Origin of the sequence: Blautia sp. BCRC 81119 (assembly GCF_003184505.1) — a bacterium.
Taxonomy (GTDB): domain Bacteria; phylum Bacillota; class Clostridia; order Lachnospirales; family Lachnospiraceae; genus Blautia_A; species Blautia_A fusiformis.
Genome location: NZ_QJHD01000017.1, coordinates 57,672 through 107,096 on the forward strand (window position 1 = coordinate 57,672; position 49,425 = coordinate 107,096).

Genomic DNA, 49,425 nt, shown 5'->3' on the forward strand with positions numbered 1-49,425 from the left:
CATAAGAGAAGAGGAAGGAAAACAGTTCGATCCGGATATGGCGGAGGTATTTATCCACATATTTCGGGAAGGAAAGATCCATCTGGCAGAACCGGCGGAGTTGAAACGGGAAGAAAAAGCATAAAGAATATTAAGATTACGGGTCTGACAAGCTATGTCAGACCCGTTTTTGTGAAGAATATGAAGAAAGCTTTATTTATCATCTCCGGTAAGGCGAAGTACATCCCGGATCTCATCCACATTCATATCCAGGATCACGGCAAGCTCATCAATGGTGAATTTGGTGGCGTCATCATCGTCTGTGAGTTCTTTAACCGCAGCCTCCAGGTTTTCTACCTTGGATACCAGATAGTCGTCACGGAATTTCTGCTGTGTCTGTTCCTCGATGGCATGAAGGATCCCACTGCGGATACGACCACGCATCCAGGTATCGTTTTTTTCCTGTGGGTCAGTCTCTTTGAGAGACGCCAGAAGGGCCAGATTTGCCTCCTGAATGAGATCGGCCAGGTGGATTTCCTCACAGTTCAGTTCAGCGGCCATCTGGGCTGCCTGAGCCATGTAGAACTGTGTCAGTGCACCTTCGGCAACAGTGTCTCCCTTTGCAAAGGCCTGAAAGAGGGACGCAAGATCATCCGGATCAAGTCCTTCCGGGGAAAAGCTTTCCATATAGTCACTGAGATAAGCCTGTTCCTCGGCAGTAAGAGCAGCACGGGTACCCGGAAGCTCGTCCTTGTCGCTGGATTCGGATGAAACAGCATCTGCTCTGGCAGCGCTGGCAGCTTCATCGGCGCCTTCGATGGTGATCCCCTTTAATTTGAGATACTGCAGGATCTTTACAAGCTGTGAAGTGCTCAGATCCGATTCATCGAAATGGTCACGGATCTGCTGCTGGGAGAGCTGCTTATTGTTTTCCTCAGCGATGGCACAGATGTCATTAAGCTTCTGCTGAAATAATTTTATATCCATGTAAAAACATCTCCTTATTATTTGCTTTTTTTCTTGACTTTAATTATGGTTTCATGATACCATAAGCCAGTCGCAAATGACAAGAAAACCTTTAAATAGGCGGAAAAAACGTGAAAAAAAGTTTTTTTAAAAAAATTCAAAAAAGGTGTTGACATTTGTAGATTGCTATAATATAATATCACTTGTCGTCAGGCAGGAAACGAAAACGAAACACAAACGAAGACGACAACAACTTAATAAAAACCATAAGTAAATGGTACATCGGGGTGTGGCTCAGCTTGGCTAGAGCGCCTGGTTTGGGACCAGGAGGCCGCAGGTTCGAATCCTGTCACCCCGACTGCTGTAAACTTATTACCGCAAGCATGCGGGTGTAGTTCAATGGTAGAACACCAGCCTTCCAAGCTGGATACGTGGGTTCGATTCCCATCACCCGCTTCTCTGAGAAGAGAGCATGTGTCTGTAGCTCAGCTGGATAGAGCAACGGCCTTCTAAGCCGTGGGTCGGGGGTTCGAATCCCTTCAGGCACGTTGTGGTGGGTATAGCGCAGTTGGTTAGCGCGCCAGATTGTGGCTCTGGAGGCCCAGGGTTCGAATCCCTGTATCCACCCTTCGCCCATTGGGCTATCGCCAAGCGGTAAGGCACAGCACTTTGACTGCTGCATTCGCTGGTTCGAATCCAGCTAGCCCAGTCCTTTTTATGGGGTATTAGCTCAGTCGGTAGAGCACTTGACTTTTAATCAAGTTGTCCGGGGTTCGAATCCCCGATGCCTCATTAGCGGAAAGCATTTGCTTTCCGTTATTTTTTTATCATCAGACAGGATGAAAATATAATTGAATATGCGGATATGGCGGAATTGGCAGACGCGCTGGTTTTAGGTACCAGTGGGCAACCGTGCAGGTTCAAGTCCTGTTATCCGCATTAGAAAAGAGAGAGACTTTCTGTAAATTTTGAATTTATGGAAGGTCTTTTTTATTATGGACACTTATGTAACATCCAGGACAGAAATGCTACAGATCATGAGCAATATGTCTGTAGCATTCTTACTATAGAAATTTTTAACTGAATCAAGCTGTCATCTACATTGAATCAGAATAACCGCCTGATAAATGACCCTACAGTTTCTCCCCTTCATTCACTTCCTCAATAAACACCTTCCCTTCCGCCTGCTGTTCCACAAAATGAAATCGAAGTACAGCCTGAGGCCAGTTGAGTGTGATGATGGCTTTTTTGTCCCGTGTCTTTCCTGCGGCCTGGATCTGATCTACAAGGTCTGCGAGGACTTCACGGGTGAGATATCCGCCTCGCCAGTGGAAGGTGAATTCGCGGCCTTTTTTTGCGGCCTGGAGGGCACGTTTGTATACGTCTTCCAATTTGGTGAAGGATAGCTTTTTCTCACGGTAATAAAAGTGGTTTCCATCCGGGCAGGGAGGTGCCGGAGCGATCAGTGGTTCATGGTCACGGAAGATGTTTTTGTCATCCAGATTAAAATAATCGTAACGGATACTGGTTAAGCCGTCTTCGTTTTTGCCCAGAGTATTATCGAAGGTGGCATCCAGATGATAGTACTGTCCGTTGATCCGGACGATGTTCCAGGTATGACGGTATTTGATCCCTTTTTCCGGATTGTTCCCGCAGATGGCGATAATACACCATACACCAAGGGCATCACAGAGGACCTTTACGGATTTGGCGATTCCCTCGCAGACACCGACACCATGGCCCAGAGGCCCGATGATCTCGTGGGAATATGGCTTTTTCAGTTTGTCGTAGCGGATATTTTCGCAGATGAAGTCATGGACATATTTTTCCTTATCCCACTCGGAAAACTTCATGGCGGTGCGCACAAGCTTGTCTACGCGGGCTCCCAGGGCTTTCTGATGCTCCCGGATTTTATTTTTGTCGAAGATATATTCAGGAATCAGTATCAGATTTGGCGAGTCCTTGTAATAACGGTATTTAAACCCCACAGCCCAGAAAATCTCCGGGTGATCCAGACGAAGCTGGAAAAATACATCATAGAGCCAGTTTCCATCGGTGGTTGGTACCTGCGGGATCAGGAACTCGTCGGAAAGCTCCATAAGCCCGTGAAGCATTGCACGGTACACGTTTTGTTTATCTTTCGACATTTTGCCGTAGTAATATTCTTCAGTTTGTTTCATATATAAAAATACGGAGACTCCTTTCCGGAAAAATAGATTTCAATCAAAGATTATAGCATAAAAAAACATGCAGGACTATCAGAAAAGATACACCCTGCATGTTTTTGGTATTGAATATTTTAGATCGAAAATAACTGTGAGCCTGGATCAGCCGTTATACAGCTGATAATACCGGCCCTTCTGTGCAAGCAGCTCCTCGTGGGAACCACGCTCGATGATGTGTCCCTGCTCCAGGACCATGATGCAGTCACTGTTGCGTACTGTGGAAAGTCTGTGGGCGATCACAAAGGTCGTCCTGCCTTCCATCAGCTTATCCATACCATCCTGTACAAGCTTTTCGGTACGGGTATCAATGGAGCTGGTGGCCTCGTCCAGGATCAGGACGGGCGGGTCTGCAACGGCTGCACGGGCAATGGAGAGAAGCTGTCGCTGGCTCTGACTTAAGTTTGCACCGTTTCCGCGGAGAAGGGTATTATAACCCTGCGGAAGCCTGCGGATGAAACCGTCGGCGTTGGCAAGCTTTGCTGCTGCGATAACCTCCTCATCTGTGGCATCCAGCTTTCCGTAGCGGATATTTTCCATAACGGTTGCTGTGAACAGGTTGGTATCCTGAAGAACGATGCCCATGGAGCGTCTGAGATCATCTTTTTTGATCTTGGTGATGTTGATGCCGTCATAACGGATCTTACCCTTCTGAATGTCGTAAAAACGGTTCAGAAGATTGGTAATGGTGGTTTTTCCGGCGCCGGTGGAGCCTACAAAAGCGATCTTCTGGCCTGGCTGTGCATACATGTTGATGTCATGGAGAACGATCTTGTTGGAATTATAACCAAAGTCTACATCCTCCAGGACCATATCACCCTTCAGCTCGATATAATCAGTGGTACCCTCAGCTTTGTGGAAATGCTTCCATGCCCAGCGGCCGGTACGTTTGTCGGATTCGGTAAGAACACCGTTTTCCTCTTTTGCATTGACGAGAGTAACGTAGCCTTCATCCACTTCCGGTTTTTCATCCAGAAGATCAAAGATACGTTTTGCACCTGCAAGAGCCATAACAATACTGTTGAACTGCTGGCTGACCTGGTTGATAGGCATGTTGAAGCTCTTATTGAAGGTCAGGAAGCTGGCAAGCCCGCCAAGTGTGAAGCTGCCGATGCCGTTGATAGCAAGGATACCGCCCGCCATGGCGCAGATCACATAGCTGACATTTCCAAGCTGTGCGACCACAGGCATCAGGATGTTGGCAAAACGGTTTGCATTGTCTGCGCTGGTGAAAAGCTGGTCGTTCAGTTCATCGAATTTCCGGATGCTTTCGTCCTCATGGCAGAAGACCTTGACAACCTTCTGACCCTCCATCATCTCTTCGATATAACCATTGACAATACCAAGGTTGGTCTGCTGCTCCAGGAAATATTTTCCGCTTAAGCCCGCAAGCTTCCGGCTGGCAGTCATCATAATGGCAACCATAAGCAAGGTAACTACAGTAAACGGAACATTCAGGATCAGCATACTTACAAGAACACTGACGATGGTGATCACACTGGAAAGCAGCTGCGGAAAGCTCTGGCTGATCATCTGGCGCAGGGTATCAATGTCGTTGGTGTAGATGGACATGATATCGCCGTGTGCGTGAGTGTCAAAATATTTGATGGGAAGCGTTTCCATCGTTGCAAACATATCGTTTCGGAGGTTACGTAAGGTTCCCTGGGAAACATTGATCATGATACGGTTATAAGTATAGGTGGCAATAACACCAATGGCGTAAAAGCATGCCACACGTGCGATGGCTGCAGCCAGAGGCCCGAAATCCGGTGTATCTGCTGAGAGAAGCGGTGTGATATACTGGTCGATCAGGGTTTTCATGAACATGGTTCCCTGTACATTGGCAAGAACACTGACAAAAATGCAGATCACCACGATCACGATATGGATACTGTAGTTTTTAAAGATATAACGGGCAAGGCGTCCCAGAAGCTTTCCCGGCTGCTCCGGTGTTCCCATACCCCTTGGGCCAGGACCGCCCGGGCCTTTCATGTTCTGTTTTTTCAAGCCGGCTCACCTCCCTCGTCAAAATCACCGGCGCCGCCGGTTTGTGAATGAAATACTTCCTGATAAATGGCGTTGGTCTTAAGAAGCTCCTCGTGGGTACCAAAACCGTTGATCTCACCGTTATCCATAACGATGATCCGGTCCGCGTTCTGGATGCTGGAAACACGCTGTGCGATGATCAGCTTGGTGGTATCCGGGATCTCCTCAGCAAAAGCGCGGCGGATCCTTGCATCTGTGGCAGTATCTACTGCACTGGTGGAGTCATCCAGGATCAGTATCTTCGGCTTCTTCAGAAGAGCGCGGGCAATACAGAGACGCTGCTTCTGGCCTCCGGAAACATTGGAGCCGCCCTGTTCAATGAAGGTATTGTATTTGTCTGGCATTTTTTCGATGAAATCATCGGCACAGGCAAGCTGGCATGCGCGGCGGCATTCCTCCTCAGTGGCATTTTTGTCACCCCATCGGAGGTTTTCCAGAATGGTTCCTGAGAAGAGTACATTCTTCTGAAGAACAACGGAAACCTGATTTCTGAGAGATTCCAGATGGTATTTACGGACATCGATGCCTCCTACGGAAACAGAACCATCCGTTACGTCATAAAGACGGCTGATCAGGTTGACAAGGCTGGATTTTGCACTTCCGGTACCGCCGATGATCCCTATGGTCTCGCCGGAGCGGATCGAGAGATTGATATCCTTCAGAACGGGTTCCTGACTGTCTTTCTTATAGCTGAAATTTACATGATCGAAGACGATACTTCCGTCTGGGACATCTGTTACCGGATCCTCCGGATCTGTGATGTCAGCAGTATCATTGATGACTTCCGTAACACGCTCTGCGCTGGCAATACTCATTGTCACCATAACAAAAACCATGGAAAGCATCATAAGGCTCATGAGAATGTTCATGCAGTAGGTGAGAAGGCTCATAAGCTCACCGGTAGTAAGGGAGCTGCCTACGATCATTTTGGCGCCGAGCCAGCTGATCCCCAGGATACAGGCATAAACGGTAAACTGCATCAGGGGCATGTTCATGACAACGATCTTCTCAGCACTTAAGAACATTTCGTATACTTTGTTGCAGGCTTTCTGGAATTTGCTGATCTCGTAGTCTTCGCGGACATAGGCCTTGACAACGCGTACAGCGCCGATGTTTTCCTGGACACTTGCGTTCAGGTCGTCGTATTTACGGAATACGGCCTGGAAGTATACAGTGGCCTTCTGCATGATAAAGATCAGACAGCCTCCCAGGAAGATAACAGCGACAAGGTAGATGCTTGCAAGCTTTGCGTTGATAAGAAATGCCATGACCATGGCACAGATCAGACTGGCCGGTGCACGGGTACACATACGAAGGATCATCTGATAGGCGTTCTGCAGGTTGGTCACATCTGTGGTAAGACGGGTGATCAGGCCGGCAGTGCTGTATTTGTCGATGTTGGAAAAAGAAAAGGTCTGGATGTTGGTGTACATGGCTTTTCGGAGGTTTCTGGCAAAGCCTGTGGAGGCCAGTGCTCCGTATTTTCCTCCCATGACGCCGGACCAGAGTCCGCACAGGGCAAGAGCTACCATAACTGCACCCATCCGATAGATATGGCCGATATTTCCGGCTTCCACACCCTTATCAATGATGGAAGCCATGGCCAGGGGGATCAGAGTCTCAAAGAGAACTTCCAGGATCATGAAAAAAGGCGTGAGAAACGATGCCTTTTTAAACTCCCTGACCTGGGCCAGAAGGGTTTTGAGCATAAAAAATCTCCTTTCTTTACTGTTCAAAAGACAGCACTACTGGAAAGGATTCCGGGCTGCTATAGAACAGATATATTGTTCAGCTACTATTATCGGGGAAATTATTTTTAATGTCAAGATAAACATGTGCGAAATGCTTGACACAACATCCTTTAAGCGGTATATTAAAAGTTAATATTCGCCTGTAGAACAGGGAAAGAATGGGCTTCAGGTCCCTTTAGAGGGTCTATATAGAGTTAAATTTTTGCAGGGAGGATTTTATATGGAGATCAGACAGTCAGCGGAGGATTATCTTGAATCAATTCTGGTTTTATCCAAAAAAGGAGGAGGAGTTCGTTCCATTGATATTGCGACCAGACTTGGTGTTTCCAAGCCAAGCGTCAGTCACGCAATGAAGCTTCTTCGTGAGGATGGTTATATTGCCATGGACCGTTACGGTACCGTGACACTTCTGGAGAAGGGGGCGGAGATCGCCAATCAGATTTATGAGCGTCACATTGTTCTTGCCAGGATGCTGGAGGGACTTGGGGTTCCGGCAGAGATCGCAATGGAGGATGCCTGCAAGATGGAGCACGACATCAGTCAGGAGAGCTTTGAGAAGATCAAGGCACATTATAATAACTTCATTAAGAAAGAAGAAGCAGCAGAATAAGAAACATGCAGACAGGCAGCCGGAAGGTAAAATACCAAACCGGCTGCCTGTTTTTTATTTATTATCTTTTTCTTTTTCTGGCAGCTGGGCCAGGATGATGGCTGCAAACATGATGACACATCCAAGAAGCTCTTTTATGGAAAGCTTTTGATCCAGGAGCACCCAGCCTGCAAGCACGGAGATGCAGGATTCAAGAGAAAGGATCAGAGAAGCAACGGTGGGATTCACATTTTTCTGGCCTACGACCTGCAGGGTGTAGGCAACACCGCAGGACATCACACCGGCATACAGGATCGGCAGCCAGGCAGTGAGAATGGAAGAAATCTGCGGATGTTCCAGAATAAGTGCCGGGATCATGGACAGGATCCCGCAGACAAGAAACTGGATACAGGAAAGCTTTACACCGTCTGCCTTCGGGGAAAAATAGTCAATCACCAGAATGTGCAGGGAAAAGAGAAAAGCACATACCAGCACCAGAATATCTCCGAGGCCAATGGAAAATCCGTCTGTGATGCAGAGAAGATAAAGTCCGACCAGTGCCATGACAACGGCTGCCCATATAAAGGGACTGCATTTCTTTTTCAGGAAAATTCCAATGATCGGGACGATGACAATGTAACAGGCGGTGATGAAGCCGGCTTTTCCTACTGTTGTGTACTGGATGCCAAACTGCTGGAAGTTGCTGGCAGCAAAAAGAGCAAATCCGCAGGCAATGCCGCCCAGCCACAGGTCACGGCTGTTATATGGCGTGGGGGATACAGCTTTTTCTGAAGGTGTTGATGAGGATTCCGGTATTGCGGAGTCTGTGGCAGCAGAGGATTTATTTCCGGAACGGTTCAGGATAAAGAGCACCGGAACCAGGACAGCGGCGCCGATCAGGGAACGGACGCCGTTGAAGGTGAAGGGGCCGACATATTCCATGCCCACACTCTGGGCAACAAAGGCGATTCCCCAGATCGTTGCGGCCAGAAGCAGGCAGAGAGAATTTTTCAGAGGCATTTTCTGTGAGTTCATGATAAAAAATCCTTTCGTTTATTAGGTATTATGTGATCAAAGCAGTATATAACAAAAGACCCCGGGGAACTTATATAGCTTCCCGGGGCATTTTTATGATCTGTCGGAACAATGTTCAACAAAATTAGTTCTGATTCTGGTTATTCTTAACTTCTGCAAGCTTCATGGCACGAACCTTCAGCGGCAGACCGAACAGAGTGATGAATCCGTCTGCATCATGATGATCATACATATCACCGGTTGTGAAGGAAGCAAGAGACTCATTGTAAAGGCTGTACGGAGAGGTTGTACCATTCTTGATGATGTTTCCTTTGTAAAGCTTGAATTTAACCTCACCGGTAACATATTTCTGAGTGGACTCAACAAATGCCTGGATAGCCTCACGGAGAGGTGTGTACCATTTTCCTTCGTAAACAACCTGTGCAAACTGGCTGCCAAGCTTTTTCTTGGCTTCCATTGTCTCACGGTCAAGGATCAGCTCCTCAAGCTGGTCATGTGCTGCCATCAGGATCGTTCCGCCAGGAGTTTCATAAACGCCACGGGATTTCATACCAACAACACGGTTCTCAACAATGTCAACGATACCGATGCCGTTCTCACCGCCAAGCTTGTTCAGCTCTGTGATGATCTCGGAAACCTTCATTGCTTTTCCGTTGAGTGTTTTCGGAACACCCTGCTCGAATGTCATGGTGATCTCAGTTTCTTTATCCGGAGCCTTCTCAGGTGTTACACTTAATACAAGCATGTCATCATAGTTCGGAGCCTGGGATGGATCCTCAAGCTCAAGTCCCTCATGGCTGATGTGCCAGAGGTTTCTGTCACGGCTGTAGCTGTGGTTTGCATCAAATGGAAGAGTGATGCCATGAGCCTTACAGAACTCGATCTCATCTTCACGGGACTGCATGGTCCACAGATCTGTCATACGCCATGGAGCAATGATCTTGATGTCCGGAGCGAGAGCCTTGATGCCAAGCTCGAAACGGATCTGGTCATTTCCTTTACCGGTAGCACCATGGCAGATAGCAACGGCACCCTCTTTACGTGCGATCTCAACCAGCTTCTTGGCAATGACCGGACGAGCCATGGAAGTTCCGAGAAGATAGGAATGCTCGTATACAGCACCAGCCTCTACACACGGCATGATGAAATCATCGCAGAACTCATCGACGATATCCTCGATATATAATTTGGAAGCACCGGACATTTTTGCTCTCTCTTCAAGACCGTCCAGCTCGTTTCCCTGTCCGCAGTTTACACAGCAGCAGACAACGTCATAATCAAAGGTTTCTTTCAGCCACGGGATCAGGGCTGTGGTATCAAGACCACCGGAATACGCTAAAACAACTTTTTCTTTCATAATATATGTCCTCCTGGGATTTTTTTGATTTTGTATCGCTCCGGACATTTCCGGGACGGTGAATTTTTTTACGTTATCTGGAAAAAAATTATGCTGTTTTATAACTTTACCAGAGTGAATAAATATTCATGTACAACAAAACAAAATTTTCGGCTGTCCTGTCGACATGGCTTAATATACACCAGATTTTATAAATATGCAAGAGATAATTTGAAAAATATGAAAAAAATTTTGCATAAAAATACATCTAAAAGTAGGCGATATTATAAGAAAATACAGGAAAAACAGAAAAGACCGTGAAAAATCAAAGAAAATGACTATTGCATAATATGCAGAGAAGATGTATAATCTATCCATTGATAAGATGGACATATGAGCTGGCAGTACAGACAGGTTTAAGATGTCCGTCTGACCTGTGCAGAAGGTTCAGATATCAGAAGACATAAAAAAGAGGCATAAATAAGAATAGCAAGCGCTTCTGCAGGGTGTATTAAGCCGTAGGAAAATGGCAGAGGAGGAATGTGAAAGATGATTAAAGCAGGAATTATCGGTGCGACAGGATACGCAGGAAATGAGATCGTAAGACTTCTTCTTGGACACAAGGACGTTGAGATCAAATGGTTCGGCTCCCGAAGCTACATAGATCAGCAGTATGCAGATATTTATCAGAACTTTTTCAGGCTGGTGGATGCCAAATGTATGGATGACAACATGGCTGCACTTGCAGATGAGGTGGATGTGATCTTTACCGCAACACCACAGGGCCTTTGTGCATCCCTTATTAATGAAGAAATCCTTTCCAAATGTAAGGTGATCGACTTAAGCGCAGATTTCCGTATTAAAGATGTAAAAAAATATGAGAAGTGGTATGGGATCGAGCACAAGGCTCCGCAGTTTATCGAGGAAGCTGTTTATGGTCTCTGCGAGATCAACCGTGAGGATATTAAAAAGGCAAGGCTGATCGCCAACCCGGGATGCTATCCGACATGCTCCACACTGTCTATTTATCCGCTGTTAAAGGAAGGCCTCATTGATCCGAATACCATTATCATTGATGCCAAGTCCGGAACCTCCGGAGCAGGAAGAGGAGCCAAGGTTCCGAATCTCTACTGTGAGGTAAACGAGAGCATCAAAGCTTACGGTGTTGCCACACACAGACATACACCGGAGATCGAGGATCAGCTTGGATATGCATGCGGACAGGAAGTGATGATCAACTTTACCCCGCATCTTGTTCCGATGAACCGTGGAATCCTGGTAACAGCATATGCCTCCCTGACCAAGGATGTTACCTACGAGGAAGTAAAAGCAGCCTATGACAAATATTATAAAGACGAGTTCTTTGTACGTGTCCTGAACAAGGATGTATGCCCGCAGACAAGAAATGTAGAAGGCAGCAATTTTGTGGACGTGAACTTCAAGATCGATCCGAGAACAAAGAGAGTCATCATGATGGGCGCTATCGACAACCTGGTAAAGGGTGCAGCAGGACAGGCTGTTCAGAACATGAACCTGATGTTTGGATTTGACGAGAACGAAGGACTGAAACAGATTCCGATGTGTCCGTAAAACAGGCAGATCACAAATAAAATATGGGAGATGCCGAAGGACTTTAAACGAATGAACGGCGATATTCGATCTGGCATCACCATTGAGAGGAGATATATAATATGAAGATCATCGACGGCGGCGTTACAGCCGCAAAAGGTTTTAAGGCAGCGTCAACTGCAGCAGAGATCAAATATAAAGGCCGTACCGATATGGCCATGGTATTCAGTGAGGTTCCCTGTGTGGCTGCAGGAACCTTCACGACCAATGTGGTAAAAGCAGCTCCTGTAAGATGGGATCAGGACATTGTATATAATCACCCGGGTGCAAGAGCTGTGATCTGCAACAGCGGAATCGCCAACGCATGTACCGGTGAGGAAGGATTCGGCTATTGCAGGGAAACAGCTAAGGCAGCATCCGAAAGCCTTGGGATCCCGGAAGACAGCGTACTGGTAGCATCCACAGGTGTCATTGGAATGCAGCTTCCGATCGACCGTATCGCAAACGGAGTAAAAGCCATGGCACCGAAGCTTGCGGGAAGCCGCGAGGCAGGCCTTGAGGCAGCAAAAGCCATCATGACAACAGATACCGAGAAGAAAGAGGCAGCGGTAGAAATCGAGATCGGTGGAAAAACCGTAACGGTAGGCGGTATGTGCAAGGGCTCCGGAATGATCCACCCCAATATGTGCACGATGCTTGGATTTATCACCAGTGATGTGGATATCTCCAAGGAGCTTCTTCAGGAAGCACTCAGCGAGGATATCAAGGACACCTACAACATGGTATCCGTTGACGGAGATACCTCCACAAACGATACCGTCCTCCTCCTTGCAAACGGACAGGCCGGCAATCCGAAGATCACAGAGAAAAACGCAGATTATGAAGAGTTCAAAAAAGCTCTTAATTACGTAAACACAACCCTTGCCAAAAAGATCGCAGGTGACGGAGAAGGCGCAACTGCACTCTTCGAGGTCAAGGTCATCGGCGCAGCCACCAAGGCAGAAGCCGTAACCTTAAGTAAATCCGTAGTAACCTCTTCCTTAACAAAGGCAGCCATTTACGGCCACGACGCAAACTGGGGAAGAATCCTCTGCGCCCTCGGCTACTCCGGCGTCCAGTTCGATCCGGAAAAGGTAGATCTCTACTTTGAGAGCAAAGCAGGAAAGATCAAGATCATTGAAAATGGAGTTTCTACAGGCTACAGCGAAGAGGAAGCAACTAAGATCCTCTCAGAAGAGGCAGTGACAGCCATCGCGGATATGAAGATGGGAGATGCATCCGCAACTGCGTGGGGATGCGACCTCACCTATGATTACATAAAGATCAATGCGGATTATCGTTCTTGATGTAAGAGCTTTGTAGAATGTTTTTTGTGTTGGATTTTGGTTGCGATTTTGTTTCAGTTTGTAAGCTGAGAAAACCCTTAGGGGGAGCGAGCTCAAAGTTGCGAAGCCCGCACGCTCCCCCTAAGAACCCCCTCCGTTGGGCACGCTTGGCTGTGGCATGTAGAACTTCAGTCGACGAAGACTGAGTGACGAACGTGAGAACCCGCAGTGCGGGAGCCCGGAAGTTGAGGCGTGTTGAACTTCAGTCGATGAAAACTGAGTGACGAACGTGAGGAACCTCAGAGCGGGAGCCCGGAAGTTATGTCGGGTTAAACGTCAGTCGCCGAAGGCAGACTGACGAGCTATTCGCCTTCGGCGAAAGCGCGTCGGAGGCTGTTGCCTACAGCAGCCTGTCCGCAGCAAGCGCTTTGCCCGCAACGCGGGCAACAGCCCGTTTCCCGTGGCCGGAGGGGAGGAGCGCGAGGAGGGGAAACGGCCTTCGGAACTCCGAGTGCCTCCCCTCCTCGCAAATCCCACAGCTGTTAGCTGAGACAAAATTATAATAAAAAAGAAATCCCTCCAACATACAACAACAAAACCTTTTTCAATCCATATCATTTTTCAAAAAAAGGAGACACCCACATGGTAAATCAGAAATATCTTGACAAAGCAGAGGTTCTCATAGAAGCCCTGCCATACATCCAGCGGTTCAACCGCAAGATCGTAGTCATCAAATACGGCGGAAGCGCCATGCTTGATGAAGAATTAAAGCGTAACGTCATCAAGGACGCAGTCCTTCTGAAATTAGTCGGTTTCAAACCGATCATTGTTCACGGCGGCGGCAAGGAAATCAGCCGCTGGGTCGGTAAAGTCGGCATGGAGCCGCATTTTGTAAACGGTCTCCGTGTAACGGACAAAGACACTATGGAGATCGCAGAGATGGTTCTTGCAAAAGTAAACAAAGAGCTTGTTACTCTGGTAGAATCTCTCGGCGTACAGGCTGTAGGTGTCAGCGGTAAGGACGGCGGTCTTCTCCAGTGCAAAAAGAAGCTTTCCAAAGGCGAAGACATCGGCTACGTAGGTGAGGTTACAAAGGTTAATCCGAAGATCCTCCAGGACCTTCTGGAAAGAGATTTCCTTCCGATCGTATTCCCGATCGGCTTTGATGAAAATTTTGATTCCTACAATATCAATGCGGACGATGCAGCCTGCGCCATTGCAGAGGCAGTTGAGGCAGAGAAGCTTGCCTTCCTGTCCGATATTGAGGGCGTTTACAGGGATGCAGATGATCCCTCCACTCTGATCTCCGAGCTTCGTGTAGATGAGGCTGAGAATCTGATCTCAGATGGTACTGTGGGCGGCGGTATGATCCCGAAGCTGAAAAACTGTATCGACGCTATCGAGCATGGTGTAAACAGAGTCCATATCCTGGATGGAAGGATCCCGCACAGCTTATTGCTTGAGATCTTTACAAACAAAGGTATTGGTACTGCAATTTTAAAAGATGATGGGGAGAAATATTACAATGAGCATGAATGAACAGATGGAAGAATCTGAAGCCAGTATTCTTCATACATATAACCGTTTTCCGGTAGTTTTTGAAAAAGGCGATGGCTGTTACCTCTATGATTCCGAAGGAAAGGAATATCTGGATTTTGCGGCAGGTATCGCAGTAAATGCCCTGGGCTATCATTATCCGGGCTATGACGAAGCACTGAAATCCCAGATCGACAAGCTGATGCATATTTCCAACCTGTACTACAATGAGCCGATCATTGAGGCAGGTGCCAAACTTGTACAGGCAAGCCATATGGAAAAGGCTTTCTTCACAAACAGTGGTACAGAGGCCATTGAGGGTGCTCTGAAGGCTGCCAAGAAATATGCCTACGAAAGAGATGGCCATGCAGACCATGAGATCATTGCCATGAACCATTCCTTCCACGGCCGCAGCATCGGCGCTCTTTCCGTGACAGGCAATGCACATTACAGAGAGCCCTTTGAGCCTCTGATGGGTGGGGTGAAATTTGCGGATTTCAATGATCTTGAGAGTGTAAAGGCTCAGATCACAGATAAGACCTGTGCCATCATCACCGAGACCGTACAGGGAGAAGGAGGTATTTATCCGGCTACAAAAGAGTTCCTGGAAGGCTTACGTAAGCTTTGTGATGAGAAGGATATCATCCTGATCCTGGACGAGATCCAGTGCGGTATGGGACGTACCGGACATTATTTTGCATGGCAGGCATATGGAGTACAGCCGGATATCATGACCTGTGCCAAAGCACTTGGCTGTGGTGTTCCGGTAGGTGCTTTTGTGCTGAACAAAAAAGCAGCTGCAGCCTCCCTGAAGCCAGGCGACCACGGAACCACTTACGGTGGAAATCCCTTCGTATGTGCAGCAGTCAGCAAGGTATTTGACATTTTTGAAAAAGATCAGATCCTTTCCCATGTGCAGGGACTTACTCCGTATTTTGAGGAGAAGCTGGACGAACTGGTTGCAAAGCATGACTGTGCAGAAACAAGAAGAGGCAAAGGTTTCATGCAGGGTATCGTGATCAAGGGGCGTCCGGTAGGAGACGTGGTGAAAAAAGCTCTTGCAAATGGCCTTCTGGTGATCTCAGCAGGAAGTGATGTTCTCCGCCTTGTTCCTCCTCTTGTGATCACAAAAGAGGATATCGACAAGATGGCAGAGATCCTTGACGAGTGTATGGAATAATAAAAAAATAACAGATACAAAAGCAGCAGTATTTTCCGGAAAGGGTAGTGTGCCGATGGAGAATACGGCTGCTTTTTTGTCAGAGAGAAAATGTATATAAATTATATAACAGATATAGAAAACAGTATCCGAAAATCTGGTCGTGTGTTTGAAAACAAACAAAAACTGCTATGATACACCGACAAAATGCACAAAAAAGAGAGCGGGTTCGAGTATAAATTGCACATCTACACAGTTGATTTTAGAACGCCATATGTTATAATTTCACTGGTAAAAAAATTTATGTGAGGGGTGAGAATTTTGAAAAAATTATTAACCGTCATGTGTACTTTTCTGACAGTATTTCTGGCATGTCCTGTGGGTGTATGGGCAGCCGGAAACGGTGGGACAGGATCTGGTGTGCCGTTGTGGCTTTGTATCCCTTTTGCGGGCCTTCTTCTGTGTGTTGCAGTGATGCCGCTGGTAAAGGGTGAGTGGTGGGAGTCACATCAGCCCGTTGTGGTTGCATTCTGGATCATTCTTATGATCCTTCCGTTTGCAGTTGTTTACGGTGCCGGAAAAACTGCGGAAACAGTACTTGAGTGCGTGATCAATGACTATCTTACATTTATCATCCTGTTATTCGGACTGTTCTGTGTATCCGGTAACATTACAGTTGAGGGTGATTTTGCGGGTTCACCAAGAGTAAATGTAGGACTTCTTGCACTGGGGACCCTGCTTTCCAGCTGTATCGGAACTACCGGAGCCAGCATGCTGATGGTCCGTCCGGTGATCAAAATGAATTCCTGGAGAAAGAGAAAGGGTCATATCATGATCTTTTTCATCTTTATGGTATCCAACATGGGTGGCTGCCTGACACCGATCGGTGATCCGCCGCTTCTGATGGGCTTCATGCGAGGAGTTCCGTTCTTCTGGAGCCTGCATCTTTTTCCGGTACTGATCTTTAATATGGTGATTCTTCTGTTTGTGTTCTATCATCTGGATATGCGCTCTTACAAGAAGGATATCGCAGAGGGACGTAAACCGGATATCAGCAAACCGGGTACCGAGTTTAAGATCGAGGGTCTTCATAATATCATCTTCCTTGTGATGATCGTTGTGGGTGTTATCTTAAGCGGAATGCTTCCAGGTATGCCTGTATTCCAGGATGCAGCCGGAAATGTAAAGGGGATTCATATTTTCGGTGAGGTTACTTTAAGCTTCCCGTCGATCATTGAGATCGTCCTGATCCTGGCAGCTGCATTTCTGTCCTTTAAAACAACGGATAAAAGGATCCGTGTGCGGAACCATTTTACCTGGGGTGCGATCAAGGAGGTTGCAGTACTTTTCATCGGTATTTTTATTACCATGCAGCCGGCCCTGATGCTTCTGAAAGCAGTAGGACCGAATCTCGGTATCACCGAGCCATACCAGATGTTCTGGGCGACCGGAGCTTTGTCCAGCTTCCTGGATAATACGCCGACCTATCTGGTATTTCTGACAACAGCAGGAACTCTTGGATTTACAAACGGAATCGCAACAACGCTGGGAACGGTTCCTGTAAAGCTGCTTTCTGCGATTTCCTGCGGTGCTGTATTTATGGGCGCCAATACATATATCGGCAATGCTCCGAACTTTATGGTCAAGACACTTTCTGACGAAAATGGTATCAACATGCCGTCCTTCTTCGGATATATGGCATGGTCCATTTGTTTCCTGGTACCGGTGTTCATCATCGATATGCTGGTATTCTTTTTATAAGGGAGGAGGATCAATATGCAGGATAATAACATTCGAGAGAAATGCAGAGAACTTGCCACCAGGCTTTATGAACTGGATGGCGAGGTTTATGAAAGCGTAGGATCTTCCCTTGGACGTACCTTCACCGGTGACAGAGAAGGCACTATCCGGAACTTAAGTGCTCTGATGTATACCAAACCGGACGGACATCTTCTTCGAAGCGAGATGGCACTGATCAGCAACATGGCCAGGACCATCAAGGATAAAGAAGAAAAAAGCCGTCTCATGAAGAAATATGATGAGATCTTTCAGGAGATCCTGACGCTGCCAGAGACTTTTGTTGCTACGGATATCATGGATAAGGAACGTGTGGCACTGAATCATATGATCAAGCGGAGGGAAAAAATCTCTGAGAATGACCATCTGGTCATCTGCATCAGCCGTACACAGGGAAGTGCCGGTAATGATATCGGTTTCGGACTGGCAGACAAGCTTCGGATCAACTATTATGATGTGGAGATCTTTGATCAGGTATTAAGGCGTCTTGAGGCGGAAAAGGGCGCGGTCAACGATGCGGAATATTTTGCGGATTTCAATAAATATGAGAAGAAGCATAAATTTGATCCCAAGGGCTGGTTCCGGGAATTCAACCGTTACCATGGTCTTCCGAAACAGGATGCGGTATTCTTTAACATGAGTGACCTGATCTGCGATCTGGCCTCAAAAGAGGACTGCATCATTATGGGAAGGTGTGCGGATGCGATCCTCAAGAACAATCACATTCCGCATATCAGTCTGTTTATCACAGCTCCTTTTGCTATCCGTGTGCAGCATGTTATGGATGTAAGGAAGATGAATATGAAGCAGGCAGTCCGTTTCCTGAAGAAGATGGACAGCCAGCACAGACGGTATTACAATTTTTACGGCGGAGCTCAGTGGGGCAAGCCGGATAACTACGATCTTTGTATCAACAGTGCAAGCTACGGAATCAATGAAACGGAGAATCTGATCCTGAAGCTTTTGAATGATCAGATCCACTAAGAGATAAAAATATGAGCAGCACGGAAGAAAGAAAAAGTTCCGGAAGGGGTTTTTAGCTTAACAGGCTGCAAACAGAAAAAGAATCAGAACAGAGTTCCTGCATTCTGAGGTAACCTTCTGCCAGACAGAAATACCTCAGAATGCAGGAACTTTTTTTATATTTTGTTTATAAAAACTTAATCTTGATTAACTTTTTTCATTTAGGGGATTGACATTCGAAAAAACTTAGTATAAACTAACCTATGAGTTAGGGCTGACTAATTAGACTGAGTTAATTAATAGAAAGAAACGGAGGGATTCCATGCAGCCGATTTTATTTTTACAGTCAGGTGATACTGGCACGATCAAGCGTATTTCCGGAGCGGAGGATACAAGAAGATTTCTTGCAGGCCTTGGTTTTGTTGAGAATGCGGAAGTGACAGTTATTTCTCAGTTTGACGGCAATCTGATCGTAAATGTCAAGGATTCCAGAGTAGCAGTCAATAAGGAAATGGCCAGACACATTATGGTGTGACCGGACTGCGAGGCAGTGACCGGTAGTGAATTTGCCCCAAACTGCGGAAGGCGCAGTTGAGGATAGATTAGGAATTGGAATATGAACAGGGAGGAAAAGAGAAATGACTTTACGTGATGCAGCAGTAGGTTCTACAGTAGTTGTTTCCAAGATCACCGGCGACCCGGCTTACAAGCGTCGTATCATGGATATGGGAATCACAAAAGGCAGCGAGGTTTATATCCGAAAGGTAGCTCCTCTTGGAGATCCGGTTGAGATCACCATCAGAGGTTATGAGCTTTCCCTGCGTAAGCATGACGCAGCATGTGTGGAAGTAAAGTAAATAAGCTTCGAAAAATGACAGAGCGTCAGGCTCTGACCTGAAAAAAGGAGGATGCAAAATGTCTGTAACAATAGCTCTTGCCGGAAACCCGAACTGTGGTAAGACTACAATGTTCAATGCTCTTACAGGCGCAAACCAGTACGTTGGTAACTGGCCAGGTGTTACTGTAGAGAAAAAAGAGGGCAAGCTGAAAAACCAGAAGGATGTAACGGTAACAGACCTTCCGGGTATCTATTCACTTTCCCCGTATACACTTGAGGAGGTTGTCAGCCGTGATTACCTTCTGAAAGAGAAACCGGATGTGATCATCGATCTTGTGGATGCAACAAACATCGAGAGAAACCTGTATCTTGCAACTCAGCTTCTTGAAATCGGTATCCCGGTTGTTATCGCTCTTAATATGGTGGATCTTCTGAAAAAGAACAACATCCATATCAATGTAAAAGGCTTAAGCTCCGCGCTTGGATGCCCGATCGTTGAGACCTCTGCTCTTAAAGGAACAGGCCTTAAAGAGGTTGTTGATGAGGCAATCAAATGTGCGAACCAGCACAGAGTACCATCTAAGCAGATGGAATTTCCGAAAGCAGTAGAAAAAGCTGTAAATGAGATCGAGGGATTTGTTCCTGCAAACATCGCTGAGGAGAACAAGAGATGGTATGCAGTAAAGCTTCTTGAGAGAGACAGCAAGGTAAAAGAAGGTCTGAACCTTCCGGCTTCTGCACAGTCCAGGATCGAGGAGATTGCTTCTGGCCTTGAGAAGGCAGAGGATGATGATACAGAGAGTATCGTAACGGATGGAAGATATCAGTACATCCAGAAGGTTGTTTCTGCAAACGTTAAGAGAAGCGGAAATAAGATGACAGTTTCCGATAAGATCGACCGTATCGTAACAAACCGTGTTCTCGGTCTTCCGATCTTTATCCTTACCATGTTCATCGTTTATTATGTATCGGTAACAACAGTTGGTACCATGGTAACAGACTGGACAAACGACAGCTTTGTGGGAACCATCCAGGGTGTTGTATCGGATGGACTCGGCAATGCCGGCGTTGCGGACTGGCTGGTAAGCCTTGTATCAGATGGTATCATCGGTGGTCTTGGTGCAGTGCTTGGATTCGTTCCGCAGATGGCAATCCTGTTCCTGTTCCTTTCCATCCTTGAGGATTGCGGTTACATGGTTCGTATCGCATTCGTCATGGACCGTGTATTCCGTCATTTCGGACTTTCCGGAAAGAGCTTTATCCCGCTTCTTATCTCCTCCGGCTGTGGAATCCCTGGAATCATGGCTTCCAAAACGATCGAGGCAGATAATGACCGTCGTCTGACGATCATGACAGCAACATTTATTCCATGTGGTGCCAAGCTTCCTGTTATCGCTCTTATGGGTGGTATCATGACAGCTTATGTAACCGGTGACTACGTAGCTGCTGGTTTCATCACACCACTGATGTACTTTATCGGTGTTGTAGCAGTTCTTGTATCTGCGATCATCCTGAAGAAAACAAAACCTTTCTCCGGTAAACCTGCTCCGTTCGTAATGGAGCTTCCACAGTATCACATTCCGTCTGTAAAGACAGTTCTGCTTCATGTTTGGGAGAGACTGAAAGGCTTCATCATCAAAGCCGGTACCATTCTTTTCCTTGCAACCGTTATCATGTGGATCCTTTCCAGTATCGGAAATACAGGAAGCGGAATCGGATTTGTTGAGGACAGCAACGACAGTATCATGGCTATCCTTGGCGGTATCCTTGCTCCGATCTTTGCTCCTCTTGGATTTGGCAAATGGCAGCCGGTTGCAGCCTCCATCTCCGGATTCTCCGCAAAAGAGTCCATCGTAAGTACAATGGGTGTTCTTGCAAACGTAGCTGGTGATGATGCAGAGGATACCATGATCGTTGGTGCAGCAATCAAAGCATGGTTCCCGACAGCAGTAGCAGCATTTTCTTTCCTGCTGTTCAACCTGCTTGATTCTCCGTGCCTTGCAGCTATTTCTACAATGGCACATGAGATGCAGTCCAGAAAATGGTTCTGGTTTGCAATTCTCTTCCAGAACATTTTTGCTTATGTTGTAACACTTTGTGTATACCAGATCGGTCTTGTTGTCACAGGTGCCGGTTCCTTCGGAATTGGAACGATCGTAGCGCTGATTCTTGCAGCGATCCTGCTCTTCCTTCTGTTCAGACCAGATCCGTACAAGAACCAGAACGATGTTACAAAGAGATCTGTACAGGCAGCAGAGTAATTGAAAACCGGTCATACAGTAACGATCCGGTACATATGATAGCTTTGAAATGATGCTGTAAGAACAGCTGAAATGATAAGAAATGCAGGAGACCGGGGATGTAAATACCTGGTCTTCTGTGCTATAATAAGCCTGAAGAAATATGGAAGTTTTTTTACAAAAGTATTCATCAGAGGCTGGCAGCAGTTCATAGGCTGTACAGCGAAAGAAAGGGTGACAGATATGAGTATGATAGCGGATATTATTGTACTGGCACTGGTGATCGCATATGGCGTATTTGTGATCAGTTATCTCTATTCAAGAAAGAAACAGGGGCTCAGCTGTGTCGGCTGTGCCGGTAACACACGTACAGGAGGCTGTGGCGGCAGCTGCTCCGGTCATTGTTCCGGCTGCTCCGGCTGCAGTGGAATGCATAAGTAACCAGGAGGGAAAGAAATCATGGCAAATGCAATTGTTGTCATCGTTGTTATCATCATTATGCTGTTTGCCGGAAAAGGCGCATATAAACATCTGAAGGGCGAAGGCGCCTGCTGCGGAGGCGGCAGCAAGCCGGAGATTCCGAAGAAGAAGCTGGATGGAACCAAGCTGGGTGAGAAAACCATGAAGATCACAGGCATGCACTGTGAGAACTGTGTGGCCAGCGTCACAAGAGCGATCAACCGCATTGACGGTGCGGCAGCAAAAGTAAGCCTGAAAAAAGGTGAGGCAGTGGTTTCCTATGACAGAGAGATCTCCAACGAAGAGCTTAAGAAGGTAGTGGAAGACAGAGGATATCACGTAGTTTCTATCCAGTAAAGCTTTATCATAAGAATAACTTTGCCGCGGCTTCTGAGCCGGCAGATCAGAGAAGAGACTTCTCGGCGAAATGCTTAAAAATATTTCGCCTGGGGGTCTTTTTTTGTATAAAAAGTCAGAGTTGCAATTGACTCACTAATGTACACCATTGTATAATAAAAACAGAAAAATTCAGACGGAATGAAAGATTTTCTTTCTATCCGGATGAGGCATTAAAACAAAATACAGCAGGAAACAGACTTTGACGGCAAGGAATATCCGAGCAGGAATCGTTGTTCATCCGGCACAGCTTAACCGAATCAACTGCGAAGCCAGTTATTCGGTTATGAACAAGCAGCAAATGCGGATCGCGAATATCCGCCTGACTATGTTTTGTGAGCGGAATACGGGACTCTTTCACCTTGTGCGTGAAAGAGCTTTTTTTATGAAAAATACCTGCGGGAGCGGACAGAATGAATTAGGGAGGATTTTATGCTGAAGGTAGCAGTATACGGAAAGGGCGGTATCGGAAAGTCTACAGTGACGTCCAACCTGGCGGCGGCTTTTGCAGCCATGGGGAAGAGAGTGATCCAGATCGGTTGTGATCCCAAGGCGGATTCCACCATCAATCTTCTTGGGGGAGAACCTCTACGGCCGGTAATGAATTATATGCGGGAAGAGGATGAGGAGCCGGAAAAGCTGGAGGATATTTCAAAGGAGGGCTTTGGTGGAGTCCTCTGCATTGAGACCGGCGGCCCCACGCCGGGACTTGGCTGTGCAGGCAGAGGTATCATCGCAACCTTTCAGCTTCTGGAGGATCTGAAGCTTTTTGAGACCTGGAAGCCGGATGTAGTGCTTTACGATGTTCTTGGGGATGTGGTATGCGGCGGTTTTGCGGCACCGATCCGAGAGGGCTATGCGGAAAAAGTACTCATTGTTACATCCGGAGAGAAAATGGCGCTCTATGCAGCCAATAATATTTCCAGCGCTGTGCGGAATTTTGAGGATCGAAGCTATGCGAGGATCTTTGGGATCGTGCTGAATCACAGGAATGTGGAGAATGAAACGGAAAAAGTAAATGCTTTTGCAGAAAAAAACAATATCCCGATCGTGGGTGAGATCCCGAGAAGTGACGAGATCATCCGATGGGAGGATCAGGGCAAAACAGTGATCGAGGGAGACGAGAATTCTGAGATCAGTGAGAAATTTTTTGCACTGGCGAGGAAGCTACTGGAAAGTGAAGAAACGGAGAAGGAGGATATATGAAAAAGGAAGCATATTTTGCAACTGCAGAAGAGCTGGCCCGGGGTGGGCTGGAAGCGATCCCTCCGCAGATGATCTCCGGGAAGCATCTGATCTACAGCTCTCCTGCAACTCTGGCATTTAACTCTCCGGGAGCGGAGGGCTTTGGCGTAAAGCGGGCCGGGCTTGCAGTGCCGGATTCCATTATGCTGATCGTGGCACCGGGATGCTGCGGAAGAAATACTTCTCTTATCAGCTCCATGCCGGAGTACAATGATCGATTTTTTTATCTGATGATGGACGAGACGGATATTGTTACAGGCCGTCACCTGAAAAAGATCCCGAAAGCGGTAAAAGAGATCTGCGACTGCTGTGAGAAGAAGCCGTCTGTGGTGATGATCTGTATCACCTGTGTGGATGCACTTCTGGGAACGGATATGGAACGTGTCTGCCGGAAGGCAGAGGAAAAGGTGGATATTCCGGTGCGTCCCTGTTACATGTACGCACTGACACGTGAGGGCAGAAAGCCGCCTATGGTCCATGTGCGCCAGTCCTTATACTCCCTCCTTGAGCCACAGAAGAAAAAGGGAAATGTGGTCAATCTTCTGGGATTTTTTTCGCCGCTGGTTGATGACTGCGAGATGTATGAGCTGCTGCAGCAGGCAGGCGTAAAGACCATCCATGAGATCTCAAGATGTAAGGATTATGAAGAATATCAGACCATGTCACAGGCCAATTTTAATCTGGTGCTTCATCCGGAAGCAAGGTTTGCAGCGGAGGATTTTCATGACCGGCTGAAGATTCCTTTTATTGAGCTTCGGAGGCTCTACCAGACAGATAAGATCGAAAATCAGTATCGTGCCTTGGGACAGGTTCTTGGAGTCTCTTTTGATCAGGAAGTGTATAAAAAAGCAGCAGAAGAGGCAGTGGAGCGATTCCGGGAGGTCTGTCCGGATGCGTCTTTTGCTGTAGGGGAGTGCATGAACGGAGATCCCTTTGAGCTGGCCCTGGCCCTGGTGCGGTATGGTTTCCGGGTGCCGGAGATCTACGGAACTATCACAGCCGAGAATTTTGTATACATACGGCATCTTGCGGAATTGAGTCCGGATACAAAGGTTTTTTCCAATATGGAACCCACCATGCTGTATTACGATCCGTCCGGGAGCGAAGTGAACCTTACCATAGGAAAGGATGCAGGATATTATCACCGGGATCAGCCAAATGCCGTGTGGAATCAGGACCGGCAGCCCTATGGCTATGCGGGGGTACGCAGGCTGTTTGAAACACTGACAGAGAAAGTTTTGCAGAAGGGAGAAAAGGTATGAGAGGACTTCGGAAATATCTGACACCCTTTGCACCGGATCAGTCCGGAGCCGTGTCAGTGCTGTATGAGCTTGGTGGGATCATCGTGATCTGTGATGCAGGAGGATGTGCGGGAAATGTCTGCGGCTTTGATGAACCAAGATGGTTTGAACAGAAAAGTGCGGTATTCAGCGCAGGACTTCGGGATATGGATGCCATCCTGGGACGGGATGACCGCCTGGTTGCCAAGCTTGTGGATGCAGCAGAAAAGGTGGAGGCAGGCTTTGCAGCCATTATCGGAACACCGGTACCTGCTGTGATCGGAACGGATCATCAGGCACTGCGGCGGATGTGCGAGAAGAAAACAGATCTTCCGGTGCTTGCAGTAAATACCAACGGAATGGAGCTTTATGATGCGGGAGAGCGGAAGGCTTATCTGGAGCTTTTTAAAGCCTTTGCCCGGGAAAAGCTGCCTGTGGAGGCTGGTAAGACAGGAGTTCTCGGAATGACACCTCAGGATGTCAGTGACCTGAAAGCAGCAGACAAGATCCGTGAAAAATTCCGTGCCAGAGGACAGAGAGCAGTCTGCTACGGAATGGGAGACGGGCTTGATGAGGTAAAAAAAGCCTCCTCTGCGGAAAAAAATATCGTGGTTTCTCCTGCGGCACTGGAATGTGCCAGATATCTGGAGAAAACCTTCGGAACACCTTATGAGGTGGGATATCCTCTGGCGGAAGAGCTGGTTCCTGATATGGATTATACAGGAAAAAAGATTCTCATCGTGCAGCAGCAGGTGATGGCCGGTTCCATAAGAGAGGAGCTACGGAAACGTGGTGCGGACGGAGAGATCACCGTGGCAAGCTGGTTTTCCATGGAAAAAGATCTCCTGGAGGAGGGCGATGTGTCATTAAGGGATGAGGAAGATCACATGGAACTGGCAGAGAAGGGCGGATATGACGTGATCTTTGCAGATCCATGTATGAAGCGGATGACAAAGGCTTTTTCAGGAGTGTTTGTGGATACAGTGCATTTTGCAGTATCCGGAAAATGCAGGTAGACCATAAGGGAAGGACATAAAGTTACATGCATGCTGCAGCCGGATCAGTGGAAAAAGCTGCAGGGAATGGAGAAACATATGGAGCGGGAAATTACGAAAATGATCCGTGTTTACGGGATCGTACAGGGAGTGGGATTTCGCCCTACGGTGAGTCGTCATGCTATGGCAAGAGGAATCCGTGGCAGTGTGTCCAATAAAGGACCCTATGTGGAGATTTTTGCTCAGGGTAAGCAGCAGGATGTGGATGCCTTTATCGCAGATATCGGGAATAAGCCACCGAAGCGTTCCGCTATCCTGAAGCTTCTTGAAGAACCGGTGGAGGAGCCGGAGAAATTTACACAGTTTGATATCATCGAAAGTGAGAAGACAAAGGGGGAGATCTTTGTCTCCCCGGATATCGCGATCTGCGATGAATGTAAGGCGGAGATGTTTGATCCGGAAAACAGGCGGTATCTGCATCCCTTTATCAACTGTACCTGCTGCGGTCCCAGACTGACGATCCTGGATTCGCTTCCTTATGACCGTGAACGGACCAGTATGAAGGAATTTCCCATGTGTCCCTCCTGTGCAGATGAGTACCATAACCCGGATACCAGACGTTATGATGCCCAGCCGGTGTGCTGCAATGACTGCGGCCCGGAGGTATACCTGGCGGGAAGAGAGGAACGGGGCCGGGAGGCTATCACTTATACAAGGAAGATCATTGCTTCCGGCGGAATCGTGGCCATCAAGGGGATCGGTGGTTTTCACCTTTGCTGTGATGCTACCAGTGAGGAGGCAGTACAGCGGCTGCGGCAGCGGAAACGGCGTCCGGTGAAGCCTTTTGCAGTGATGGCACAGGATATGGAAGCTGTGAAGGAGATCTGTCAGGTCAGTGAGGAGCAGGAGAAGATCCTTACCGGGCATCAGAAGCCGATCCTGCTATTGGATAAGCTGCCGGGAGAAACGAGGCTTTGTGAGAGCATTGCACCCGGGAATCCCAAGGTGGGTGTCATGCTTCCCTATGCACCGGTTCAGCTGCTTCTTTTTCATTATGATGATGGGATCCGGATGCCCGGGCTTCTGGTAATGACCAGTGGAAATACTTCCGGGGCGCCTATCTGCAGAGATGATGAGGAGGCGGCAGAGGAGCTTTCCCATCTCTGTGACTGCATCCTTTCCCACAACAGGAAGATACGTATCCGGGCCGACGATTCGGTGATGGATTTCTATAAGGGTGAACCCTATATGATCCGCCGTTCCCGCGGGTATGCACCTCTGCCGTTTATGGTCTCCACACCCTGGAAGGGCCAGGTGATCGCAGCAGGTGGAGAACTTAAGAACACCTTCTGCATTGGTGTGGATAACCGTTTTTATCCCTCCCCTTATGTGGGAGATCTTGAGGATCTTCGAACGGTAAAAGCCCTGAAGGAGACGATTGGGCGGCTGGAAACACTTCTGGAGGTGCAGCCGGAGATAGTGGTCTGTGATCTTCACCCTAAATATAATTCCACAGTAGTGGCAGAGGAGCTTGGGCTTCCTGTTCTGAGGGTGCAGCATCATTATGCACACATTTTATCCTGCATGGCAGAAAATGACTGCAAAGAAAAGGTGATAGGGGTTTCCTTTGACGGAACAGGCTATGGAACCGATGGAACCATCTGGGGCGGAGAGATCCTGACCGCAGATGGTCAGGGATTTACAAGGTTTGGAAGTATAGAACCCTTTGTCCAGGTTGGCGGAGATATTTCTGCAAAAGAAGGCTGGCGGATCGCCGTTTCCCTGATCTGGCAGAATACGGGAGATCTGGAAAGAACCCTGAACACTGTCCGTAAACTGGGACTTTGCACAGACCAGGAAGCAAAGGTACTGGTGACTATGGCACAGCGGAAGATCAATGCCGTGACTTCCACCAGTGCAGGAAGACTTTTTGACGGAGTTAGTGCGATCCTGGGGATCCGGAGAGCGTCCACCTTTGAGGGAGAAGCGTCCACAGCACTGGAATTTGCGGCGGAGGCCTGGAGAAAGCAGCGGGAGATGCAGAAGAAAAATCCGGAAGAAAATCTGAAGATACGGATGTCAGAAAAGGAAGACATTCCGGAAGGCACAGGCATCTCAGAAGCGTCTGAAGATGAACGAAAATTTATTTTAAATACAGGTGAGATCGTTGCATATCTGGTCCGGGCAAGGCTTGCAGGAGAGGATCCCGGGAAGCTGGCTTATGGATTTCACCGGGCACTGGCAGATGAGATCCTTGCAGCCTGTGAGGAAGCAGAGCGGCAGACCGGAATCCGGAAAGTGGCATTAAGTGGCGGTGTCTTTCAGAACCGGCTGCTTCTGGAGCTGGTAGATGACGGCCTTACGGAAATGGGGTTTAAAGTTCTGAAGCACAGCCTGATCCCGCCGAATGACGGAGGGATCGCACTGGGACAGGCGGTGTATGGGATGGCTTATGTGCAGCGGCACAGATAAATATAGACGAGATCATGCAGATACGGATCATAAATGTTTTATGATAACGCATGGAGCATACAGCAGAAATGCAGGATGGGAGGCACAGATATGTGTGTAGGATTATCAGCAAAAGTAGTAAAGATCAGTGACGGAACAGCAGTGGTGGATGCAGGCGGCGCAAAGAGAGAGGTTTCCGCCCAGCTCCTGGGAGACCTGGAGCCGGGGGATTATGTGATGGTGCATGCAGGTGTTGCCATTGCAAAGATCACCGATGATGACGAGGAAGAGACAGACCAGCTAATGGAGGAACTGCTGTGATGGAAGAGAGGAAAAAAACAGCAAGAGAGATCATAGAAGGATATCAGGGGCCGCCGGTGCGGATCATGGAGGTCTGCGGAACACATACCCACGAGATCTTCCGTCTGGGGATCCGCAAGCTTCTGCCGCCGCAGGTGGAGCTGATCTCAGGACCGGGATGTCCGGTCTGTGTAACACCGGTAGGGTTTATTGACGAGGCCGTTTATCTTGCTCTGAAAAAACAGGTGACGATCTGCACATTCGGTGATCTTGTCCGCGTACCGGGAACAAAGAAAAGCCTTGCAGATGCCAGGGCAGAAGGCGCCAGGATACGGATCGTCTATTCACCGGCAGATGCGGAAAAATATGCGAAAGAGCATCCAAAAGAGCAGGTGGTATTTCTTTCCGTTGGCTTTGAGACCACCACGCCTGCCGGCTGTCTTTCCGTGAAAAAGGCCGGAGAGGACGGACTTTCCAATTATTCGCTCCTTGTGGCAAACAAGACCATGCCCCAGGCTTATCAGGCATTAAAGGGCAGTGCGGATGTGTTCCTTTATCCTGGACATGTCAATGCGATCACAGGAACTGCGCTCTGCGAGCAGCTGGCAGAGGAAGGCATCAGTGGTGTGGTGGCAGGCTTTACAGCGAAGGAGCTGCTTACGGCACTGGCTGTTGCACTGGTACGTTTTCAGGAAGGAAAACCGTTCTTTGTGAATTGCTATCCCCGTGTGGTAAAAAGTGAGGGAAGCCCGGAGGCACAGAAGCTAATCGAAGAACTGATGGAGCCCTGTGATTCCGAATGGCGCGGTCTGGGTGTGATCCCGGGGTCCGGCCTGGTGCTCCGGAAGGAGTGGGAAGCCTTTGATGCCAGAAAAAAATATGCAGTGCCGCCGATCCAGGGCAGACCAAATCCGGCCTGTCGCTGTGGGGATGTGCTTCAGGGGAAATGCAAACCATCAGATTGTAAGGTATTCGGAAAGGTCTGTACCCCGCAGCATCCGGTAGGTGCCTGTATGGTATCCAATGAAGGTGCATGTTCCGCATATTTTATGTACGGAAACTGATGTCCGCTTTAATGGACTGCGAAATATGATACATTACATATAGTACAAACGAAGGATCGTATCCGGAAGATCTGACAGGATGAAACCGATATGAAATTCCTTTGACCCAGCATAGAAAGAAGATAATATTATGGAAAATAAAACAGTGACCATGGCACACGGTGCCGGAGGCCGTCAGACCTCAGAACTGATCGATGAAGTATTCAAAACGCATTTTGCAAACCCGGATCTCACAGCCGATGATGCGGCTGTGCTGGTTCCGCCTGCAGGAAAAATGGCAGTATCCACCGATGGATTTATTGTTTCTCCGGCATTTTTTCCGGGGGGAAATATCGGCAAGCTTTCCATCTGCGGAACCGTTAATGACCTTGCCTGTATGGGAGCAAAACCGATGTATCTTACCTGCGCTTTTGTCATTGAGGAGGGTTTTCCCATGGAGAAGCTGGAGGAGATCGCCGCAGCCATGGAAAAAACAGCAAAAGAAGCCGGAGTGCGTATTGTTTCCGGAGATACTAAGGTGGCAGGAAAAGGTCAGGTTGACGGTGTGTTTATCACAACAACCGGAATGGGTGAGATCCAGGAGGGCGTTCAGGTAGGCGGTGAGCTGGCAAAACCGGGAGATGCCATTATTGTAACCGGTGATGTGGGAAGACATGGATGCACCATTCTTCTGGCAAGAGAGGATTTCGGCATTGACGCAGATGTGACAAGTGACTGCGCACCGCTGTGGGGAGCTGTAAAAGATGTACTGGATGCCACCCATAACATTCATGTGATCCGTGATGCCACAAGAGGTGGTGTCGGAACGGTTCTTTACGAGATCGCAGGACAGAGTAACGTAGGGATCCGCCTGGATGCAGCAGCTGTTCCGGTAGCTCCGGAGGTAAAGGGTGTCTGCGGCATGCTTGGCCTGGAGCCGCTTTATCTGGCCTGTGAGGGACGAATGGTGATCATGGCACCAAAGGAAGAAGCAGGAAGGATCGTGGAAGCATTGCGTAAATGTCCTTATTCCAGGGACGCAGCCATTATCGGTGAAGTTACGGAAGACCAGCCAGGAAAGGTTGTCATGACTACGGAGATCGGAACGCAGGCACTTCTTCCGCAGCCGGGAGGAGAGCTTCTGCCGAGGATCTGCTGATAATATCGGAAAGGAGTCAGATCTTATGGAGACAAGAGTGGCATTGATTTCGATCATTGTGGAAAACAATGACGTGATCGATGATATCAACCGTTTCCTTCACGAAGCGGGAAAATATATTATCGGGAGAATGGGGATCCCTTACCGGGAAAAAGGCATCAATATCATCAGTATTGCCATTGACGCACCACAGGATGTGATCAGCTCCTTATCCGGAAAGATCGGCCACCTCAGTGGAGTTTCCGCCAAAACGGCATATTCCAATGTGATCACAAAAGCGGAGGACAGAAAATGATAAAAGTTGCGGTATACGGAAAGGGCGGCATCGGAAAATCTACTACGGTTTCCAATGTGGCGGTAGCCCTTGCGGAAAAAGGAATGAAAGTGATGCAGATCGGCTGTGATCCCAAGGCAGATTCCACGATCCTTCTCAGGCATGGAAAAAAGGTTCCCACTGTGCTGGAGCTGTATAACAAAAAACGCCAGGAGCTGAAGCTTACGGATATGGTGCAGATCGGATATGGGGGTGTAGTCTGTGTGGAAGCCGGCGGTCCTGCACCGGGGCTTGGATGTGCGGGAAGAGGTATCATTACTGCTCTCGAGAAGCTTAAGGAAAACGGAGCCTATGAGACCTATAAACCGGACATTGTTTTTTATGACGTACTGGGAGATGTTGTCTGCGGTGGATTTTCCATGCCCATGCGAAATGGGTATGCAGATAAGGTATTTATCATCACCTCCGGAGAAAACATGGCCATCCATGCAGGGGCAAATATTGCCATGGCAGTGGATAATTTTAGAAACAGAGGATATGCATCTCTTGGCGGCGTGATCCTGAACCGGCGGAACGTGCCGGGAGAGGAAGAAAAAGTCCGGGAGCTGGCAGAGGATTTTCATACGCGGGTAGTGGGAACGCTTTCCAGAAGTGAACTGGTTCTGGAAGCAGAGAATCGAGGAAAAACTCTTCTGGAAGCTTATCCGGATTGTGAGATGGCAGAGGAGTACCGGACACTGGCCGAGCAGATTCTGAATGCATGCAGGGAGGAAGGCTCATGTTAAAAAGAGTTGGTAACAGAGAGCTTTCGGGAAAAACAGAAATATTTATAAAGGAAGCCTCTTTTCCGGTTCCCTTTCAGCCGGGGCTGGAATTTAATTCACCGGTCCATGGAAACTGGAATATCGTACATACGGGAATGCTGGTTCCGGAAGCAAGGCAGATCTACGTCTGTGCGGATAACTGCATGCGTGGCGTTGTGCTGACTGCCGCAGAGATGAATGCGGCAGACCGTTTTTCCTTTGTGATCGTGGAGGAAAAGGATCTTCTGGGCGGAAATCTGGAGGATGTGACCATTGAAGGAGTGACGGACATTCTGAACCGGCTGGATGAGAAGCCAAAGGCAGTCTTGCTTTTTACCGTGTGTCTTCATCATTTTCTGGGAAGTGATCTGGACCGCATCTACGGCGAACTGGAAGAAAGATTTCCGGAGATCTTTTTTATGCGATGCTTTATGGATCCTGTCATGCAGAAAACAGGTCCGACTCCGGATCAGAAGCTGCGCCGTGCCATGTATGATGCAGTACCGGAGAGGAAAGCTGATCCGGAATGTGTCACAGTCCTGGGCAGTGATTTTGTTCTGGATGAGAGTGCAGATATCTGCCGGATCCTGAAAAAGAACGGAATCCGTCTCCGGGAAGCACCGGCCTGTAAGACCTGGGAGGATTATCAGAGCCTGGGAGAGGGAAGCCTGATTCTTAACTGTTATCCGGCAGGAAAATTCGGAGTACAGCAGCAGGCGGAGAGACTTGGAAGGCCGTTTTTATACCTGCCCGGAAGCTTTGACTATGAGGAGATAGAGACGCAGGAAAAGTATTTGCTGGAGCTGCTGGATCAGCACAGCTGCGGTAAAAATGGCCTGGATATCAAAACGGAGATCCGAAAATGCGAGGAGGCTCTTTCCCATGCACACCAGATCATCGGTGACACTCCCATAGCTGTGGATTATCTTTTTCATCCAAGACCTCTGGGACTTGCAAAGCTTCTCCTTACCCATGGATTTCAGGTACAGTCCGTTTTTCTGGACAGTATCAGCCCGGAAGAAAAAGAAGTATTTTTCTGGCTGAAGGAGAATTATCCGGAACTCAGGCTGATTTCGACTGTTCGCCCGGAGATGAGAGTGCGGCCACGGCAGCATTCCGGAAAACTCCTTGCCGTCGGACAAAAAGCAGCCTGGTTTACTGGAAGCCGGAATTTTGTCAATATGGTACAGGGCGGCGGGCTCTGGGGCTTTGACGGGATCAGACGTACTGCACAGCTGATGCTGGAGGCATTTAATGAGGAAAAAGCTCCGGAGGATCTGATCGTTCGAAAGGGATGGGGGTGCGAAAGCTGCATATGAGACAGGCATATCGGATCATACCGATCTACACGGCAGATGTGTCCGGCGTCTGCTCCGCATTGTATGAGCTTGGAGGAATGACAGTGATGCATGATCCCTCCGGCTGTAATTCTACCTATAATACCCATGATGAGATCCGGTGGTACGACCAGGACAGTCTGATCTTTATCTCAGGTCTTACGGATATCGATGCCATTATGGGAAATGATGAGAAATTTCTTCAAGATATCGAAGAGGCAGCAAAGGAGCTGAAACCGAAATTTATTGCACTTGCAAGTTCACCGATCCCCTTTATGAACGGAACAGATTTTCAGGGACTGGCCCGTGCACTTACAGCAAGGACCGAAATTCCGGTATTTTCGGTTCCGACTAGCGGCATGCACGACTATGTATACGGAGCAGGGCTGGCACTGGCGGAAATCGCAGGACATTTCACAGGAGCAGCAGAGAAAACAGGAAGGTGTTCAGAAGTACCGACGGGATCTGCGGAAAGATCTACAGAGAAGAGAAGCAGAAAATTAAATCTTCTTGGAGCAACACCCCTTGATCTTGGCCCGCAGTCTGCAGTAGATGCCATGAAAAAACGTCTGAAAAACTATGGCTGGGAGATACTTTCCACCTGGGCTATGGGGGATACGCTGGAAGCTTTGTCCCGTGCCGGCGAAGCAGCGGTAAACCTTGTGGTATCCTCTGTGGGGATCCCGGCGGCCAATGTGCTGAAAGAAAAATTCGGTACGCCATTTCTCGTGGGGACTCCTGTGGAAGGCTATGAGGGACAGATTTCAGATGCACTTGAGCGGATCGCGGATAGATCCTGTGGAGAGTGGGTAAATAAAAAGGATGACTCCGAAGAGGAAAGCGGAGGGCAGATCTTAGGGAAACAGGAGGAACTGTGGAAAGTAACTCCGGAGCAGGTAATCTATTTTCAGGGAAGGAACAGTCTGTCAGCAGTATCTGACCCTTCAGGAGAAAGCAGGGAAATGCCCGACAAAGATGAGGTATTTTTTTCCGTACCGGACATTACCATCATCGGAGAACCGGTTACCATGGGCTCCTTGGCAGCAGTCATAGAGCAGAAATACGGAAAAAAGGTTCAGCTACTCTGTCCGCTGGAGATCACAGAGGGACTTTTGCGCAAGGGAGATGAAGCCATCTGTGGCGAGAAAGCCATGGAAGAAAAGCTGAAAACAGCCAGGATCATTGTGGCAGACCCACTCTATCGTCCAATCTGTCCGAAAACAGCCATTTTTTATGAGATGCCGCATATTGCGTTTTCCGGAAGGATATATCTCAGAAAGTATTTTTCGGAATAAAGAGCGTTTCGTGATCATGTATATAAATATTATGCGGATGAGAAAACAGGGCAGCAGTGTGTATAATTGCAGGAAAATCACATAAACTAAATTATAAGAAACCGTAAAGGCGTTGCAGAAATATGCAGCGCCTTTTTCCAGCAGTAATACCGGAAATGGAGTATATATGGAGGGATTTTTATGTGGGGATTTTTGTCAGCACTGATCTCAGGTGTACTGATGAGTATTCAAGGGGTATTTAACACAAATGTAACAAAACAGACCAGTCTGTGGGTTTCAACCGGCTGGGTACAGTTTTCTGCATTTCTGGTCTGTGTGGCAGCATGGTTTTTTACAGGCAGAGAAAGTATCGGCATGCTGTGGCAGGTAGAGGATAAATATAATTTACTCGGAGGAGTGATCGGTGCATTTATCACTATCACAGTGATCCGGAGTATGGGAAGTCTGGGGCCTGCGCGGGCGGTTATGCTTATTGTCATTTCTCAGCTTGCGGTGGCTTATCTTATAGAATTGCTGGGGATTTTCGGTGTGGAAAGAGCAGATTTTCAGTGGAGAAAGCTGTTGGGAATGCTGATCTGTATTGCAGGTGTGGTTATTTTCAAATGGAAATAGAAATAAAAGTATTGTAATATTTGTAATACTTCGTTAAAATAAGGTATGGTTTTGCATGAGTAACGGGGCACCTGCCGCCACATCGGCGGAAAGGAGTGGACCGCCTACCTATGAAAATAAGATCACATATCAGAAGTGTTCGGTTTGTTTTTTCCATATTTTTGTTACAGATCCTGGCAGGGCTGACAGGCTGTAAGGATGACGGAACAGAATTTCTGGAGAAAGAACTGGTGCAGGAAGAAAGTACGGAAGCATCCGGAATGGATGCAGAGCAGGAAGAACCGAAGGATACGGAAAGTGAAGTATCCGGGAAGGCATCCGCAGGGGCTGCGGCAGATATATCACAGAAGAAACAGAATGAGTCTGCGGAGGAACCTGCTCCGGAGGTTGAAAAACAGCTGCCGGAGATCTCAGACACCCCTCAGACCATTTATGTAGATATATGTGGAGCAGTGACCAGCCCGGGAGTCTATGAGCTTCCATATGGCAGCCGTGTTTTTCAGGCTATCGAGCAGGCCGGAGGATATCTTCCGGAAGCTGCGGCAAGCTATCTCAACCGTGCTAAGGGACTTTCCGATGGACAGCAGGTTTATGTGCCTACCCAGGCGGAGGTGGACAGCCAGCGGATCGCAGCTACCCAGGATGGATCGGAAGTCACAGCAGAAAACAGTACCGAAACGGCGAGCGGACAGAAATCCGCCGGAGAGAATTCCGGTGAAGCCGAGACTGCATCTTCCACAGAGCAGAAGATCGATCTGAACACCGCTGATGTATCCCAGCTTACTACTCTCACAGGTGTAGGGGAGTCCAAGGCCCTGGCGATCATCGCTTACAGGGAAGAGAACGGTCCCTTTACTTCAGCAGAGGATATCATGAATGTACCAGGCATCAAAGAAGGAACCTATGAGAAGATAAAGGATAAAATAGCAATAAAGTAAGGAGCGCTAAATGAGCAGGAAAGTATTGGTAGTAGATGATGAGAAACTGATTGTCAAGGGACTTCGCTTCAGTCTGGAACAGGACGGAATGGAAGTGGACTGTGCCTATGACGGAGAGGAAGCATTGGAAAAAGCAAAAGCAGGAGAGTACGATATCATCCTTCTTGACCTGATGCTTCCCAAAATGGACGGTCTTGAGGTATGCCAGCAGATCCGTGAATTTTCCAATGTTCCGATCATCATGCTTACAGCAAAAGGAGAAGATATGGATAAGATCCTGGGTCTGGAATACGGAGCTGATGATTATGTCACCAAGCCTTTCAATATCCTGGAAGTCAAAGCCCGCATCAAGGCGATCATCCGCCGTGCAGGCAGCAAACAGGACAAGCAGGAGAAGGCCAAGACTGTGGAAGTCGGAGAACTGAAGCTGGACTGCGAAGGACGCCGCGTATTTATCTCCGGAAAAGAGATCAACCTCACAGCCAAGGAATTTGATGTGCTGGAACTGCTGGTATTCAATCCGAACAAGGTATACAGCAGAGAAAATCTTCTGAATATCGTATGGGGCTATGAATATCCGGGAGATGTCCGTACCGTAGATGTACATATCCGCCGCCTGAGAGAAAAGATCGAGGCCAATCCCAGTGAGCCGAAATATGTACACACCAAATGGGGTGTGGGCTACTATTTCCAGGCATAACCTGTGAAGTTCAAAAAGAACGGCAAATTTTTCAAAAGTCTCCGCTTTCGTATTCTGATCATCCTGATCATACTGGGAATCGTACCGAGTGTCATCGTAACGGAAATGGTCATTGCCAACTATGAAGATCGTGCCATTGCCAACCGTGTGCAGAGCATGGAGAACATCTGTGACATCATGTGCGACCTGCTGATCAAGGAGAATTATCTGAATAACACCAGCTCTCAGACGGTGAACAGCAAGCTGGAATTACTGTCCAACAGCTATGGTGGCAGGATTCTCATTGTAGACAGGGATTTCAGGATCATCAAGGATACCTATGGCGTGGATGAGGGCAGGACTCTGGTTTCCCAGAAAGTATTGAACTGTTTTAAAGGAGAAGATGCCTACCAATATGATTCTGACAGCCAGAAGCTGATCCTGGCAGTTCCGGTAAAAAGTCCGGATGTAAAACAGGTGCAGGGTGCCATGATGATCATGGCATCTTCCAGTGAGGTGACAGCAACCATCCATGAACTGGAGCAGAAAGGGATTCTGATCATCGGTATCATTGTAGTGCTGGCCATTTTTCTGGGTTATATTCTTTCCACGATCCTGGTGAAGCCATTTGCCAGGGTAACGAAAGCAATCGAGGACCTTACAGACGGATATCAGAATGAGGAGATCTCGGTACCGGATTATACAGAGACAGCTTTGATCACAGATGCATTTAACAAGATGCTTTCCAGAATGAAGACGTTGGATGAATCCAGACAGGAGTTTGTATCCAATGTGTCTCATGAGCTGAAGACACCTATGACTTCAATGAAGGTTCTGGCGGATTCGCTGGTAGGACAGCAGGGGGTTCCGGAGGAACTGTATCAGGAATTTCTTTCTGATATCACAGAAGAGATTGACAGAGAGAACAAGATCATCACCGATCTGCTCTCCCTGGTAAAAATGGACAAAAAAGCAGCAGATATGAATATCAGTAATATGAATATCAATGAGCTGTTGGAGAATATCCTGAAGCGTCTCCGTCCTATTGCAGATCAGAGAAGGATTGACCTGATCCTGGATTCGTTCCGACCGGTAACCGCAGATGTGGATGAGGTGAAATTTACCCTTGCCATCAGTAACCTGGTCGAAAATGGTATCAAATACAATGTAGATGAGGGATGGGTCCGCGTAACACTGGATGCGGATCATAAGGATTTCTATGTGACGGTTGCAGATTCCGGCCTGGGAATACCGGAAGATTCCATTGAACGGATCTTTGAGCGTTTTTATCGTGTGGATAAATCTCATTCCAGAGAAATCGGCGGAACCGGTCTTGGACTTGCTATTACAAGAAGTTCTATAGCCATGCATCATGGGATCATCAAGGTATCCAGCAAAGAGGGCGAGGGAACCACATTTACCGTGAAGATCCCGCTGTCCTATATCCCGTCCTAGGAGGTACAGCATGAAAAAAACGATTTTGATCATCTGTGTGGCCGCTGCCTGCATCCTTTTTGGTCTGGTTGCTTTCATAGGTTTGTCAGGAAGAAATAAAAACGAAGAACAGCAGTATAGATTTTATTATATCAACAGCGATGAAACGAGACTGAAAGAAGAAAAATATACTCCGGAGAAGGAAACAACAGAAGTGATGCTGCGCAATTTTTCCGAGAGTCTGAATAACCGTGAGACCCGGGAAGACGGAATCTCACTTTTTCCGGATGGGGTAAAGATTTCTTCTTATTCCATACAGGATGGAGTCCTGAACGTAGAATTCAATGAGGCCTATGATAAAATGTCACGTACCAGGGAACTTCTGGTGCGGGCAGGTATAGTGAAGATCTTTTTACAGGTTCCAGGAGTAGATTCTGTGGAAATCTATGTGGGTAAAAAGCCGCTGACAGATACCAGGGGTGAAGAAGTGGGAGCCATGAACAACGACACCTTTGTGGAGTTTTCCGGGTCCGATGGGGATGTGTACAGCTATGACACCTTTACTTTGTATTTCACAAATAAAAACGGAGATAAACTGGTAGCGGAACAGAGAAGTGTCCGCTACAGACGAAATCTTCCGAAGGCTACGGTGGTTTTGGAGCAGCTTGCAAGAGGTCCGCTGGAAAAAGGACATTATCCTACAATACCGGAGAATTCAGAGGTACTTTCCCTGACGAGAGCAAACGGAATCTGCTATGTGGATTATAATTCCGTATTTCAGGATTATGCGCTGGATGTTTCGGAACAGATTGCCGTGTATTCGGTGGTAAATACGCTGATCGCGGCAACGGATGTGGACAAAGTTGAGATTTCCATCGAAGGAAACAAGGAAGTGACCTTTGGCCAGAATATGCAGCTTTATAAGTTCTATGAATGGAACGACAGCTTGCTGGCACACACAAAGGCTAAAAAAGAATAGAAAAAATAAAACATTTCAAAATATCAGAAAACGGGAGAACATTTATGGCGAAAAGGCCGATGTGTCTTTTGTGTTTTCTTATGGTGCTGAGTCTTGGCGCACTGGAGCTTATGGGGATTCCTCTGATCAGGGGGAATCCCCTTCCGTTAAATGTGCAGGAGCAGATCGAAGCGCACCCTGGTTCCATGATCTGCGGGGAGGTGGAACAGTATGAAAACACAGAATTTTCCCAGTCTGTTTATCTGAAAAAAACATATCTTATCCATCAGTCAAAAAAATTTCCAATTGAAAATGTAAGAATATTTCTCAAAAAAGAAGAAGATCTGAAACCGGGAATGCGGATCCTGGTCAAGGGAACGCTGAAAAGAGTGGAAGGTCCTGCGAATCCGGGGGGCTTTGACAGCCAACACTTTTATGCCTGTCGTCATATTTATTATTTTATGAAGAACGCTGTGCTCCAAAAGAAAACAGCAGTGTATTCCGGCTACAGGCAGCTCCTTTTGGAGATAAAAGAAAGCTGCAGACAGATCCTGAAGGAAGCAGCAGGAAAAGATGCACCTGTTTTTTGTGCCATGACGCTTGGAGACAAACAGGAACTGGATCCGGAAACACAGATGAGCTATCAGCTGGCCGGGATCATACATATCCTTGCCATCAGCGGACTTCATATCAGTATTCTTGGAATGGGGCTTTACAACCTTCTAAAGAAGATGGGACTGGGAATCTGGCCTGCCGGGATTTTTTCTCTGGGAGTGATGCTGCAGTATGGGATCATGACCGGAGGGAGTGTTTCCACCATGCGTGCAGTAACTATGTTTTTGATCGCCATGGGAGCCAGGATCACCGGACGGATCTATGATATGATGAGTGCTCTTTCCGTAACTGCCATGATGCTCCTTGTGGAATCTCCGGCCTATCTCTTGGACAGCGGATTTCTTCTGTCCTTTGGCTGTGTTCTGGGAATGGGGTTCGCTGCGGAAAAGATCTGTGCCCTTGCAGGAGCGGAGAAAAAATGGACAAAGGCACTGGTAAGTCCTATAGCTCTTCAGCTTGTGACTCTGCCGGTGATGCTGAAGTTTTTCGGAGAAGTCTCTATTGCCGGATTTATCCTGAATCTGTTGGTGCTTCCAAGTGTGGGGGTAGTGCTGACTGGAGGAATGGCGGCGCTGCTGCTGGGAATTCTCAGTATTCCTGCGGCAAAACTGGTAATCCTGCCGGCAAGGGTACTGCTGCTTTTTTATGAATATCTCTGCAGTCTGGCAGGAAGATCAGGATGGAGTACCTGGATCGGAGGGGAGCCGGAAATATGGCAGATTGTGGTATATTATGGCTTTTTGATCATAGTCCTGTTTATGGGACAGTATATAAAAGAACAGCTCCGGAAGAAAAAAGCAGTCAGTGAGGAAATGGAGTTATCAGAGGAGCGGGCGGAAGCAGGTTGTTGGAAGCTATATGCTATCCGGATAACAGCCGGTATTTTTCTGGCAGTCGGAATCCTGATACTGGGATTTCATCCAGCAGGAAGTCTGAAGGTGATCTGCCTGGATGTAGGACAAGGTGACGGTATTCTTGTGGAGACCCCGGAGGATCACCATTTTTTGATCGACGGAGGAAGCAGCAGCCAGTCGGAGCTTGGAAGATACTGCCTTTTGCCGGCATTGAAAAGTCAGGGGATTTCCTGGCTGGATGGGATTTTTATTTCCCATACAGATCAGGATCACATCAACGGTGTGAAGGAGCTTCTGGAATATATGGGAAAAGGTCTTACAACCATCCGGGTCGGATATCTGATCCTGCCTGCCTGGGCGGAAAGACCAGATGCGTGGAGGGAGCTTGCAGAGGCAGCAAAAACAGCCGGAGTTAAGGTCATGACAGCCGGAAAAGGGGATGAGCTGCCTTGCGGCAAAGTATCTTTTTCTGTTCTGTGGCCGGAGAAAAATGCCACAGGAAAAGATGTGAATGAGGAAGCTATGGTGATGGAGTTGTCTTTTGGAGATTTTCAGATGCTTTTTACCGGAGATATCGGTGCAGATACGGAGAAAAAGCTTCTGGCAGCCGGGGGGCTTGAGGATGTTGACTGTCTGAAGGTGGGACATCACGGTTCCCGTTATTCTACCACAGAAGCATTTCTTGAGAAAATAAAGCCGGAAGTGGCGATCATTTCCTGTTCGCTCACTAACACCTACGGACATCCGTCACCGGAAACCGTAGAGCGGCTTAAAGCGGCCGGAAGTCAGGTGGAATACACCATGAAAAACGGTGCTATTACCGTGGAAACAGATGGAAAAAAGCTTAAGATCGGAAGGTTCCGAAAAAACAGGTGACTTTTGAACACACTTGTTGTAGAATAGACAGGGTTTATGCAAAAACAAAGTACTGAAAATGTGCAATACAAGATAAGGAGTTTTTATTTATGAAATATGATGTACTGATCGTAGGAGCAGGTCCCGGTGGAATCTTTGCGGCCTATGAACTGATGAATAATGATCCGGAGAAAAAGATCGCGGTTTTTGAAGCTGGTCATCCTCTGGAAAAAAGAAAATGTCCCATCGACGGAAAGAAAGTAAAATCCTGTATCCACTGCAAAACCTGTGCGATCATGAAGGGATTTGGCGGTGCAGGCGCTTTCTCCGACGGAAAATATAATATCACCAATCAGTTTGGCGGAACTCTGTACCAGCATATCGGCAAGGATACAGCCACAGAGCTGATGGAATATGTAGATAAACTGAACCTGATGCATGGCGGTGAGGGAACCAAACTTTATTCTACCACAAACAGCGAGATCCGTAAGCTCTGCCTTCAGAACGGCCTGCATCTTTTGGATGCATCAGTCCGCCATCTGGGAACAGATATCAACTATGTGGTGCTTCAGAACCTCTATGAAAAAATGAAAGACCATGTGGACTTCTATTTTGACGCATCTGTTGACAAAGTAGAAAAAACTGAAGACGGTTATGCAGTTTTTGTAGGAGATGAGCGTTACGAGGGAACTTACTGTATCATCTCCGCAGGACGAAGCGGAAGTAAATGGATGGAGACGGTATGTACAGAGCTTAAGATCCCGACTCTTTCCAACCGTGTGGACATCGGAGTCCGTGTGGAGCTTCCGGCAGAGGTTTTCAGCCGTCTGACAGATGAGCTTTATGAGAGCAAGATCGTTTACAGAACTGAGAAGTTTGAGGATATGGTCCGTACCTTCTGCATGAACCCGCGAGGTGTTGTCGTGAATGAAAATACCAACGGTATCATCACAGTAAACGGTCACAGCTACGAAGATCCGGCAAAGCATACCAACAATACAAACTTTGCCCTTCTGGTATCCAAGCATTTCTCAGAGCCGTTCCATGACAGCAACGGATACGGTGAGAGCATTGCAAGACTTTCCAATATGCTTGGCGGTGGTGTTATGGTACAGCGGTTTGGAGATCTGATCCGCGGAAGACGAAGCACAAAAGCCCGTATTGAGGAAAGTTTCGTAACACCTACACTTTCTGCGACACCGGGAGATTTAAGTCTTGTTATGCCGAAACGTATCCTGGATGGCATCATTGAGATGATCTATGCTCTGGATAAGATCGCACCGGGAACCGCAGATGATGATACTTTGCTTTATGGCGTTGAGGTTAAATTCTACAACATGGAGGTCGAGATCGACGAAAATCTGGAAACCTGCCACAAGGGTCTCTTTGTTATCGGAGACTGCAGCGGCGTGACCCATTCTCTGTCCCATGCATCTGCCAGCGGAATCTACGTAGCCAGATACCTGGAGCAGGAGTATTTTAACAGATAAACTGCAGAGCAGTTTATCTGTTATGAGCAAGTAGCAAAGCGGATTGCGAATATCCGCTTGACTAGATAAACTGCAAAGCAGTTTATCTGTTATGAGCAAGTAGCGAAGCGGATTGCGAATATCTGATGTAAGACAGTCCTTTTCTGATATCAGGGTGATGACAGAAAGGGGCTGTTTTTTATGCAGGATATGCATGAATATTGGAGAAAGCATTCTGATAATAACTGACAGATACAGGGAGAAAACCGGTTACTGTTCACTGGTAATATTTCGCGAGGTGTTTTTTGTGAGCGAAGATCACAGAAAACCGTGAATCGTCTGACATCAATCTTGACAAATTTATGAGTTTGTGGTAAAAGTTAGATAACCAGGTAAAAGAAAATATGTGCAAATGTTATAATGATAAGGTTGCATCCAGTCGGATGTGCAAAAGAGAATCCGGTGAGAATCCGGAACGATACCGTCACTGTGAAAGGGGAGCTGCTTTTATAACCACTGGGAGACCGGGAAGGGAAAGCAGCGTGGAACCAAGTCAGGAGAACTGCCTTATTGTGAGATTCAGGGATTCGCGGTTTACGAATCGGTATTCTCCATAACAATACAGAACTTCTTTTTATGTATTTGTATTGCGCAGAGAATCATGTGTGAGCAGGCGGCCGCAGAGAGCTGCTGCTTTTTTGTACATATCAGTATTCTGGAAATACATGAAAAGAGGACAATGAGAAATGAAAAGAAAAACAATGTTAGCTCTGATGCTCGCAGTTTCCATGACATGCTCTATGGGTGCAGCTACAACAGCAATGGCAGCAGAGGATTCTGCTACAGAAGAGAACGCTGAGGCAGCTGATACCACAGAGGCTTCTGATGCAGATCAGGAAGCAGCAGATAATGTAGCAGCTCTGATCGACAAGATCTATGTACAGGAAAGAAACGACACAACAGATGAGGACTGCAAGGCAGCCAAAGAAGCATGGGATGCTCTGACAGATGCTCAGAAAGAACTGGTAGAGGGTGAGAATGCAGATCCGGATTATTTCGGACGTGACACAGGAGATGCTTCCAAGGACGATCCGCGTAACCAGGATGAGATCGGTGAGAATGAACTTCTTGTTGTAAGCTTTGGTACTTCCTTCAATGACAGCCGTGCAGAGGATGTCAAGGGAATCGAGGATGCTCTTGCAGAAGCTTATCCGGACTGGTCTGTAAGAAGAGCATTTACAGCACAGATCATCATCAACCATGTAGAGGCAAGAGATGATGAAGTGATCGATAACATGCAGCAGGCTCTTGACCGTGCAGTAGAGAATGGTGTTAAGAATCTGGTTGTACAGCCTACCCATCTGATGCATGGTGCTGAGTACGATGAGATGACAGAAGCGATCAATGGCTATAAAGATAAATTCGAGTCTGTAGCTATCGCAGAGCCAATGCTCGGTGAGGTTGGAGACGATGCAACTGTGATCAATGATGACAAGAAAGCCGTTGCTCAGGCGATCACAGATACGGCTTGCAAAGAGGCCGGATTTGACAGCATGGATGCAGCAGCTGAGGCTGGCACAGCATTCGTATTCATGGGACATGGAACATCTCATACAGCTAACGTTACATACGATCAGATGCAGACACAGATGGAAAACCTTGGATTGAAGAACGCATTCATCGGTACTGTAGAGGGTAAGCCGGAAGATACAGCCTGCGACAAGGTTATCGAGAAGGTAAAAGAAGCAGGATACAAGAACGTTGTTCTTCGTCCGCTGATGGTTGTTGCCGGAGACCATGCAAATAACGATATGGCCGGTGATGAGGAGGATTCCTGGAAGAGCCAGTTTGTAGCATCCGGAAACTTCGATAAGGTTGACTGCCAGATCGAGGGTCTTGGAAGAATCGAAGCAGTTGAGAAGCTTTATGTAGAGCATACAAAGGCAGCCATCGATTCTCTGGGAAGCACTGAGGAGTCCGCAGATTCTGATGCAGCAGCAGATACAGAGGCTGATTCTGCTGAGGAGTCCGCAGAATAATAAATATAAAAATATCTGAGTGAGTTCAGATACCTATAAGAAATCAATGTAACTGCCCGGAAAGATCAGGAAGACTGTTTTCCGGGCAGATTGCTGTATCTATGGAAGGGAGAAGATTATCATGAAAAAACGCTATGTAAACTTAATTCTTGCAATGGCAAGTGCATCAGTCCTGGTGCTGGGCTCTGTGCCTGCGATGGCAAAAACAGATGAAACAAAAACAGAGTCCGGTGAGGAAGCAGAAGCTTCCGAAGACAAGGATACAGATGCAGCCAAAGCAGATACCCTGGAAGATGGCGTTTATACAGCAGAGTTTGATACAGACAGCAGCATGTTTCATGTAAATGAGGCCAATGACAATAAAGGAGAGCTCACGGTCAAAGATGGTAAAATGACCATCCACGTAAGTCTGGTTTCCAAGAAGATCGTTAACCTGTTTGCGGGAACTGCCGAGGATGCCCAGAAGGACGGAGCAGAGATCATTGAGCCGACCACAGATACAGTGAAGTACAGCGATGGTTATACAGAGGAGGTTTACGGATTTGATATCCCGGTACCGGCCATTGGTGAGGAATTTAACGTGGCGATCCTGGGAGAAAAAGGCAAATGGTACGACCATAAAGTCAGCGTAAAGAATCCTGTAAAAACCTCTGACGACAAAAAATCCGAAGGGAAAAAACCGGAAGAGCTGAAGCTGGAGGACGGAACCTATGAGACGGATGTAACCCTTACAGGCGGAACAGGAAGAGCATCTGTAGAATCTCCAGCTAAAGTAGAGATCAAGGACAAAGAAGCTACGGCAACCATCATCTGGAGCAGTCCGAATTATGATTACATGATCGTGGACGGCGAAAAATATGAGCCGGTGAACAAAGACGGAAACTCCACATTTGAGATCCCGGTCACAGTCTTTGACGCAGAAATGGAAGTGACTGCAGATACTGTAGCCATGAGTACTCCTCACGAGATTGAGTATACCCTGAATTTTGATTCTTCGAGCATGAAAAAGGAAGAAAAATGAAAAAAATAATTTCATACATATTTCTGACGCTGACCCTGATCCTGGGGTGTGCTTTTGCAGTGCAGGCAGCAGAGACAGAACATAAGCCTGCGGATATTCCAGGCCTTACCTTTGACCACAGTATGGATCTTTCCTACGCAAAGGAATTTAATGTGGATTACTACAACGATGGCTATGCGCTGCTCACTATTGATCAGGAAGGACAGTTTCTTGTAGTTCCCGAAGGCAAGAAAGCACCGGAGGGGCTGAATCCTGACATTGCGGTTCTGCAGCAGCCCATAAACAATATCTATCTGGTAGCAACCTCGGCCATGGATCTTTTCCGCGCTATCGACGGGATTGACAGCATCAAGCTTTCCGGAACCAAGGAAGACGGATGGTATATCCAGGAAGCAAAGGACGCCATGGAACAGAAAAAGATGATCTATGCCGGCAAGTACAATGCTCCGGATTACGAGCTGATCCTGAACGAGGGCTGTGACCTTGCCATTGAATCCACCATGATCCATCACAATCCGGAGGTACAGGAGAAACTGGAGCAGTTCGGGATCCCTGTAATGGTAGAGCGTTCCAGCTATGAGAGTCATCCTCTTGGAAGGACCGAGTGGATGAAGCTTTACGCAGTTCTTCTGGGAAAAGAAGATGTAGCAGAAAAGGTTTTCAAAGAGCAGACGGACAAGCTGGATAAGGTTCTCACAGCAGATAAAACAGACAAGACCGTAGCGTTCTTTTATATCAACTCCGTAGGTGCGGTAAATATAAGAAAAAGCGGCGACTATGTTTCAGAAATGATCTCTCTTGCAGGGGGAAATTATGTTCCGGAGGATACGGGAGTAAATGACAATGCTCTTTCCACCATGAATATGCAGATGGAAGAGTTTTATGCCAAGGCGAAGGATGCAGACTATATCATCTATAACAGTACGATTGACGGGGAACTTAAGACCATTGATGAGCTTCTTTCCAAAAGTAAGCTTCTTGCAGATTTCAAGGCAGTGAAGAACGGAAATGTCTGGTGCACAGGCAAAAATCTCTTCCAGGAAACTACCGGACTTGGAACCATGATCGAGGATATCCACACCATGCTGACTACAGACGATGATTCTCTGGATGAGCTGACCTATATGCATAAACTGAAATAAATTCCAGTGTTCGCTTTAACTCCTTTGCCGGTTTCCACCTGTGAGCAGGAAACGAAAGGACAGGATAACAAAACAGAAGAGGAGTGTACCAGAAAAATGAATGACAGAAAACGCGCAGTCCGATACGGGATCTCTTTTGTGATCCTTGCGGTACTTTTAATCTTTTTATTTATATGGAATGTAAATTCCGGAAGTATCCACCTCTCTGTGAGGGAGATCCTGAATATCATATTCCGGCATCAGGGAGATGAAACTTCTTATAATATCGTCTGGGAGATCCGTCTTCCCAGGATACTGGCAGTGATCATCCTTGGCGGAGCACTTTCTGTTTCCGGATTTTTGCTGCAGACCTTTTTTAACAATCCTATCGCGGGACCCTTTGTACTGGGAATCTCTTCCGGTGCCAAGCTGATCGTGGCGCTTCTGATGATCTTTTTTTTAAGCAGATCGGTGTCCATCGGTTCTGGCGCCATGATCCTGGCTGCTTTTGCAGGCTCAATGATCTCCATGGGCTTTGTGCTCCTTGTGGCAAAAAAAGTCCACAACATGTCCATGCTGGTCATCAGTGGTGTTATGATCGGCTATATCTGTTCGGCCATCACAGACTTTGTGGTGACCTTTGCAGATGATTCCAATATAGTCAATCTTCATAATTGGTCACTGGGTAGCTTTTCCGGTATGACCTGGGGGAATGTGCAGACTATGGCTGCTGTGGTACTTCTTACTATGGTGATCGTATTTTTTATGTCAAAACCGATCAGCGCCTATCAGCTGGGGGAGACTTACGCGCAGAATATGGGAGTTAATATCAAGGCTTTCCGGATACTTCTGATCTTGCTTTCCAGTATTCTTTCTGCCTGTGTGACCGCTTTTGCAGGGCCGATCTCCTTCGTGGGGATCGCTGTGCCTCATATTGCAAAAAGTCTCCTGAAGACTGCAAAACCCCTGCTTGTGATCCCGGCCTGTTTTCTGGGCGGTGCAGTGTTCTGCCTGTTCTGTGACCTGATCGCAAGAACTGTATTTGCACCGACGGAGCTGAGCATCAGTTCTGTGACAGCAGTTTTCGGAGCACCGGTAGTTATCTATATCATGATTCGCAGACAGCAGAGGATATAAACGATGAAATCATATTTTTTTTATACAGATCAGCTGACCGTAGGCTATGATGGAAAACCGCTGATCAAAGAGATCAATATTCAGCTGAATAAAGGAGAGATCCTGACACTGATCGGTCCCAACGGTGCCGGAAAATCTACTATTTTGAAGAGTATCACAAGACAGCTTTCCCTGATCAGCGGAACGGTATATCTGGAACAGGAACAGATGAGCCGGATGACCAACAGGGAAGTGTCAAAAAAACTGGCTGTAGTACTTACCGAGCGCATGCGACCGGAGCTTATGACCTGTGAGGATGTGGTATCCACCGGACGATATCCCTATACCGGAACTCTCGGGATCCTTTCCGCAGAGGACAAGGAAAAAGTTAAAAGTGCCATGGAGATGGTTCACGCCTGGGATCTGAAGAACCGGGATTTTACAGCTATCAGTGACGGACAGAGACAGCGTATCCTTCTGGCACGCGCCATCTGCCAGGAACCGGAGATCATTATCCTGGATGAACCGACCTCCTTCCTGGATATCCGGCATAAGCTGGAGCTTCTTGCTATTTTGAAGAAGATGGTATTGGAAAAACAGATGACGGTGATCATGTCCCTTCATGAGCTGGATCTTGCCCAGAAGATTTCTGACCAGGTGATCTGTGTTCATGGAGATCACATTGAGAAATATGGTGCACCGGAGGAAATCTTTACTTCCGATTATATTCGGAAGCTTTATGGCATCACCCGTGGAAGCTATAATGCAGAATTCGGCTGCGTGGAAATGGAACCTCCGGCCGGAAAACCGGAGGTGTTTGTGATCGGAGGAAATGGAAGTGGGATTCCGGTATATCGGAAGCTGCAGCGACAGGGGATTCCTTTTGTGACCGGAGTTCTCCATACCAATGATGCAGATTATCAGGTGGCAAAAGAACTGGCTGCAAAAGTGATCACGGAGAAGCCTTTTGAATGCATTTCAGAGTCAGCCTTTGAAGAAGCGCTGGAGTTCATGGGAAAATGTGAAAAAGTGTACTGTCCGCTGAAGGATTTTGGTATCATGAATGAAAAAAACCGGGAATTGCTGAAAAAAGCAAAAGAAACCGGAAAATTAAACCGGATCAGATAAGTTTGCTGGGAAAAAGTGAAAAGCGATAAAACGTTGTCAGAAATGTGAGATATAATTTCCGGCAGCGTTTTTTTTATATAACTATAAATGAGCAAGTTCGTGATTTTGCATAAAAGAAAGACACCTCGATTCCATGTGTTGTATAATGAAAGTGCCAAAACAAACATTTGCAACATTTACGAAAGAAGGTGTCTCTCG

The 49,425-nt window shown here is 47.4% G+C and carries 42 protein-coding genes, 7 tRNA genes and 1 riboswitch (1 of these 50 cut by a window edge); of the genes, 43 read left to right on the forward strand and 6 right to left on the reverse strand.

The annotated features are described in order from the left end of the window. A protein-coding gene (locus DMI82_RS11145; RefSeq protein ID WP_110103314.1) for a histidine kinase N-terminal 7TM domain-containing diguanylate cyclase/phosphohydrolase crosses the window boundary here: on the forward strand, positions 1-124 show its end. 2,420 nt of this gene lie to the left of the window's left edge; only the last 124 of its 2,544 coding nucleotides appear in the window; its start codon lies beyond the left edge, outside the window; the stop codon is at positions 122-124. 68 nt (positions 125-192) lie between these two features. On the opposite strand, the gene DMI82_RS11150 is transcribed toward DMI82_RS11145, so the two are convergent. Next, positions 193-966 (reverse strand): hypothetical protein, encoded by a 774-nt coding sequence (locus DMI82_RS11150; RefSeq protein ID WP_110103315.1) that lies wholly within the window; start codon positions 964-966, stop codon positions 193-195. 262 nt (positions 967-1,228) lie between these two features. Between DMI82_RS11150 and DMI82_RS11155 the strand changes: the two genes are divergently transcribed. The 7 genes from DMI82_RS11155 to DMI82_RS11185 all read left to right on the forward strand — a co-directional run bounded on the left by DMI82_RS11155 (position 1,229) and on the right by DMI82_RS11185 (position 1,884). Continuing rightward, positions 1,229-1,303, forward strand: a tRNA-Pro gene (locus DMI82_RS11155). Between the two features lie 27 nt (positions 1,304-1,330). Further along, a tRNA-Gly gene (locus DMI82_RS11160) sits at positions 1,331-1,401 on the forward strand. Between the two features lie 18 nt (positions 1,402-1,419). Next, positions 1,420-1,493, forward strand: a tRNA-Arg gene (locus DMI82_RS11165). Between the two features lie 5 nt (positions 1,494-1,498). After that, a tRNA-His gene (locus tag DMI82_RS11170) sits at positions 1,499-1,572 on the forward strand. Between the two features lie 10 nt (positions 1,573-1,582). After that, positions 1,583-1,654: transfer RNA gene (locus tag DMI82_RS11175), tRNA-Gln, on the forward strand. A gap of 10 nt (positions 1,655-1,664) precedes the next feature. Beyond that, a tRNA-Lys gene (locus DMI82_RS11180) sits at positions 1,665-1,737 on the forward strand. Positions 1,738-1,804: 67 nt separating this feature from the next. Beyond that, positions 1,805-1,884, forward strand: a tRNA-Leu gene (locus DMI82_RS11185). A gap of 194 nt (positions 1,885-2,078) precedes the next feature. Here the strand turns inward: DMI82_RS11185 and DMI82_RS11190 are convergent. The 3 genes from DMI82_RS11190 to DMI82_RS11200 form a co-directional block, all read right to left on the reverse strand. Continuing rightward, entirely contained in the window at positions 2,079-3,125 is a 1,047-nt protein-coding gene (locus tag DMI82_RS11190; protein ID WP_059086789.1) for a transglutaminase domain-containing protein, read from the reverse strand. Between the two features lie 147 nt (positions 3,126-3,272). Continuing rightward, entirely contained in the window at positions 3,273-5,159 is a 1,887-nt protein-coding gene (locus tag DMI82_RS11195) for an ABC transporter ATP-binding protein (protein WP_110103341.1), read from the reverse strand. 11 nt (positions 5,160-5,170) lie between these two features. Beyond that, the gene (locus tag DMI82_RS11200; protein ID WP_059086791.1) at positions 5,171-6,922 is read right to left on the reverse strand and encodes an ABC transporter ATP-binding protein; all 1,752 of its coding nucleotides are present in this window, start codon (positions 6,920-6,922) and stop codon (positions 5,171-5,173) included. Between the two features lie 262 nt (positions 6,923-7,184). Here DMI82_RS11200 and DMI82_RS11205 point away from each other — a divergent pair, with 262 nt between their 5' ends. Further along, entirely contained in the window at positions 7,185-7,574 is a 390-nt protein-coding gene (locus tag DMI82_RS11205) for a metal-dependent transcriptional regulator (RefSeq protein WP_015526009.1), read from the forward strand. A 54-nt stretch (positions 7,575-7,628) separates the two neighbouring features. Here the strand turns inward: DMI82_RS11205 and DMI82_RS11210 are convergent, their stop codons facing one another. Continuing rightward, positions 7,629-8,573 (reverse strand): DMT family transporter, encoded by a 945-nt coding sequence (locus DMI82_RS11210; RefSeq protein WP_059086991.1) that lies wholly within the window; start codon positions 8,571-8,573, stop codon positions 7,629-7,631. A 139-nt stretch (positions 8,574-8,712) separates the two neighbouring features. Beyond that, positions 8,713-9,945 (reverse strand): argininosuccinate synthase, encoded by a 1,233-nt coding sequence (locus DMI82_RS11215; RefSeq protein ID WP_110103316.1) that lies wholly within the window; start codon positions 9,943-9,945, stop codon positions 8,713-8,715. 528 nt (positions 9,946-10,473) lie between these two features. On the opposite strand from DMI82_RS11215, the gene argC reads away from it, so the two are divergent. The 34 genes from argC to DMI82_RS11395 all read left to right on the forward strand — a co-directional run bounded on the left by argC (position 10,474) and on the right by DMI82_RS11395 (position 49,227). After that, positions 10,474-11,514 (forward strand): N-acetyl-gamma-glutamyl-phosphate reductase, encoded by a 1,041-nt coding sequence (argC, locus tag DMI82_RS11225; RefSeq protein WP_110103318.1) that lies wholly within the window; start codon positions 10,474-10,476, stop codon positions 11,512-11,514. Between the two features lie 101 nt (positions 11,515-11,615). Beyond that, positions 11,616-12,839: a bifunctional glutamate N-acetyltransferase/amino-acid acetyltransferase ArgJ gene (gene argJ, locus DMI82_RS11230; RefSeq protein WP_022426392.1), complete on the forward strand. Its 1,224-nt coding sequence runs from the start codon at positions 11,616-11,618 to the stop codon at positions 12,837-12,839. Between the two features lie 621 nt (positions 12,840-13,460). After that, on the forward strand, positions 13,461-14,357 hold the full coding sequence (argB, locus tag DMI82_RS11235) for an acetylglutamate kinase (protein ID WP_110103319.1): 897 nt from the start codon (positions 13,461-13,463) through the stop codon (positions 14,355-14,357). Beyond that, complete coding sequence (locus tag DMI82_RS11240) at positions 14,344-15,534, forward strand: aspartate aminotransferase family protein (RefSeq protein WP_110103320.1); 1,191 nt, start codon at positions 14,344-14,346, stop codon at positions 15,532-15,534. Before argB ends, DMI82_RS11240 begins: the two co-directional genes overlap by 14 nt. Before the next feature lie 300 nt (positions 15,535-15,834). Continuing rightward, a complete protein-coding gene (locus tag DMI82_RS11245; RefSeq protein WP_110103321.1) occupies positions 15,835-17,274 on the forward strand; it encodes a sodium:proton antiporter in 1,440 nt (479 codons plus the stop codon). Between the two features lie 15 nt (positions 17,275-17,289). Beyond that, positions 17,290-18,294, forward strand: coding sequence for a cytidylate kinase-like family protein (locus tag DMI82_RS11250; protein WP_022426396.1), 1,005 nt, complete (start codon positions 17,290-17,292; stop codon positions 18,292-18,294). A gap of 301 nt (positions 18,295-18,595) precedes the next feature. Beyond that, positions 18,596-18,808 carry a FeoA family protein gene (locus tag DMI82_RS11255; protein WP_015525999.1) on the forward strand — a complete coding sequence of 71 codons (213 nt, stop codon included), beginning with the start codon at positions 18,596-18,598 and terminating at the stop codon, positions 18,806-18,808. Between the two features lie 103 nt (positions 18,809-18,911). Further along, entirely contained in the window at positions 18,912-19,130 is a 219-nt protein-coding gene (locus DMI82_RS11260) for a FeoA family protein (RefSeq protein WP_015525998.1), read from the forward strand. Positions 19,131-19,188: 58 nt separating this feature from the next. Continuing rightward, positions 19,189-21,372, forward strand: coding sequence for a ferrous iron transport protein B (gene feoB / locus DMI82_RS11265; protein ID WP_110103322.1), 2,184 nt, complete (start codon positions 19,189-19,191; stop codon positions 21,370-21,372). A 72-nt stretch (positions 21,373-21,444) separates the two neighbouring features. Beyond that, complete coding sequence (locus DMI82_RS20305) at positions 21,445-21,792, forward strand: FeoB-associated Cys-rich membrane protein (RefSeq protein WP_242981830.1); 348 nt, start codon at positions 21,445-21,447, stop codon at positions 21,790-21,792. 18 nt (positions 21,793-21,810) lie between these two features. After that, the gene (locus DMI82_RS11275; protein ID WP_021651583.1) at positions 21,811-22,167 is read left to right on the forward strand and encodes a heavy-metal-associated domain-containing protein; all 357 of its coding nucleotides are present in this window, start codon (positions 21,811-21,813) and stop codon (positions 22,165-22,167) included. 471 nt (positions 22,168-22,638) lie between these two features. Next, on the forward strand, positions 22,639-23,412 hold the full coding sequence (locus DMI82_RS11285; RefSeq protein ID WP_021651581.1) for a nucleotide-binding protein: 774 nt from the start codon (positions 22,639-22,641) through the stop codon (positions 23,410-23,412). Continuing rightward, positions 23,409-24,713 carry a nitrogenase component 1 gene (locus DMI82_RS11290; RefSeq protein WP_110103324.1) on the forward strand — a complete coding sequence of 435 codons (1,305 nt, stop codon included), beginning with the start codon at positions 23,409-23,411 and terminating at the stop codon, positions 24,711-24,713. The genes DMI82_RS11285 and DMI82_RS11290 overlap by 4 nt, the downstream gene beginning before the upstream one ends. Beyond that, on the forward strand, positions 24,710-25,747 hold the full coding sequence (locus DMI82_RS11295) for a nitrogenase component 1 (protein WP_110103325.1): 1,038 nt from the start codon (positions 24,710-24,712) through the stop codon (positions 25,745-25,747). Before DMI82_RS11290 ends, DMI82_RS11295 begins: the two co-directional genes overlap by 4 nt. A 78-nt stretch (positions 25,748-25,825) precedes the next feature. Then, positions 25,826-28,198, forward strand: a complete 2,373-nt coding sequence (gene hypF / locus DMI82_RS11300; protein ID WP_110103342.1) for a carbamoyltransferase HypF — start codon at positions 25,826-25,828, stop codon at positions 28,196-28,198. Positions 28,199-28,288: 90 nt separating this feature from the next. Then, a complete protein-coding gene (locus tag DMI82_RS11305; protein ID WP_022426401.1) occupies positions 28,289-28,498 on the forward strand; it encodes a HypC/HybG/HupF family hydrogenase formation chaperone in 210 nt (69 codons plus the stop codon). Further along, positions 28,498-29,541: a hydrogenase formation protein HypD gene (gene hypD / locus DMI82_RS11310; protein WP_110103326.1), complete on the forward strand. Its 1,044-nt coding sequence runs from the start codon at positions 28,498-28,500 to the stop codon at positions 29,539-29,541. The genes DMI82_RS11305 and hypD overlap by 1 nt, the downstream gene beginning before the upstream one ends. A gap of 130 nt (positions 29,542-29,671) precedes the next feature. After that, positions 29,672-30,679: a hydrogenase expression/formation protein HypE gene (gene hypE / locus DMI82_RS11315; protein WP_110103327.1), complete on the forward strand. Its 1,008-nt coding sequence runs from the start codon at positions 29,672-29,674 to the stop codon at positions 30,677-30,679. Between the two features lie 25 nt (positions 30,680-30,704). Next, complete coding sequence (locus tag DMI82_RS11320) at positions 30,705-30,974, forward strand: TM1266 family iron-only hydrogenase system putative regulator (RefSeq protein ID WP_021651574.1); 270 nt, start codon at positions 30,705-30,707, stop codon at positions 30,972-30,974. Continuing rightward, positions 30,971-31,738, forward strand: coding sequence for a nitrogenase iron protein NifH (locus tag DMI82_RS11325; RefSeq protein ID WP_110103328.1), 768 nt, complete (start codon positions 30,971-30,973; stop codon positions 31,736-31,738). Before DMI82_RS11320 ends, DMI82_RS11325 begins: the two co-directional genes overlap by 4 nt. After that, positions 31,732-33,075, forward strand: a complete 1,344-nt coding sequence (locus tag DMI82_RS11330; RefSeq protein ID WP_110103329.1) for a nitrogenase component 1 — start codon at positions 31,732-31,734, stop codon at positions 33,073-33,075. Before DMI82_RS11325 ends, DMI82_RS11330 begins: the two co-directional genes overlap by 7 nt. Further along, the gene (locus tag DMI82_RS11335) at positions 33,072-34,388 is read left to right on the forward strand and encodes a nitrogenase component 1 (protein ID WP_110103330.1); all 1,317 of its coding nucleotides are present in this window, start codon (positions 33,072-33,074) and stop codon (positions 34,386-34,388) included. The genes DMI82_RS11330 and DMI82_RS11335 overlap by 4 nt, the downstream gene beginning before the upstream one ends. A 180-nt stretch (positions 34,389-34,568) precedes the next feature. After that, complete coding sequence (locus DMI82_RS11340) at positions 34,569-35,000, forward strand: DMT family transporter (protein ID WP_110103331.1); 432 nt, start codon at positions 34,569-34,571, stop codon at positions 34,998-35,000. A gap of 110 nt (positions 35,001-35,110) precedes the next feature. Beyond that, positions 35,111-35,938, forward strand: a complete 828-nt coding sequence (locus tag DMI82_RS11345) for a ComEA family DNA-binding protein (RefSeq protein ID WP_110103332.1) — start codon at positions 35,111-35,113, stop codon at positions 35,936-35,938. A 10-nt stretch (positions 35,939-35,948) separates the two neighbouring features. Continuing rightward, the gene (locus tag DMI82_RS11350) at positions 35,949-36,638 is read left to right on the forward strand and encodes a response regulator transcription factor (RefSeq protein ID WP_015525979.1); all 690 of its coding nucleotides are present in this window, start codon (positions 35,949-35,951) and stop codon (positions 36,636-36,638) included. A 3-nt stretch (positions 36,639-36,641) separates the two neighbouring features. Next, positions 36,642-38,072, forward strand: a complete 1,431-nt coding sequence (locus DMI82_RS11355; RefSeq protein WP_110103333.1) for a sensor histidine kinase — start codon at positions 36,642-36,644, stop codon at positions 38,070-38,072. 10 nt (positions 38,073-38,082) lie between these two features. Next, the gene (locus DMI82_RS11360) at positions 38,083-39,030 is read left to right on the forward strand and encodes a GerMN domain-containing protein (protein ID WP_021651566.1); all 948 of its coding nucleotides are present in this window, start codon (positions 38,083-38,085) and stop codon (positions 39,028-39,030) included. A gap of 44 nt (positions 39,031-39,074) precedes the next feature. After that, positions 39,075-41,354: a DNA internalization-related competence protein ComEC/Rec2 gene (locus DMI82_RS11365; protein ID WP_242981831.1), complete on the forward strand. Its 2,280-nt coding sequence runs from the start codon at positions 39,075-39,077 to the stop codon at positions 41,352-41,354. A gap of 89 nt (positions 41,355-41,443) precedes the next feature. After that, positions 41,444-42,823, forward strand: coding sequence for an NAD(P)/FAD-dependent oxidoreductase (locus DMI82_RS11370; protein ID WP_110103334.1), 1,380 nt, complete (start codon positions 41,444-41,446; stop codon positions 42,821-42,823). 388 nt (positions 42,824-43,211) lie between these two features. Further along, positions 43,212-43,386: riboswitch (cobalamin riboswitch) on the forward strand. 162 nt (positions 43,387-43,548) lie between these two features. Next, complete coding sequence (locus tag DMI82_RS11375) at positions 43,549-44,841, forward strand: sirohydrochlorin cobaltochelatase (protein ID WP_015525974.1); 1,293 nt, start codon at positions 43,549-43,551, stop codon at positions 44,839-44,841. Positions 44,842-44,962: 121 nt separating this feature from the next. Next, positions 44,963-45,862 carry a hypothetical protein gene (locus tag DMI82_RS11380; RefSeq protein WP_110103335.1) on the forward strand — a complete coding sequence of 300 codons (900 nt, stop codon included), beginning with the start codon at positions 44,963-44,965 and terminating at the stop codon, positions 45,860-45,862. Continuing rightward, positions 45,859-47,004: an ABC transporter substrate-binding protein gene (locus tag DMI82_RS11385; protein WP_110103336.1), complete on the forward strand. Its 1,146-nt coding sequence runs from the start codon at positions 45,859-45,861 to the stop codon at positions 47,002-47,004. Before DMI82_RS11380 ends, DMI82_RS11385 begins: the two co-directional genes overlap by 4 nt. Positions 47,005-47,100: 96 nt before the next feature. Beyond that, entirely contained in the window at positions 47,101-48,120 is a 1,020-nt protein-coding gene (locus DMI82_RS11390; RefSeq protein WP_110103344.1) for a FecCD family ABC transporter permease, read from the forward strand. A 3-nt stretch (positions 48,121-48,123) separates the two neighbouring features. Next, positions 48,124-49,227: an ABC transporter ATP-binding protein gene (locus DMI82_RS11395; RefSeq protein ID WP_110103337.1), complete on the forward strand. Its 1,104-nt coding sequence runs from the start codon at positions 48,124-48,126 to the stop codon at positions 49,225-49,227. The last annotated feature ends 198 nt before the right edge of the window (positions 49,228-49,425 follow it).

Coding starts and splice junctions, on each gene's coding strand:
- hypF (WP_110103342.1), top strand. CDS start 25,826: ATGGAGCGGGAAATTACGAAAATGATCCGTGTTTACGGGATCGTACAG.
- DMI82_RS11370 (WP_110103334.1), top strand. CDS start 41,444: ATGAAATATGATGTACTGATCGTAGGAGCAGGTCCCGGTGGAATCTTT.
- DMI82_RS11200 (WP_059086791.1), bottom strand. CDS start 6,922: ATGCTCAAAACCCTTCTGGCCCAGGTCAGGGAGTTTAAAAAGGCATCG.
- DMI82_RS11275 (WP_021651583.1), top strand. CDS start 21,811: ATGGCAAATGCAATTGTTGTCATCGTTGTTATCATCATTATGCTGTTT.
- hypE (WP_110103327.1), top strand. CDS start 29,672: ATGGAAAATAAAACAGTGACCATGGCACACGGTGCCGGAGGCCGTCAG.
- DMI82_RS11240 (WP_110103320.1), top strand. CDS start 14,344: ATGAGCATGAATGAACAGATGGAAGAATCTGAAGCCAGTATTCTTCAT.
- DMI82_RS11290 (WP_110103324.1), top strand. CDS start 23,409: ATGAAAAAGGAAGCATATTTTGCAACTGCAGAAGAGCTGGCCCGGGGT.
- DMI82_RS11380 (WP_110103335.1), top strand. CDS start 44,963: ATGAAAAAACGCTATGTAAACTTAATTCTTGCAATGGCAAGTGCATCA.
- DMI82_RS11335 (WP_110103330.1), top strand. CDS start 33,072: ATGAGACAGGCATATCGGATCATACCGATCTACACGGCAGATGTGTCC.
- DMI82_RS11215 (WP_110103316.1), bottom strand. CDS start 9,945: ATGAAAGAAAAAGTTGTTTTAGCGTATTCCGGTGGTCTTGATACCACA.
- DMI82_RS11375 (WP_015525974.1), top strand. CDS start 43,549: ATGAAAAGAAAAACAATGTTAGCTCTGATGCTCGCAGTTTCCATGACA.
- DMI82_RS11350 (WP_015525979.1), top strand. CDS start 35,949: ATGAGCAGGAAAGTATTGGTAGTAGATGATGAGAAACTGATTGTCAAG.
- argC (WP_110103318.1), top strand. CDS start 10,474: ATGATTAAAGCAGGAATTATCGGTGCGACAGGATACGCAGGAAATGAG.
- DMI82_RS11365 (WP_242981831.1), top strand. CDS start 39,075: ATGGCGAAAAGGCCGATGTGTCTTTTGTGTTTTCTTATGGTGCTGAGT.
- DMI82_RS11295 (WP_110103325.1), top strand. CDS start 24,710: ATGAGAGGACTTCGGAAATATCTGACACCCTTTGCACCGGATCAGTCC.
- DMI82_RS11260 (WP_015525998.1), top strand. CDS start 18,912: ATGACTTTACGTGATGCAGCAGTAGGTTCTACAGTAGTTGTTTCCAAG.
- DMI82_RS11325 (WP_110103328.1), top strand. CDS start 30,971: ATGATAAAAGTTGCGGTATACGGAAAGGGCGGCATCGGAAAATCTACT.
- DMI82_RS11390 (WP_110103344.1), top strand. CDS start 47,101: ATGAATGACAGAAAACGCGCAGTCCGATACGGGATCTCTTTTGTGATC.
- DMI82_RS11305 (WP_022426401.1), top strand. CDS start 28,289: ATGTGTGTAGGATTATCAGCAAAAGTAGTAAAGATCAGTGACGGAACA.
- DMI82_RS11285 (WP_021651581.1), top strand. CDS start 22,639: ATGCTGAAGGTAGCAGTATACGGAAAGGGCGGTATCGGAAAGTCTACA.
- hypD (WP_110103326.1), top strand. CDS start 28,498: ATGGAAGAGAGGAAAAAAACAGCAAGAGAGATCATAGAAGGATATCAG.
- DMI82_RS11250 (WP_022426396.1), top strand. CDS start 17,290: ATGCAGGATAATAACATTCGAGAGAAATGCAGAGAACTTGCCACCAGG.
- DMI82_RS11195 (WP_110103341.1), bottom strand. CDS start 5,159: ATGAAAGGCCCGGGCGGTCCTGGCCCAAGGGGTATGGGAACACCGGAG.
- argB (WP_110103319.1), top strand. CDS start 13,461: ATGGTAAATCAGAAATATCTTGACAAAGCAGAGGTTCTCATAGAAGCC.
- DMI82_RS11395 (WP_110103337.1), top strand. CDS start 48,124: ATGAAATCATATTTTTTTTATACAGATCAGCTGACCGTAGGCTATGAT.
- DMI82_RS11210 (WP_059086991.1), bottom strand. CDS start 8,573: ATGCCTCTGAAAAATTCTCTCTGCCTGCTTCTGGCCGCAACGATCTGG.
- DMI82_RS11205 (WP_015526009.1), top strand. CDS start 7,185: ATGGAGATCAGACAGTCAGCGGAGGATTATCTTGAATCAATTCTGGTT.
- feoB (WP_110103322.1), top strand. CDS start 19,189: ATGTCTGTAACAATAGCTCTTGCCGGAAACCCGAACTGTGGTAAGACT.
- DMI82_RS11360 (WP_021651566.1), top strand. CDS start 38,083: ATGAAAAAAACGATTTTGATCATCTGTGTGGCCGCTGCCTGCATCCTT.
- DMI82_RS20305 (WP_242981830.1), top strand. CDS start 21,445: ATGATAAGAAATGCAGGAGACCGGGGATGTAAATACCTGGTCTTCTGT.
- DMI82_RS11190 (WP_059086789.1), bottom strand. CDS start 3,125: ATGAAACAAACTGAAGAATATTACTACGGCAAAATGTCGAAAGATAAA.
- DMI82_RS11385 (WP_110103336.1), top strand. CDS start 45,859: ATGAAAAAAATAATTTCATACATATTTCTGACGCTGACCCTGATCCTG.
- DMI82_RS11150 (WP_110103315.1), bottom strand. CDS start 966: ATGGATATAAAATTATTTCAGCAGAAGCTTAATGACATCTGTGCCATC.
- DMI82_RS11340 (WP_110103331.1), top strand. CDS start 34,569: ATGTGGGGATTTTTGTCAGCACTGATCTCAGGTGTACTGATGAGTATT.
- DMI82_RS11255 (WP_015525999.1), top strand. CDS start 18,596: ATGCAGCCGATTTTATTTTTACAGTCAGGTGATACTGGCACGATCAAG.
- DMI82_RS11345 (WP_110103332.1), top strand. CDS start 35,111: ATGAAAATAAGATCACATATCAGAAGTGTTCGGTTTGTTTTTTCCATA.
- argJ (WP_022426392.1), top strand. CDS start 11,616: ATGAAGATCATCGACGGCGGCGTTACAGCCGCAAAAGGTTTTAAGGCA.
- DMI82_RS11320 (WP_021651574.1), top strand. CDS start 30,705: ATGGAGACAAGAGTGGCATTGATTTCGATCATTGTGGAAAACAATGAC.
- DMI82_RS11330 (WP_110103329.1), top strand. CDS start 31,732: ATGTTAAAAAGAGTTGGTAACAGAGAGCTTTCGGGAAAAACAGAAATA.